We start from the raw sequence: 57,671 nt of genomic DNA, 5'->3' as shown, positions 1-57,671 counted from the left end.
TTTACGTAAATTAAATTCTGGATCAGCTGCTCCTATTCGAGTAAAAAACACTTCGTCTTGATTATTAGTAACTGTAGTTAAAGTGTGAAAACGGCCCGCATTCAACCAAGACAACTTCACATTTTCTTGACTAGCTTTTCCTTGTCCTTCAACGAATAAATGTTGATACCCGTGTTTAGACCCCAGTGGTTTTAACGTTTCTGGTGTACTGTATTTAAAGTTGGTCTCCATAACCTGCCCTAAGAAATAATATGGAAAATCGTATTGATTTGCTTTATCTGAAGTCACACGCATTAGGTCTAATACATAAGGCTTTTCAAAATCCTTATCTGTTATCACAGCCATAGTACGATGCATAACCGTGCCTGGGTAAGCATTAGCCTCATGAGCACTTACCACTTTGATATTAGCATTAGAAAAATCGTAAAAATCCAATACAGAATGATGTTTTGAACCTATTTCGTACTTCCCTTGAAAATGACTTGTTTCGTTCTGAGTCACCGTGTTATGAGCAATAGTTTGTTTTGCCCAAGTTTTGTTTTCTTTTAAATAATTACCACCACCTTTTTGTTCAATATTCACAAAACGTGCTAAGCCATAATCTTGAATAACTTCTTGACCGTTTTCATACATGGAAAATGATAACTTATCATAATGTCCGTGACTTAAACCTTGAGCTGCATACTTAAACACGACTTCTAAATCATCGTTACGTAATACAGCAACTCCTCCTTGTTTTCCATCTGGTCCATCGCTAAGATTAACCGACTTCTTATTAAATGGTTTTGTTTCTCCTTTTTTAATACCTAAAGCAATAGCTAAACCTGAATCATCTAATAAAACACGATTTTGTTTTTCAGCAATACTTAACAAGCCTGGATTTTTTCCACCGTGTAAGTAGGCAATATCTACAGCTGTCACTAGTTCTTTTGAATAATAAGACATGCCTTTTTGCCCATCATTTAAAGGAAAGAAATCTCCATCAGCATCAGAAAGATTTAATAAAGCATCAACAGCTTTTAAAAGCACACCATCTTTATGTTCAAAAATTTTAAGCTCAGGTTTTACATTATTTAAAGCTTCAGAGAAAATTAAAAATGGATACATCGCGTATCTCTGATAGTATGGACCTTCAGTATAATAGCCATCCGGAGAAAAAGGTTCTTCCAAATTCGCTAAAAATCCAGCTCTACCTTCAGGGTCTTTTATATACCCACCATCATTATCCTTTTCATTTGGATCTAGACCATCATTTTCAATACCGTACAGCGCACGTTGTAACAGTTCGTCATCATCCATAACCAATGCAATCATGCCTACCGCGGCGTTACCCCAAGTACTATGATTATGAACACGGTTATAGAATTTCGGATTACCAATTGAAATAAAATCAGCAAACGGCCTGAACAAATCTCTCTCAAGAGTTTCACGCTCCTCAGGAGTTAGATACTCATAAATACAATCATAACCCTGACTTGCATAAACCAACCAGTTAGAATCATTTAAACATTGCCAAAACAATTTACCTCTAGCATAAGAACGCGTTTGAGGGTGCACCGGCAAATCTTTATACATGTCTGCATATTGAAAGAACATGTCTTTCACATACTTCGCATATTTTTCGTCATCTAAAATTTGATAAAGCAAACCTGCTTTTTCAAGCATAAAAAAGTTGCGCTTATGACGTACGTGTGTATAACCCCCAGAGAAATCTTTTGGAATTGGTGTATCTATACCTGCTTCAATTTCGGCATCAACCTCTTCTTTTGCCATTTCTAATGAAGCATCAAAAATTGGAATATTACCTAAATTTTTTCGGATTTCTTCTACTCCGGCTTTAGTAATAATAAGTTTTGGATGTCCGCCAGATGAACTCTTTGCTTCCTCTTTACTTGAAGTTTCGTTTTGATCTTTACAAGAAAGCACACTTCCTAACATTAACACGCTAAGAAACAGCCCGATAATCGTTTTTTTATTTAACGCCATTCGTTTTATTCGAATTTATTTATTAAATTTAGTCTCTACTGGAAACCAGTTTGGTTTACCAGATTGGTTTTCCAAATATAAGTATATTTATCACTTACACCAAACCACTTCACTTAAATTGTTAATTTTAATGTATTATTTTTACCAAATACATATTTTTTTGCCCCACTTCAATTAATTAATTATCATATAAATAGCGCTAAACAATATTTAGTTTATTTTTTTAGCAGAAATTACGATTCACTACGCTTTCATCAATCTTAGTATGGTTTATTGTATGCAGAAGAAATTTAAATAAAATCACAAACACTTATTTTACAGTCAATAAGTTAAGCTGAAAATAGCTCCCGACTTTAAAGAAACTTTTTTTGAATGTTTAGCACTTATAAATTGACATTCTACTGCCTCTTCAGACAACAGCTGAATGGTTAATTCTCCTTCTCTTTTAGAAAAATAAACATCTGAAATTGCAGAAAACTGAAGTGTAACATCATCAATTTTTAAACTTTTTACCGACAGAAACACCTCATCATTACCCTTAGTTAAGCTTAGCGTATTTTCGCCCTGGGTCTCCCAATTTGAATGATTTAACACCCAACCTTTAATTTCTACTTGTTTCTTATTTTCATCAATACGATTATCATAACCCTTGTAAGGATACAACACCGTAACAAACGCAAAGTCCTTCTGTTGGCTTTTAGAAACTACCGACCACTGTTTACCGCGTTTTCCAGATACTGAAACAGCATCAATATTTTGTAACTGATATAGATCCAACCCTGTGGCATCACTAAAAGTAGCACGCAAAAGATTAGGTGCTAATTCCTGACTAAAATGCCCTTGCCAAACTTGTTTGTAATCGTGTGGTTTTTCAGATGAGAAATTATCTTTTACAATCCAGAAATCGTCTTTTAAATAAATAACTTGCCTAGAATAGTTTACCCCAACATTTTTAAATCCGTCATGCGAACCAACAAACAAATCTAAATCATCGTTAGTTTCCCATGCTATTGTTGAAGGCTGTGGCAATTCTTTAAACTTTCCAAAACCACTCCCTCCTTTATTTGACGTGTAATGTTTCCCTTGTAATTCATCATCTACTAAAGCCACATTTTTAGTCATTGAGTTTTTAAATAATTCTAAATCATCAAGAGAATAGCGTACTTGATAATTTGGTAGCATGGGCTTACCGTAAGCCATAAATTGAACCCCTAACATATCACCGTGTTGATGATCGGGTTTATCCTTATCCAATCCTGCCGTAATTACCATAACCTTATCATCACTATTCCAGCCTTCACGCATCACGTAAATTCCAGTTGTTGGAAAACTTACAGATTTCATCGTAGGAGCTTCAGAAGAAATGTTATTCAACGAAGCCAATTGATCGCTAGTAACAAACCAAAACATTTTAGACTGCACCGTTTTATTAGCAAAGTATCCAAATTCAGGATCGTCAAACAACAAATAACCAAGCGTTAAAGCTCCTGAGATATCATTTGTTTCTCCCCACGGATTATCTGTATCATCAGAAAGTACCGGAGCTGATTTATTAGGGTATGCAATTTTAGTTAAAGACACAAACAACGACTTTAACTTAGCACTCCAAAAATCGTTTACCTTATAATCACTTAATTTTGCGAGTTGATATACATAATAGTAGTTTCCAATATCACTGATATGGTAATGCACAGTACGCTCAAACTGAAACCCATCATCATTTATTTCTTTAGCCAAGTGCTCTTCTAACAATTTCATCGCATGCTCGTACCAAATATCTGTACCTTCAAAATCACGCAATAAAATTGAAATCATAGCTAAAGCAGAAAGCCCCCGAGTTTGATGATTTCCTGGATGAAACTTAGTATTGTTAGCAAACAAATCTGCGCCATGCTGAAGCAACGTCGCAATGGTTATTAGTTGATCGCTATCACTATAAGCTTCTTCTCCAAGAAACATATTATGAATTTGCAACCAATTTAAAACGCGATAACCTGAACGAAACGCTTCATAGACCCCGTTACCGTCTTCTATTTTTTCGTATTCACCAGCCAGAAGTGCTGAATTAAGGGATTGAAGTTGATTTTTAAAGTAATTTAAATACGTGATATCTTTATTCTGGTAGAAATAGTAATAAGCAATATCTACCATTTTATGCTGACGCGCTAAATGCCGTAAAGCATAAGCATTAACCGGTTCGCCATTTTGATAGTTAAATGGCAAAACCCACTGGGTAGCATCAGGAAATTTGGCCAAGTGATCTAAGGCGCGCTCAGTGTGCAACGCTTCAGCCTCTGGATACAGGCTTTTGTAGGTCTCAAAACGGCTTTCAAAATTTTTCCAGTTGAAGAAATAGCGTTCTGAAAATTTATCACGGAAATAGGCTGCTAATTTTTCTTCGGAAATCGGCTTAGACCCTAACTCCTTTTGAATCTCTTTAGTTAAATACTCTGAAAGATTTTCGTTAGCAATAACTTTATCAGTAGGTATATTTTGCGAAAAAAGGTTTTGCATTAGCCCGAAGACTAACACAAAACCTAATTGTTTTACTAATTTCATTCTGTATGAATTAATACATCATTTTCATCTCTAAGTTCTCTTGAACTTTAATTTCACCAGAATTAGAAATCGTATTGTTTGAATGTTCGTTATTCTTTGCTCCCCATAACACAGACACAAATTTAACTGGGTTATTTTTAAAGGTATTATCCTTAATATTTACATTAACAATACCGCGGTGATTTAATAACGTCTTGTTCTTTTCATGACCACCAGAGTTTGTAAATGTACAGTTAGCAATTAACAAGTTTCCACCAATAGTAGACTCGTCGTAACCACCTCTATAATAATCAACAACATTTTGCTTAATCGCATTAAAGGTACAATCTGTAATGGTTAAGTATTCTGTGTTATAATCACCTTTATCATTAATCTCTTCAGATAATTCAAGACCATTTTCACATTTATCAAAGGCTGTTTTTTCGAAAGTAATATTTTCAGCAAAAGCTTCTTTATAAACTCTTAAGGCATAAGCGAAATCACTAATCTCACAGTTTGAAACTGTTAAACCAAAGTGATTAGACATGTTTTCCTTTAAACTTGCAAAAGCATAATTTTCGCCATTACCTTTTAATACCACATTGTTTAATGTTAAAAGCCCTTTAGGGTTTAACTCAAAAACTGGTGTTTCTGCCGCTCCAGAAAAAACGATTTGTGCTTTTTCATCTGCCGGTGATTGAATCGTAATTGCTTTACTAATTTTTAAAGACTTATCTAATTCATAAACACCTTTAGCCAAAGCAATAACATCTCCAGACTTAGCAGCATCAATTTTTTGTTGTAATTCTGCAACTGAAGAAACATTATGTGTAGTTGCTTCTTTAGTTTCAACAACGTTTGAATACCAATCGGCTCCATATTTCGTTTTATCTAAAATATTTGGATTCGCCACATCAGCTTTTAAACTTGCACCAACAGCATTGTTTTCTTCTCTAGAATTACCAAATAAATCTTTAGTAATGGTATTAAAATCGAAGCCTTGATAAGGCTCTACCGAACTAGGCACTCCTGTTGGAAGCATGATGTTATCTGTAATTTTAGTCAATTCTAATGATGCTGTTTGAATACCACCATCAAAATCTTTGAAATCAACACCTTGATTGTTGATCACGTTACTTTTAAAAAGTACACCATCAGCTTTATCATGTTCAAAAACTGGTGAAGGATCACCAACTTCGTTATAAATAACATTATTTGCCACCGTCGTTCTAATTGGTCTTGCCGATCTAATTTCAGATTTAGGTAACACATCTGATTGCGCAATGTTAGTACCTACACCAAACTGCCAAGGCGAAACACAATTCACATAAGTGTTATATGCCACAACGACATCAGTCACTTGATTGTATCTGTTTTGAGGTGATTTAGGAATACCGTTCATTACAGCCAAAGCACTTCTAAAACTAGCTCCTTTTATGTTAAAAAAGTAGTTGTTGGTTACCCAATGTCCAGAATTTACAATTCTAATACCTCCTACGTTTGTATTTTCACTATCGTTAATGAAGTAATTACCATCAATAATACAGTAGTTACCATGTCTTGTTACTAAAGACCCTTCACTGTTATAAAATACATTTCCTCTAAACTCGTTAAAGTTTGTTTTACTTGAAATAATTTCTACCTCACCATTACACTCTTCAAATAGGTTATTTTCTACCATAGTGTAACTTGGCGCCATAGATGTAAAACTATTACCAATTTGAATGGTCTCTGCACTAGCACCACCTTTTCTAGGACGTGGCCCAAAGTGGTTATTTACAATTTGGTGGTAATTATTCATACTCTCAATACCTTCCAAATTAACACGTACTGTTGGTCCGCGATTTGTTTTACCAGCAATATAGCAATTGCTTAAAGTGTTATTTCTTCCCCAAAATTGCACCCATAAATCGGTTTCATCACGATGTAACTGATTAAAATCTTCAATTACACAGTTCGTTACTGTACAGTTGTATGCAATTTCGTTTTCATTGATTCTAAAATCGATAACCGAACTAGAAGGCGAATGCCCATTTTTAAAATGCAAGCCTTCAACTTTTAAATATTCTCCAGCGAATTTCAAGTAAGATTCCCCTTCAATAGAAACACCTCCAGCAGTTTCAGCCTTAATCGTGATAGGCTGATCTTTGGTTCCTTTTCCTCTAAATTTTATTTCAACATCCTTCCAAACACCATCAGACATCACAATAACATCACCTGGCTCGGCTTTTTTAATGGCTTCGTTTAATTCGTCACCATTTGTTACAGCTGATGAAGATGCCGCTTTTGGCGTTTTTTCCTTACACCCTACACTTAAAAACAAAACAGTTATTAATAACGCTGCTTTTGTTATTAAATGACGTTGAACACTTTTCTTCTGAATTTTATTCATTGCACTTATTAATTATGATTATTCGAACCTAAAGTTATAATTAATTAGCTATAAATGAGCTAATAAACTAACACTATTTACAATTGCATAGTTTTAAGATTTATAAAAGCAAACAATAAAACGACGACTAACTCATCTTTTTACTGTTTGCTTTTGGTTTGGTTTTCTTAAAATACAAAAAAGCCTTTTATTTTACTAAAAGGCTTTTAATAACTAAACAACTACTTATTGAACTACTAATTTTTTACTAAAAGTACGTCCACTAGCCTCAATTTTCAGGATATACACCCCTCTGTTGATGCTAGACAAATCAATTATGCTACCACTAAATTGATTGTTCTGATAAACACTCTTCCCTAACAAACTGTAAATACTTACAGCTGAAATTTGAAGGTTGTTCGATTTTATATTTAAAATATCGTTTGCTGGATTTGGATAGATTGCGAAACCATTTACTGATGCTTCTTCTACAGATAATGAAGCCGAAGTAGGATTTAAACTACCATAAATAGTATTAAAATCCGCATAACCTTCAAAAGCTGCAGGTATAGTCTTATCTGTATCATCACTAAACTCTAATGTACCTTCAGAGGCAGTAGTCACTACCCAATCACTTGTAGTGAAACCTGTTGAAGCACCTTGTCTCATCATTAAAGAAGCACTAGTGGTACCATAAGGAACAACATTAGCTCCAGGCGTTGTAAACTGATAAGCACTAATACCTGCATCATTATTGTTTCTCGCAAAAATAATCTGCCCATAAGCATACTCTCCATTTCTTCCTGCATTAGCATCGTCTTCATCCATGAAAGAAACTGAATCATAAAGTGTCCATAAAGTATGATCACCAGTAGCGTCAATCGCACCATCAGCCGTTGCAGCAGAACCATCACCATCTAAAAAGACACCTTTTGGATTAGTAGACGAAGAAACCAACATATAAGTTGCAGTTTGATCAATAAAGTTACCATCCCAACCAATATCTGGCGCTTGCGTAGTAACTGCACTTGAACTGGAACTACCCACATTATTCCCCTCTAATTCAATCGTAAGTATATGAGCATCACCATCCATATCCGCAGTGTAAGGATTTTCATAATACCCATCTCCTGCAGTAACCCCACCACTATCTTGATTATAATTCGCGACAACTGCTAATATTCCATTTGCCCCAAAAACCCGAGTCCCATCACCTAATTCAATAGCTTCTTCAACCTTCCCAATACCATTGTTAGAACTTCTATCTCCATCGCCTTCAATAGTAATTAAATATAAATTACTAGGCACTACCACCCCAGCAGGCCCTCTAACTTCAAGAAGTTCATTAGTTAAATCTTGCCCATTAGGACTAGGCATAATCTTATTAATATAATACCCAGAACCAGTCGGAATATTATCAAACGTTTGAGCGAAGCCAAATGATGCAGTAAATAATGCTGCTAAAAGTAATTTTGTTTTCATATTATATAGTTTAAATTAATTAGTTTTAATTGTGGTTAAATTTTACGCGGTAAACCAAACTGGTTTACCACATTGGTTCTCCAAATATAAGTATAAATATGAATAAACCAAATTTTACTTTGTTAAATTTCATATTAGATAATTAAAAGACTTTAGAAATACAGATTAACTACTATTTGCGTGCCTCTACATACTACGATTCTATTATAAAAACAAACCTTTAAGGCTTAAAAAAAGAGGCTATCTAAAAAGTAAAGTTTTCGTCAACCTGAACTTGATTCAGGTTCTCATAATGATTGGTTATCAATATGATGTGATTCTGAAATAAATTCAGAATGACGTACTTTAATACTTTTTGTACAGCCTCAATACTTTTTGTACAGCCTCTTTTTTTTTATTTATAAAAACGTTGAATAAACGTTAGACTCTAGCTAATTACTAATGAGACACGACAATCATTCGAGACTCGTTTAGTCCGTTGGTGTTTGTAAATCGAACCACATAGGTTCCGTTAGATAAACTTGAAGTATTTAAAGTAATTCCTGAATTTGAATTCTCAACAACTTTATTAAGAACCAATCTTCCGTCTAAACCGTAAACATTTATAGTATTAACCGCAACGCCATTGGTTTTGATGTTTAACACCTCTTTTGCTGGCACAGGGTATACAGATATTGCACTGGTATCGAAATCGTTTACCGAAAGCGCTTGACTGGTGTAAAATTCAATTTCATGAATGGATGTAAATTTACTACTAGGTTGTCCATCACCAATAATTTTCACATATTTAGCACCTGCAATTGGAGAAGAAGGCATAAAGGCCTGCATATCACCATCAGTCGTGGTTACAATATCTCCAAATATATTCGTAAAATCTCCGTCATCAACTCCAGAAGTAGACACCCAAATTTGAAGCATATATGTTTTTCCAGATGATGTAGCGATGTCAATCAAGTCTAAGTCAAAAGCACCTTCTAAATCATAAATAATTATAGATTTTCCACTTCCAGCTGGATCTAGATCTTTATTACTTGCCCAATAGGTATCTAAATCTTTATCTAAACTGTGCTCTGCAATGTTGTTCTTATTTTTACTAGCATCTACCTCCTCATAAGTAACTGAATATACAGAAACATCGGTAGCCGTTGGGTTAATCAAGTTCAAATTAGCGCGAGGGTCTGCCATTTCTTGAGTCACTGTTATCGTTCTTGTTAAGGCTCCTCCTGTAACAGTAACTTCACCTGATCGTTCAGAATAAGTTGTATTTTCGGAAGCCGTAACTGCAAACGTCCCATTATCCGACCCACTAGCTGGGGCTATAGAAATCCAGCTATCCATTGTAGTTGCCGTCCAATTCACATTAGACGTTACGGTGACATCTTGAGCCTCTCCTGCAGCAACATAGGTCGCCAGTGAGGTTACATACATAATTTCAGACACACTACCGTCATCTTGAACATAAGGCCCAACATCACTTGAAGTTAATGGCTTAATTGTTGCTGTCATACTACTAAAATGATCTGCTCCAGGATTACTATTACTTGGTCGATCTTGACCTTCTATATCTGTGCCAACTGCTTCGGTAGCCGCATGTGCATACACAGGCGATGTCGCCGTTGTTTTGAATAAACTAAAAGTATTTACAGTTTCAGGTGCCAAATTTGGATCCTCTTCTACAACATTAGTAGCGTCAAATGACGTTGAGGTTGCTCCATTTAAGGTTACCGCTGTCCCTGTAGGCTGCATTAAATTATTTTTCCAAGTAATAGCGCTCCCTTGATCATTGCCATCAATGATATCCACTAAAGCATTCTCCGAACCCGTAATTAAATTATTAGCAATCGTAATATTACTTAGGTTAGTTCCATACTTACCATTATTATCATATCCAATTTCAATACCATGACTGTTGTTTACTAAGGTATTATATGCGATTAATACGTTTTCAGCTCTAAAATGTTTACTTAAACTAGAACTTTGCCCATCGATAGCATCACCTTTTGTTAAGGCAATAGGAGCATCCCAACGGGTACCATTTAAACCTTCCATATAGTTATTAATAATGACGTGGTCTTTTCCGTAAATACGAATACCTCCTGTATACAAATCAGCTCCATCTGGAGACAGCCCTTGTGGCCTATTATTTCCGAAGAAAAAGTTACCCTCTGCACGGTTTCTATTTCCATGACGGAAAGACAGCGTCCCATAACTTCCAATAAAAGTGTTAAATCTCACCGTATTATCACATGATTTTATAGATACAATTTCTGGATCTCCATCACATTCTTCAAACAAATTATACTCCACTGTAGTAAATCCACTAGACAATGACATTTCACTCCACCCTACACGGATAGACTCTTGTTCGTTTACCGCTCTAGGGCCATTATTCACAAAGTAATTATGATCGATACGATCGTACTGTGATTGGTAAGATGTACTCGTAGCGTCATCATTAGAACCATCAATAGTAATATAATGCCCAGGACTTTTTTTATTCTGAAAAATATTATGGTCAATTCTATTATTATGACTTGGGTAATTAAAAGGATAGACTATATCATCCCAAACTCCACCGATATAAACAAATTTACAAGATTCTATCCCTGTATATTCAAAGACATTTCTTGAAATTCTAATGTTGTTACAACCTTCGGTTTTAACCATAGAAGTGTTATCATCATTCTCGAAGATAAAACCTTCCATAGTAATATAAGCGCATCGACGGAAGTTAAATCGAGAACTACCTGTTAGTTTTACTCCACCTACAGTTTCGGCCTTTACTATAATTGGGTTTGCAGCCGTAGCCTCAACCTCAAATGCCGGTTGAAAGTCGCTATATTCTCCGTTTTTAACAATAAAAGTCCCGCCTGTTTGACCGGCAGCATTCACAGCAGTACGTAAATCATAATCATCATCATACATGTTTTGCCCAATAGACAAGTATGAAAAACATAAAAAGGCAATAGTGAAAAAGAATTTTAAAGGTGTACGAGCCTCGTACCCCTTTCTTAAAAGTGTAAAGTTTTTACTCATTTTAGTTATAGTTTTAGTATTTTTTTTATCTGGACAACCAAATTGGTTTTCCAGACTGGTTTTCCAAATATAGAATATTTTTTTCAAACAAACTAAAACACCAATAAATCTTAAACTTGATCCATGAAACTAAAAATCACCTTTTTAACTCCAATTGTGCGATATCATTGAGCACCTCCTCACATTAACAACATCCAAAAGACAAAAGATTTTTTTAAAAAATTTCCAGATGGTGCTAAAACCTCAAATTAAAACATAAAAAAATCAGATGACTACCATCTGATTATTGATTCAATACGATATTTTAAAAAGTGCTCCTAATTCTCAAAAACCACAACACCATCTTTTTTCAATGTCATGTTTTCGCCTTTACCTCTTAGGTTATAAGTATTATTTTTGTACCAAAACCCGGAGCCCGAACGCTCTCGTTTCAACTCTGTAATTTCGCCTTCAAAATCTATAGTTACTGTGCCTTTTGTATTATTAAAAGTCATATATAAAGTCTTTCCGCTTTCATCACTCACAGTGCTTTCTACGATTTCATCAGTGATGATTTCCGTAGGTTTCACATCGGTTTCGTTCGACTTAACTTCTTTACATGATGTTAAGACTAAACTTAAAAAAACAACTATGATTAAAACTTTTCTTATCATGATAAATAGATTTTAGCACTGTTACAAAACTTAAAGTTAGTTTTTTTATTTCAAAATAGTTTTATGAAACACAGTATTTAAGGAAGAAAAAAATGATCGTTAATGACTTTAAACGCCATATAGAGTAACTATCAACCGTTTACTAATTAAAACGAATTTGTTTGTTTTTTAAAACATGATTTAAACCCAACTGAAATAACGTACGTGTCATTAAATCTTGCATATCCTTTAATTCTTCAAGATTCATTGCAAAACTTAATTGCGGATTTGGAGCTTCTAACAAAAACAATTCACAAGGTTTATTTTGAGTAGCATTACCAAAAGATTTACCTTTTGTTAAAGCAGAATCTATATTTTTTGAAAACTGAATAAGCTCTTCCCTATTTAAAAACAAACCTGTGTTATTAAACACCAACTGTATTTTATTAAAGTCTTTGGCATCACTGCGTTTCCACTGAAAAGCAATGCCGAAATCGTTATAATAAATGGTATTAATATCGTCCACGGTTTTTAGTTTAGAATTAGCGTGTAATCTATATCACTTATATATAATGAAGTTCCGAAAACATCAGTATTCACAGGATTTACAAGAGCTTTTAATTCATTAATCTCTTGTCTTTTAAACATTAAAACCAAATTAGGCTGCATCGAAGGAATTGGAATCTTTCGTCTAACTTTAGCACAGGCATATTTATGCTCCCAATAATCAATTTCTATATTTTCAACATAATCTTTAAACTTGTCAAATTCAACTTGAGTCAGTTCTAAGTAAATATTGTTAAACTCCAAATGATAAACCTTGCATTCCTTACACAGAGATAATTCGCCACTTTTCACTTTCGATAAAACTTTAATATGTTCTCTACACATCATGGTTTGGTTTTAATAACAATCTGTTTTTATTTGATTCTCGGCTTCAAAAACACTAATTGGTGTATTTAAATGTGTTGTAGTAATCCGCTCTAAGGTTTGCCTTACCCCAGTTTCCATAGCTACAGAACCACAAATCATGATCACACCACCATTTTTTAAAACACGTGCAATTAACTCTGCTTTTTCGAGCAATAAGTCTTGAACATAGCGTTTCTGACTGTCCTCACGTGAAAACCCAACATAAAGTCCAGATAAGCGTTTGGCATAAAAAGCCTTATCAACAAGTGGCGCGTACATTTTGAAGGATTCACTAGTGCGACCACCCCAAAACAGGTATGATTTCACACCGTGTCGTTTCTCATTATTAATCATCCCGATAAATGGCGCAATGCCAGTTCCGTTAGAAATCATAACCACCTCTTTGGTTTTCTTCGGAAAATGAAAAGCCTTATTCTTTTCAATATGCGCAACCATGGTATCATTTTCCTGAAGTTCATTTAAATAGGTAGAACACACCCCAAAATCATGCTTTTTGATGCTCAAAATGATATTTCCATCAATTTCACCTATAGAATACTGGCGGGCCAATGTTTCGTTTTTCGGATAAATAGCCAATAAATCACCCGAAACAAATTTGGCTTTTTTCTCTGGAGCTAACTCCATCACAAAAGACTGATCTCTATTAAGTGCCGTACGTTTAACAACCTTAAAAGTTGTTGCTTTTTTCACATTTATTTTTTGTTCTGGTTCTAAAACTTGTAAGTTCATGTTTTTACTTTCTCCCCAAGTTTTTACCCAACTGTTAAAATCATTGAAAGACTGGTTGTTGATTTTATATACGGGTAAACTCGGATTAAACCTGTGATTTAATTGTAACATTTGATCCACACCAATAGCAAACTCACAAAACCCTTGATAAGCTAAAGACCCAAATCCAACAATAGCAAATTCTAAATTGTTATTTTGAGGAGTTACGCTCACCAATTTCTCAAATTTATTGGCGTTAGTTGGTGGCGCCCCATCCCCATAAGTAGCGGTTAAAACCACTAGGTGTTGCGCCTGCTTGTAACTGGTATATTGGTTTAATTCTGAAACAAAAACCGATTTTCCTTCAGCAATTAGAGCATTGTACAAGGATTTAGCAAAACCAAAAGTGCTTCCTGTTTCTGAGCCAATTAAAATGATATACTCAGCAACATCTTTACTGAATTTATTCTTGATTTTAATGTGATTCCTTTTGCGCTTGAGGGTCATGGCGAAACCAGAATACACAAAAAACAAAATAGCGAAACAAGTCACTAATAATGCTAAAGACCAGCTTATAGAACCTTGCCCGGTATGCAAAATCATAGACCAGCTTGAAGCTTTAGACACCAATCCATAGTCATGTTGACTCACAATACTCCCGTCGTATTGATTGACGTATATTTCACGGTCTTCTAACTTCAAAAAGTAGTAATCTTCAATATCATCTGAAAACGGAAATTCTATTCGTTTTACGTCTTCTAACTTGATTTTATTGAAGGTTTTTAAATCGGTGATCGGTAGTTTTTCAATAGCATCAGAAGCTTCAACATCAAACTGATGTGCAATTTCATCTTCCGGAAGCCATGAAAACTTTTCCAAAGACAAATAAACCCCAGTTAAAGTGACAATAACCATAGGGATAAGTGTGTAACGCCCCACAATAATGTGGTAATACTGGTCAAAATCCTCTTTAACCACTTTTGAAAAGAACTTACCAAGCCCTCCTTGGCGTTTTACAATAAGTAGCACGCCAGTCACCGCCATTAAAAACAGTAAAAAAGATACAAAACCGATGATAAAACGGCCTGTCGTTTTTAAAAATAAGGAGCGATGCAAATTGGTCGCAAACTTAAAAATAGGTGCTTTTTCAATGACATCGCCTATTTTTTCAGCAGTAAACGGATTGATATAAAATGCTTCATTATCACCTTCAGCAGTAAACACCGAAGCCAAAACAAAATCGTTGTTATCTATTTCTACACTTAAGACCTCATCATATTTAGACCGTAGAGCCGCAATAGTTTTTGACACCGGCAAGTCACCAGCATCATCAACCGCATAAGGCTTCACCTGATGCGAGATTGGTTCAAAAGCCAAAATCACACCGGTTACGGAAGCTAATATTATGAATAAGGCAGAGGATATAGCCAAAATAAGATGGCTATACCTCCAAATAGAAATGGTCATTTTTAATGAATTTTACACCAACTAAGGATTTAATGTCTTGTAGATATTTACTAATTGATTTTACTGAGGCATCATACGTACGTAACGGATAAACCCATTGCCTTCAAATTTACTTTTTACAGTTGCTGAAGTTAATTCAAACTCCACATCGTCTTTGTAGTATTCTTGATTTTCAACAGCCGATTCAAAACGAATTTTATAACCCGCATCAATTTTATCGTTTTCAATAGCAATCACGTTAATTGTGCGTCCGCCACCGCTAACGGTCGCTCCTGTAATCGCATCAATATCGTTTCTTACTTTTCCGTAAAAACCAAACCATTCGGTGACATCAGAATACCATTCGTCGTCATCACCAACCATGTAAAGGGTTTCAACATATTCCCCTTTAGGGTCCAATAAAGAAATCGCGATATAAGCACCTTCACCAGTATAATTCTTCAATTGAATCATACATTTATATTTTGAAGTTTCAGTAATACTTTTAAAGCCAAAGCTTGTAAAAATTACGATCGCTAATATTGGAAGTATTTTAAAAAATATTTTTCTAGACATGAGTAAAATTATTGTAAAAAGTTAATATCGGTTTTGTTTGCTTGAAGAAACTCGTTTTCTTGAGCTAAATCGTAAACGCTTTCATCAAAATCAGTTTTTTCATTTTTGTTGGCGCCAATGCTAATCAGGTATTTCACGGTTTTCACATCTTTGGCCTGCATAACAGCTTTATGTAAAGGCGTTAAACCATCATTGTTTTTAGCATTCACATCAGCTCCAAAATCGTTCACCTGCTTTAATAATTTTAAAGCGTCACGGTTATCTAATGCGATGTGAAACGCATTATTTCCATCTTTTTGAGCCGCTTTCACCTCTAAACCTTTCTTAGTTAATAAGGCTAATTTTTCAGAAAAATTATCTTGTTTTCTAGCACTGAAACTATTCAGCAAATAATAATTCAAATTGTTTCCTTTAGCATCAACGACTTTTACATCGGCACCTTTTTCAACTAAAAACGCAACCACCTCAGCATCATTACTAAGCGCATGTGTTAAAGCCGATTCACCATCTTTATTGGTTTGATTGGTGTTCTTTGTTTTTGAAGCCAACAGCGTAATCACCTCTAATGAGTTTCTTCCTGAAGCTAAGATTAAAGCATTGTTGTTTTCTTTATCCGATTGGTTCGCATCAACACCTTTACTTAAAAAGTATTTCATAGTTTCCACATCCTTATTTCCTGAAGCTAAATTAAAAAGAGGCGTTTTACCTTCTGTATTCGTTAAGTTAGCCTCTAAACCTAAACCTTCTAAATACTTAAGGTATTCTAATGAATTCTGACTTCTTCTAGAACCTCTAGTCGCTAAAAACAAAGCATTTTCACCTTTTTTATTTAAGGTTTTATATGGTAATCCTTTTTCTATTAATAGCGCTACCATCTCTTTATTTCCAGACTGTGCCGCGTAGTTAAAAACACCATTTCCATCTTCATCCAAGCTGTTTATATCTAAACTTTTAGCAGTAAAATAATCAACTAGAGAAAAATCTTTAGCACCACGCATTATAAGGTGAAGTGCATTGGCGCCGTGCTCGTTTACATCGGTTTTTACGTCGATACCGTTTGCAATACATAAATCGAAAATTTCGATATTGGTTACACCTCCAACAGCAGCAAAAGTTAATACTGAATATTTGTGCGAATCTTTAACATCGAAACGCGCCCCGTTTTCTGCTAGATACTTTAATAACTCTAAATTATCATTAGAAGCCGCCCAAAACGCATAAGTACGCTTATCATGGGTTAATTTATTAACATCATTTCCTTCAATGGTTAAAAGATGTTTAACTACATCTAATGGTGCTTTTGCGAAAATAGCATTGGTTACCGCGTCGAATCCGCCTGCGTTCGATTCAGCAGCATCATTCCCTTCTTTTATTTTTTTGTCAATGTCTTCAATTGAAGGGTTTGTTTTCCAGTAGTCGCGTTCTAAAAACACATTTTTGGTTTGTGCGAGCGCGATGTTTACAAATAAAAGCGCAATTATAATTAGTTTTTGGTTTTTCATATTTATTGTTTTACAAATGATTCTATGATTTCGTCAATCTTTTTTTGTTCTTCATAATCTTCAGAAAACAGGTACTTATAAAGTTGCTTGTTTTCTACTTTAGCTTCTAAAGCCAAATCTTTATGGCGACCGTAAACCTCATCCCACTTTGAACGCACTAAAGCCCATTTGGCTTCGTTTTCCTTCCACCAATCAATAGCAGCCTGACATTTACTATCATCTACTTTCACGTAAGTATTGTATCCTTTTTCTTTAGCTAAAAGCACATCCTCCTTACCCGCTTCACGAATAATTTTTGCGTTGTCTTGATCATGAATCCAACCGTTACTAGTAATTTCATGTCTGTTACCTCTAGCCGTGACATTATAATCGCTACGCTTTGTGTATTCACGTCTTGGCAAAGGCGCATCGGTTTGGTTTTCCCAGTAGTTTTTACCGTCTACGTGTACCCAAGTGGCAGAACCTTCGTAACGCGGACTATCATCTACTTGATAGACTTTTTGCGTCCATTGGCCTTTAACTTCAGATTTTGGTTTGGTGACATAATTCCAAGTGTTATCACCATTAAACATATAAAAATCTTGGTTTTCGTAAAGCCAATCTTGTCTCCAGTGTTTTACAATATGAGGATGTGCTGGATCACCAACTTGAAGTAAATGCTGAATAGACATTTTGTTTTTATCATCTTCAATAAGTTGCGCCCATTCTAGGCCTCCGGCAATTTTCGTTTCAGAAGGCTTATACAAAGAATCTTTGCTGTAGTTAAAAGTTTCGGCAAAATTAAAGGTGACTTCGTAACAACCACACATGCCTTTAATCGCCTCTGTGTCTTGTTTTTTCTTGCTTTGCGCGTTTCCGTTTACTGAAATTAATAAAAGCATTAATGCTAATAGTACTACTCTTTTCATCTGAAATGGTTTGGTTTTTAAAAAATTCAAAAATATAAAAATTATTCTATTCTTATTTAGACTGAATCAAAATAACTTATATATTTGCGACAAATTTATATAGAATGAGTCTAAATAAAAATAATATCTTCATATTTTTTTCAATAATTTTGAGTGGTTTCTCTTTTGCACAAAACATCATTAAAGATTCTACTGCTATTGAAAAACTAGATGAAGTTGTTATCACAGGGCAATACAACCCACAATCTGCTAATAAATCGATATTCGAGGTTAAAGTGATTAACCGACGAGAGATTGAGCAACGTGCCGCCACTAATCTATCTGACCTACTGAATCAAACTCTAAATATCAATATTGTACCTAATACCTCAACAGGAAAAACAGGCGTGAGTTTATTTGGCTTAGATGCTCAATATTTTAAAATTTTAATTGACAACGTTCCCGTGATTAACGAAGAAGGCATGGGTAACAACGTGGATTTAACTCTTATAAACCTTGACGATATTCAAAGTGTTGAAATTATTGAAGGCGCCATGGGGGTACAATATGGTGCAAATGCTGTTTCAGGCGTTATAAATATCATTACTAAAAAATCAATTAGAGAAAAAACGCGCATTCAAATCTATGCTCAAGAGGAAACCGTTGGCAATGAATATGAGTGGTTTGATAAAGGGCGTCACATTCAATCTGTAAACATCAGTCATAATTTTACAGATGACATTTTTGGAAACGCCACCTACACTCGAAATGATTTTGCCGGGTTTTGGGGTGATAAACAGGGGAAAGTTTATGATAAAAACGATGGCTTACGCGGCTATGAATGGCTACCCAAAGAACAAAATAATGCCAAAATTCTTTTAAATTACAAAAAAGACCGGTTCAATATTTTTTACAAATTCGATTATTTTAATGAAAGCATTTACAAAGCCAACAGTACGGTAGACCTTAACGAAAATGCCGCAACCGGCACTAGTGACCCTTTAGCCTTAGACGAAACTTTTTTTAACAATCGTTTTATTCATAATTTAAATGCAAACGGTCTTTTAAGAAATAGAATAGACTACAACATTTCTCTATCTTACCAAGAACAAACAAAAGACCTAGAAACCTATACCTACCGCATACGTGAAGACGAAAAGTTAAACCTGAAAAAAGGGGAATATTTAAGCCGTAAAGCCCTGTTCTCTAGGGGAACTTTTAGCAATTTGATACACTCCAAACATTATAGACTTCAAGCCGGATATGAACTCACTAATGAAAGTGGTTACGGTTCACCTATAGCTATTACCATTAGCCCTGATGATGATGCCGCTGAACAACGCCTAGATAATTACGATTTCTTCGCTTCCGCGGAAATAGAAGTTTCAGATAAATTTTCTTTGCGCCCAGGAACACGTGTTTCTTTCACAAACTTATTCGACCCTCAGTATGTATTCTCATTAAGCTCGAAATACCTGTTTAAAAATGATATTGAACTAAGAACCGTTTTAGGCTCGGCCAATAGAACCCCAAACTACGATGAACTTTACACCTATTTTGTAGACGTCAATCATAATGTACAAGGTAATCCCGATTTAACCCCAGAACACGGTTTATCGGCTTTTATTCATCTCAAAAAAACATCTAAACTATCAAACAACACCCGATTAAAAAATAAAATAACCGCTTCTTATCTTGGTGTAAATGACAGAATAGAGCTTACTATAGTAGAACAAAACCCGCTCTCCTACCAATACACTAACATCGATTCTTTTAAATCCTTTGGAATAGCCTCAGAAAACAATTTACAGTTTAATCAGTTTAATATTCAACTTGGTGCGTCACTTTTAGGAACTTCTAAAATACTAGACAGCAATCAAACTCCAAATGATGATTTCCTGTTTAGCTTTCAACTGAATAGCACGGTAAGTTATCTCATTCCGAAGTGGAAAACATCAGTCGCCCTCTATTACAAGCACACCGGAGAACAGCATCAATTTGTTGAAGAAACCAACGCCCAAGGTGAGCAAGAATATGTTAAAGGTACGACTGAAGCCTTCGATTGGTTAGATTTCACCCTTAAAAAATCATTTTTAGACAAGACATTAGAAACCACATTAGGGGTGAACAACCTCTTTGATATTTCTTCAGTAGAAACGGATGCCATTCCCGGCGGTGCTCATGATTCGGGTCCTGAGCTTATTTCCTTAGCCTATGGCCGCTCATTTTTCTTAAAACTAGCTTATAACATAAGACTACAACCACGAAACCATCAATAACCATGAAACCACCAATAAAAATAATTACATTAATCCTTTTTTCAGCATTAGCGCTAAACCTAAATTCATGTAGTGAGGAAACTACTTTAGAAAGCGACCCTTTTGTAGTGGCCTTTGAAACACTTTCTAAAAACTTAGCAGAAATGCACGCCAAAAACGATACAAGCATTCCGTTAGTGTATTCTGAAATGGCCATAGAAAACGGAAGCGTAAACATTAAAATCAATGCTAAAAATGCGATTTACGGACAAGATTTTATCACTATCCCAGAAGCGATTAACCAAATTATTAGCCTTCCAATTTCTAATGGCGAGACACAAAGTGCTATACAATTTCAAAAGCTGACCACCACTTTAGATGAAACTACTGAAATTGAATTCCTCATAGCTTCTATCGATTATCAACATGCCAATGTTCAAGGAAACAGCATTTTTACGATAAACAGCTCGGCGGCACAAGGCGGAAGTATGCTTCCTGAAATAGGCGGACCAAATCAAGACAATCAAGTCTACATCGATTTAAGTACACAAAGCGCCACAAGTGTTAAACGCGATGCTTGGGATTTAGGATTTTATAATGGGGCTAACTTTAGAGTTGCCATTAACGGTTCGGTTTATATGGCTGCAAAGGCCTTAACGGAAACCGATATCGATGCAGTCACTGAAGATGACGTCAGGTCTTTAAAATCTCAAGTAGCTGTTGGGACTTTTAACGCAGAAAACGCCGCATACATTGATGCTCCAAACGGAAACATCCACGAAACGGCTATTGCTGAAATCTCAGAAAACAACGATGAAAATCCCGTTTACCTTGTTAATTTAGGATACGAAATAGGAACCAGCACCCCAACAGTAGGCAGTACAGCCGTAGCTGGAAATACGAGGGGATGGAAAAAAATTAGAATACTAAGAGCAGGCGATGATTACATGTTACAATACGCCGATTTAGACGAAAACACTCATCAAGAAATTACCATTTCAAAACATCCTGATTATAACTTTAACCACTTTAGCTTCAACAGTAATGCTTTAGTCTCAGTAGAGCCTGAAAGTGAAAAATGGGACATCAACTTTACAGTTTTCACAAATCTTCAAGACGGAGCCGGAAGCTATGGTTTCTCAGACTTTGTCCTTCATAACAGAAAAGCTGGAGTTACCGCATACCAAGTAGAAACATCTGATTATAATTATGATGATTTTTCTATTTCAGATGTGAATACTTCGCTTTTTTCAGAAGATCAAACCACTATAGGAAGCAACTGGCGTGATGTTTTTGAACGAACCGTTTTCTCTGATAAATTCTACATCATAAAAGACCCTAACGGAAACCTATACAAACTCAAATTTTTAGCCATGACCAACAGTAACGGCGAACGTGGCTACCCTGAATTCGAATTCAAATTACTTCAATAATTATTATAAATTTTTTAAACGAACCACAATGAAATCAAAATTACAATTTTTAATAGCCTTACTTCTAGTAAGCACATTAACACAAGCACAAGAACAAACGGCAAACCTCAGTATGGGCGCAGATTATACGAACCAAGTGTTCTACAAATTGAATACGGGTACAGCCTCGTCTTTCGGTAAAGATTCATGGGACATCGCTTTCCTTAGAAATGATGCTAGAAATATTGCTGTTCGCGCTAATGAAGGCCGTGGCATTACCGTTTTTGAAGCCTCTAACGACATTAATGATTGGGCCACTATTAATGTGACCAACGAGGCTTCATGGACCGAACTTCACAATTCAAATACCGCATGGACTAATGGTGCTTTCGATAACGGATCGGCATCTTTTGGATGGGGCGAGTACAACCCAATCAACCATCACGTTACTGGTTCCATAATTTTCGCATTAAAATATGCAGATGGTACTTATAGAAAATTAATCATTGAAGATTATTATGGTGGATACACCATCAGATTTTCAACTTGGGATGCTACAACTTCAACTTGGAGCGCTGACCAATCGGCAACCATTGCCAATGCCAACAACCCAGACAACAGTTTCAACTATTATTCTCTAGAAAATGCTACTGAAGTGGTTGCAGAACCAGCAACTTCAGCTTGGGATTTTGTATTCACTAAATACGCTATCGATTATTACGGTGATGGTTCACTTTATTACCCTGTGACCGGTGTATTGCATAACAGTACGGTTTCTGTAGCAAAAAACGACGAGCCAACTAGAGCTACAAATCCAAGTTTGACATACAGCACAGATATTAATACCATTGGACACGATTGGAAAACATTAAATGCTTCATATACTTATGATGCGAATTCAAACCAAGCCTACTATGTAAAATATGCAGATGGCACAGTGTACAGAATGTATTTCACTGCCTTCGCAGGAAGTAGTTCTGGAGATGTCACTTTTAAATTTAAAGACGTGACTTCAACATTAAGCATTGATCAGGTTTCAGAAGGTGTCTCTTTTGGTATTTACCCAAATCCTTCAACAGATAAAATCATTAACTTAATCTATGACGTTAATGCTTTAAGTTCTAGCAATAACAATCTCGCTGTTTACGCTACTACAGGACAAAAAGTGTTTGAAACGACACTAAACAGTAATGCAGGCTTCTATAATAAAACCCTTGATTTATCATCATTAAATTCTGGTATGTATGTGATTCAGTTTAATTCTGGAACAACATCTATCGCTAAAAAACTGATTTTAAAATAGAAAACATCAAATTTTAAGTGAATTTGGAAAAAGTCTAGCTTCTTGCTGGGCTTTTTTTGTTTTTAGAAAACCTATGAAATTCTCACTAACAAAGCGAAAAATTAAATTGTAAAAGTGACATCAAAATTAATAGAGCCGAAAGCATTCGTGAGACTTTAGATTCAGAAATCATTTTAACCGCTACTCCTTAACCTTAAACGGTTTTATTTCCATAATTTTATTTTCGAAATTATCTCTAAACTTAGACTTATTCTTTATTCTAGTTTTATAAGAATAAATAGCAGCTACAGATAATTCTAAAAATTCGGCAACCTGATTACTATCTTGAACTAGCTCCATAGTCATTCAACTAATTGTCCAGTTTTTTTGTTGCAAGTCGAATTAGGAAAGTTTGGTTAAATTAGCCCTATAGAAAAGTTAAAATCAACTTGGCCTGTTGCACTTATGACTTGAACATGGCTGTATTTAATATTAGTTAAAAATGAAAAAATATCATCTGTATAGATGGTTATTGTTCGTATTAATTTTACTCACGAGTAAAATATATGCACAACAACCTCCAGAGGTTTTTAAAAATCCAATATTATCGGGCTTTTATCCCGATCCCTCAATCTGTAGAGTAGATGACACCTATTATATGGTAAATTCTAGTTTTGAATGGTATCCTGGTTTGCCAATACACAAAAGTAAGGACTTAGTGAATTGGGAAAAAATAGGGCATGGTTTATGTCGTCCAGACCAAATAAAATATAAAGATGGACTAAATAACTCCGCAGGAATTTTTGCTCCTACCATTCGTTACCACAAAGGAACATTTTACATCATTACAACAATGGTAGGTCAACAGGGTAACTTTATAATTACTGCTAAAAACCCAGAGGGACCATGGAGTGCTCCCATGTGGATTAAAGACGCTCCTGGAATTGACCCTTCCTTATTTTGGGATGATGACGGACGTTGTTATTACACTGGAGCAGGGATAATAGATGGTACGAAAAAAGAGTGGCCAGGAAAAAATGGTGTTTGGATGCAGGAAATAGATCCAGATACAGGTGTTTTGCTAGGAGAAAAAAAACAATTAACCTATGGTCATGCGTCTAATGCACGTTGGGCAGAAGGACCACATATTTATAAAATAAATAATGAATATTTGTTGTTAATTGGTGAAGGAGGCACTGGAGAATTTCACGCAGTGACCGTTTTTAATAGTAAAAAATTGTGGGGACCTTATATTCCAAATCATACAAACCCTGTAATGACACATCGCCATTTAGCTAAAACATATCCTATAATACAAACAGGACATGCCGATTTAGTACAAACACAGAATGGTAATTGGTGGAGTGTTATGTTAGCAAAAAGGCTTACTAAAAATTACGTGACCTTAGCTCGAGAGACTTTTCTTGCCAAAGTAATCATGACACAGCAGGAAAGTGGTGTTACACCAATTTTTAATCCTGGAATCGGTTTGCTACAATTGGAACAGAAACGCCCTAATTTACCCTGGACACCAGTTCCAAAGCTTAAAGAACGCGATGAGTTTCAAAACAAAACGCTAGGTTTAGAATGGAATTTTCTTCGTAGTCCAAGAGAGCAATGGTATACACTTAAAGATGGGGAACTGGAGATTAAATTACGTCCTGAAACGGTTAACGAACTTGTAAATCCATCCTATATTGCGCAACGAACACGTAACTTCAGTTATCAATCGACTACCAAACTCTCATTTAAAACTAAAAAGGAAAACGAGAAAGCTGGCTTAGCCATTTACCGCAAAACCGGAAATAATTATCAACTATTAAAAACTAAAGACAAAATAGTATTAATAAAAACATATCAAAAAGTACTTAATGGATTTTTTGAGCCTGAACTTATAGCTTCTATTCCTTACTCTAAAAATAACGTAGTGCTTGGAGCTAAAGTAGATGAACTTGACGTACAATTTTTATATGGTGAAAACGAAACCGATTTAAAACCTATTGGTGCCATTCAAGATTATACCATAGTATCCGATGAGGTTGCCCAAAAATACAATGGAGTATATGTTGGTATGTATGCAACATCTTCTGGTAAAACCTCTAAAAAATCAGCAAAATTTGAATGGTTTGATTATAAGCCTAGCAACTAAATCCTGAGTTTGGATTACGCAAATAAGAAATATATGTAATTCCTAAAATTGAGTTCCATCATCCTTACTTTATTATTTTTGTTTTCTTGTACTCAAGAATAAAATACAGGTCCTGGAATTATAGAGAGTTTTAATTTCGGCTAGAAATTCATCAAACAAGATATCACCAATGCCAAACAATTTTTTTTGATGATATGACTTGCACAAGTGCTGAAGCAACGGATTGGCAGAAATTTAAATTCAGTATCAATGATGTTTCTTTTCAAAACCAAGGAAGTGAAAAATATATAAGTTCTGCTGATGAAAATTATATGATATGTAACAGAACTGCGGTAGATTTTCTAGAAAAATTTGAGATTATCGGGCAAATAGGGAATGGAAACGTAATTTCTATAAAAGGAAGTAATGGGAAATATGTAAGTTCAGAAAATGGAACTAAAACAATGACCTGCAACAGGAGTAGCATTGGAGAATGGGAAAAGTTCACTTTAGAAGGCAGCAATGGCGTATATGCATTAAAAGGAAGTAATGGTTTGTATGTACGTAACGATATGACTTGTACAAGTGCGGAAGCAACAGACTGGCAGAAATTTAAAATAACCGAAGAATTAAAAAGTTCAAATTTTAATAAAACTTCAGACTCAAATAAAACACTCGTTGTTTATTCCAATCAGGCGAATTCTCAATTATTATTATCTGGAATACCAGATGGTTCTTATGATTTGAAGATTTATAATATGCAAGGGAGACTAGTTAAAAACACGAATATTCGTATTAGTGAACATCGTGCTGGTTTAAATATTGATGCCTTATCAACAGGATTATACATCCTCAAATTAAACAATAATGATGTATCTAAAACGGTTAAATTCATAAAAGAATAGCAAACATAGTCCTTAACACCTGTTGCCGGAACATCATATACCGCTGATGCCTTTACCGATACTAAAAATCGTAGATGATTCACTTGGGGTCTATCGCATTTTATAAATGCAGGAACCCGAGGTAAAGGTTATTCTATTATAGCGCGATTTGATTGTGATTTAAGTTTAGATTATCAAGAACCTAACCTGCCTTTAAAACATCAGGTATTTGGCACAAGGCACAGGCAACTGCTGTCATCATAATCAATTGCAGTAAGTGGGGATTCTAAATCGCATAAATGAGATTTTAATTATGTTTGAGGTTGGTTTTTGTACGATCGCCAGTTTCGAAACCTGCAGTTAAAGTATTCTTCTGAGCGTAGTTTAGGCTGCTACAAAAAAGCAATAAGATTAAAATGTTTTTGGTCATCGCATAGTTTGTTTAGACCTCAAAACTACTTAATCTCTTATGGGGTGATGGGGTGAAATGGCTATTAAGCGATAACAAATGATTTATACTAAAAATGAAGGCAGAATTTAGTCTTAGTTGGTGTACTAAATAGAATGGTAGGCCGACCAAAAAAGGAAAAGTTAAACGTTTTTCTGCAAATGATTAATGGACGAATCTCTAACATTTAATCGGCCATTTAAAAATATGGTTTGGGGTACAAAAATGCCTTTGTTTGCAATTTGTTCAAGTAATAGGTTTGCTGCCGTTTGCCCTATGTCTTTAGTGGGTTGTTCTACAGAAGTAAGGCTAGGGTGAATGTGTTTTGCCAAGTTAGATTCTGTAAAACCAACCATCGCAATATCATTAGGAATGTGATAGCCGCTTTGTTTAAATATGTTCATAGCACCTATAGCACAGGAATCGTTGGCTGCAAAAATAGCTCTAGGCACTTCATTATTGTCAATCAATTGTTGGGCAACACGCTCTCCATCTTTAGTTCTAAAACCACAGGGAATTATTTTTCCGGGTTTAACTCTGTGTTTTCTATGAGCTTGTTGAAATCCACTTACTCGATTTTGGGTTAAATTTAGATTTTCACTACCTTTTAAATGAACAATATTTTGGTAGCCTTGCATAATTAAGTGTTCCGTAGCAAATAAAGCCCACTTGAAATCGTCAAATAACACCTGAGAAGCGGGAATATCGTCTACTGTACGGTTAAAAAATACTATCGGGATATTTTGGTCTATCAGACTTTTGTAATAGCTGTTATTTTTATTTTCCGAGGTGAGTGAAATAATTAAACCGTCTACTTTATTATCAACCAAGGTTTCTACATTTTTCTTTTCAATTTCCCAGGAGTAGTTCGATTGCATCATGAGGACTTGGTACCCCTTGTCGTGTAAAATTTCTTGAGCCCCCATTAATACCTTTGGAAAGAAGCTATTCTCAAATTCAGGAACCACAACGCCTATATTAAAGGAGCGTTGCTGAATTAACTTCCGAGCAATCGGATTGGGTCTGTATCCTAATTCTTCTGCCTTTTGTAAGATCAAATCTCGCGTTTCTGGTTTAATATCATATTTATTATTAAAAGCGCGCGATACAGTAGAAATTGAAACGTTTAACGTTTTTGCTAAGTCTTTTATGGTGATATGCTTCATGTGTTGAAAGTACTCTAAAAATTTATTTCCGACAATTTTCGGAAACGTTTCCGGTAAATAAATTATGTTCGGAAACGTTTCCGAAGGGCAGAATTCATACTAAAGCATTTTGTCTGTTTTATTATGATTAATTTGCTGTAAATTATTATAAAGTCATGGGCAGCATTGATATTTCGGTTATTCTAATATTTACAGCTTTGGTTTTTATCTGCGGTATGAGTTTCTCAAAATCGGGTAAAAACATGAAGTCTTATTTTGCTGCTGGTGGTGCCTTGCCGTGGTGGATGAGTGGTTTGTCCTTATTTATGAGTTTTTTCTCGGCTGGTACTTTCGTGGTTTGGGGCTCGATTGCCTATAAAAGTGGCTGGGTGGCCATTGCCATTCAATGGACCATGTGTATTGCCGGGATTATCATTGGGTTTTTTATTGCTCCGAAATGGCAAAAAACCAAGGCTTTAACGGCTGCAGAATTTATTACAGACCGCTTAGGCTTAGCAACTCAAAAAATATACACCTATTTATTTTTATCCATTTCCATATTTACTACAGGAGCCTTTTTATACCCGGTGGCTAAAATTGTTGAAGTCTCTACGGGAATTCCGATTACAGCAAGCATCATTTTCTTAGGAATTTTAATATTAATCTATACTACTGTAGGTGGCTTGTGGGCCGTAATTGTTACCGATGTTCTACAATTTGTTGTACTCACAGCTGCTGTGTTAATTGTGGTGCCGCTGTCGTTTAAGAAAATAGGCGGGATAGATAATTTTATAGCGAAAGCTCCTGACAATTTTTTCAATCTCGTAAACGAGGAATATACACCTGGGTTTTTAGTGGCATTCGGCTTGTATAATCTGTTTTTTATAGCAGGAAACTGGGCATACGTGCAACGCTATACCAGTGTCGCCACGCCAAAAGACGCGAAAAAGGTAGGTTGGCTCTTTGGTGGTTTATATAGTATTAGTCCGTTAATTTGGATGTTGCCGCCCATGATTTATCGTGTTTTAAATCCCGATTTATCGGGCTTAGCCAATGAAGGTGCTTATTTATTAATGTGCAAAGAAGTGCTGCCCGTTGGTATGTTGGGCCTAATGCTAGGCGGGATGGTATTTGCCACATCGAGTTCGGTAAATACAACTTTAAACATCTCGGCTGGAGTATTGGCTAATGATTTATACCGTGCGATTAAACCCGATACAACAGATGAGAAGTTAGTACGCGTGGGAAAACTAGCTACTGTAATTCTAGGATTATTAACCATTCTTATAGCCTTAATGGTACCTTATTTTGGTGGAATCGTAGAAGTGGTCATGAGTTTGGCTGCCTTAACTGGAGGTGCTATGTTTTTACCGCCTTTATGGGCCTTATTTTCTAAAAGGCAAACCGGAGAAAGTGTCTTAACCGTTACCATTGTTTCGTTAAACATCAACGCATTCTTTAAATTTTTTGCTCCAGATTTACTAGGTATTACCTTAGATAGAGCAACAGAAATGGGTGTTGGCATAGCCATTCCTATTGTATTATTAGCGATTTATGAAATAGTCGCCTCAGGAAAGCAATCGGTGTCTGACCAATACCTTACTTATACCAAATTGGTAGCCGAAAAAACTTCAAATATTGATACTGAAACCGAAAAAGAATCAAGCAATAACCGAGGCGGTCGCGTTATTGGTATTGGTGTTTCGGCAACAGGTTTACTCATTTTAATGTTGTCATTTTTAGCAGCAGAAGACGGGCCTTTAGTTGGCGGCATGGGTGCTTTGGTCATAGTAGTTGGTGGCATTATCATATTCAAAAACAAATAGGAAAACAGCTAAGCAATTCAATAAGCATGATTACACAACATTTTAACCCCGAAAGACGATCGAATAAAACACTAGAGTTACAAACGGAATTTGTAGTCGTAGGTGGTGGTATGGCTGGTGTTTGTGCGGCCATTACGGCGGCGAGAAAAGGAACTAAAACCATTTTGGTTCAAGATAGGCCGGTTTTAGGAGGGAACGCCTCTTCAGAAGTCCGACTTTGGGCTTTGGGAGCCACCTCGCACATGGGGAATAATAACCGTTGGTCGCGAGAAGGTGGTGTAACCAATGAGATTTTTGTCGAAAATTTATATAGAAATAAGGAAGGGAACGCTGTAGTATTCGATACGGTTTTATTGGATAAGGTCATGCAAGAGCCAAACATCACCTTATTGTTAAATACAGCAGTTTACGAAGTCGAAAAAAAAGATGCCAAGCAGATAAAATCAGTTAAAGCTTTTAACTCGCAAAACGCAACGCATTATGTTATTTCGGCGCCTTTATTTTGTGATGCCTCAGGCGATGGGATAGTGGCGTTCCAAGCTGGTGCTAGTTTTAGAATAGGAGCAGAAAGCAAGGAGGAGTTTGGCGAATTGTTTGCCCCAGACGAGTCTTACGGCGAATTGTTAGGCCATTCTATTTTCTTTTATAGCAAGCGCGCTCCTGAACCTGTAAAGTATGTGGCTCCAGAATTTGCCTTAAAAGATATTACTTCGATTCCCAGATATAAAGTCATCGAAAAAGACGATACCGGTTGCCGATTTTGGTGGTTGGAGTACGGCGGAAGAAAAGATACCATTCACGATACCGAAGAAATTAAACACGAATTATGGAAAGTGGTTTATGGCGTTTGGGATTATATAAAGAATTCAGGTGCCTTTGAAGATGTAGACGATTTAACCCTAGAATGGGTTGGGAATATTCCTGGGAAACGCGAAAGCAGACGCTTTGATGGTTTGTATATGATGACCCAACAAGATGTTATTGGTCAGAAGCGCTTTCACGATGCCATTGCTTTTGGAGGTTGGGCGATAGATTTACATCCTGCCGATGGCGTCTATAGCGAAAAATCTGGTTGTACCCAGTGGCACTCTAAAGGCGTGTACGATATTCCGTATCGCAGTTTAATTCCTAAAGATATCGATAATCTGTTTTTGGCCGGACGTATTATTAGTGCATCACATGTGGCGTTTGGTTCTACACGGGTTATGGCAACTACAGGATTTACCGCTCAGGCAGTAGGTATGGCGGCGACTTTGTGTAAAGCGAAACAAATTCGTCCTGCCGATATTTTGGAGCATGGGTTGATTAAAGACCTTCAAAATGAATTAAATTTAGAAGGACAAAGTATATGCGATACACCTATTTTACCAGAAAGTAATTTGGTAACTAAAGCCAAGGTGACCGCGTCTTCTACTAATAATTTGTCAGAAATCGCTTTTAATGGCGATTGGTTGCCTTTAAATACTTCTGCGGCTATGTTGTTGCCTTTACAAAAGGAAACAGCATATACCTTTAAACTTGCTGTAAAAGCTACAGAAGCAACTAAACTTCAAGTGGAATTGCGTATAGCAAAACAGGATAAAAATTACACCCCTGAAATTACCTTAGAAACGCAAAGCATTGCTGTGGAAAAAGGGGAACAATTTGTGACGGTTTCCTTCAATAAAACTTTAGAAAAAGAACAATATGCCTTTGTGTGTTTTATGGCGAATAAAAACTTGAGTATTCAAGAAAGTGACCAATTATATTCGGGTGTTTTGGCTGTTTTTAATGGTGTGAACAAAGCGGTTTCCAATAAAGGGAAACAAACCCCGCCGGAAGGTTTAGGCGTAGACACTTTCGAGTTTTGGATTCCTTACCGACGTCCGGCAGGGAAACACATGGCTATGGAAATCAGTCCGGTGCTTCAGGCTTACCATCCTGAAAATATTTGTAATGGCTATGTTAGACCATGGAGAACGGCCAATTCTTGGACAGCCGACTTAAAAGATGAACAACCATCACTTACAATAACATGGGCTAAAAAACAGCGTGTTTCTAATATAAAATTGTTTTTAGATGGCGATTACGATCATGCCATGGAGTCGGTTCAATTTGGACATTACGACGCGATTGTACCGCAGTGTTTACAAGAGTATACCATTAAAACAATAGAGGGGGAGCTTTTGGTAGAACAAACGGGGAACTACCAAACCATTAACAATTGGAAACTAGAAAAACCTATTGAAACGGAAGGGCTTATCATTGAAGTAAAACATCCATCACAAACCACACCAGCTACCATTTTTGAGGTGGTTTGTAGCTAAAACAATAGTTTAATAATAGGTTAAAATGAATACTAAATTGCAACATAAATCCATTATCAGCGGTGTACTTAACATCATCATGTTATTGTGTTGTATAAGCATGTGCCATGCACAAAGCGCAACAAAAACTTCAGAAGGAAATTATTCCTTAAATGGCACATGGAAGTTTAGCACTATAGATGGTCAAGGCTATAATTATTTGAATGTCACCGAAACAGCATCCGATGTTATTATAGATAATTCAGATGCTCAACAGGTTGTTGTAAAAGGAAATTGGAGCACAAAAACCAATGCCGAAAGAGCGACGAGCTTTTATAAAAAAGATTATTTGTCGCGTCATTTTAAGCTGGGAGAAAGCCAAGACAATTACGTGCGTTTTTATCCGCATTTAAAAACCTCAGGCTATTACGAAGCTTTTGTAAAATACCCTTTTGCGAGTCATCTTACAGCGCAATGCAACATCAGTCATGCCGAAGGTTTAACAACAAGCTATATGAGCCAGCGTATTTTTTGTGGAGAATGGATTAGTGTTGGAATATATAAATTTGATAAAAACGACAAGAATTATATAGAACTTACAGCTACCACGGAAGGGCAAGTGGCGGCAGATGCCGTATTATTTAAGCCCATTTCTGAAAAGGCTTACAAGCAGGCAAAAACCTTACCCAATCAAGTTTACTTACCCGAATTTAACGACAGCCAATGGCACGACCTTAAAGTGCCTGGGCATTGGGGCATGATAAATGATTACTCCAATTATACCGGAATAGGCTGGTATCGTAAATCGTTTACTCTTCCAAGGGATTGGACGGCTAAAAATGATGAGCGCATCCGGATTCAATTTGGTGCAGTGTATCATCTGGCTAAAATTTATGTGAATGGCGAATTTGTAGGCAAGCATCAAGGAGGATTAACGCCATTTGAATTTGATATTACAGATAAACTGAAATTCGGCGAAAAAAATATCATAGCCGTTGCTGTCGATAACGCGTTTATTGTTGGCGCTACTTGGAATTGGGGCGGAATTATTCGAGATGTTACGCTTGCAAAAGATACTGATGTTCGCATAAAAAATCAATACATACATGCAGAACCAGATTTAGAAACGGGTACGGCAGCGGTAACTTTAAAGGTGACTATAGAAAACAATGCTCAGGTTGCCAAAACAGTGCATGTGCTGTCTAAAATAAAAGACATTCCTAGTGTGACTTTGGAGGCGAATACTATTGAAGTTCCTGCAAATAGTACAAAAACGGTGACCTTAAAAACCATTTTAAAAGCAGAGGATGTCCAATTATGGCATTTCGATAATCCGAAGTTATACAGTTTGCAAACTAGCATGTCGAATGCTGATGAAGCCTTAGATATTGAAGACGACACCTTCGGCATTCGAAAAATAGAGGTTACCGATTCGGAATTGCTTTTAAACGGAGAAGCCATTCGAACAGGCGGTTTTAATCGGGTTAGTGAAAATCGGTATTACGGCTCTTCGGAACCTATGCACATTTTAGAACGCGATGTCGATTTAATGAAAGCTTCCGGAGCTAATTTTATGCGCATTATGCATGGTACTCAAAATGAAAAACTGATTGAGTTATGTGATAAAAAAGGGATTTTACTCTTTGAAGAAATTAATGTTCGGGATTTAACCAATCCAGAATTTTCTGCTCCCGATTATCCTTTAATCAAATCCTGGTTAAAAGAAATGATTGAAAGAGACCGCAATCACCCCAGTATTATTGGCTGGAGTGTGGGAAATGAATTAGCGCATCATTACGATTATGCTAAAAATATGATGGCTTATGTGCGCACGGAATTAGATGGACATCGCTTGTTAACCTGTGTTAGTAATTCTGGGCAAAAGGAAACTTACACCAGAACAACCGACCCCAATACACATGTCGATATTATCATGCATAATATGTATCGCTGGCAGGGAGACCCTCAGGAGATTTTAAATACCCTGAGAGCAAAATGGCCTACCAAACCCGTGTTTATTTCGGAGTATGGTTTCAACCCCTATCCCACAGCCTCTTTAGATGGCGACAAGCCCATAGTTTCAGAATGGAACGCGCATTTTAGAGGAAAAAATGAATTTGTAATCGGTACTTCCATGTGGACTTTTAACGATTATAGAAGTGGTTACGCGGGAACTTCTGCCGAAGAAAATCGCGTGTGGGGCGTAGTGAATGTTTGGGGGCAAAAAAGACGTTTGTTCGAGCGTTTTCAGAAGGAAAATAGTCCGATAAAAACATTGCAATTGGGTGAAATAGATTGGTCTAAAAATACCACTACGGTAGACCTAGTAGCGAAAGATAAATTGGACTATCCGAGTTATAGCATGAAAAATTATAGACTTGTGGCGACGTTCAGTAATAAAAAAGGAGATACTCTGCATCAGGAAACCATCGCCTTACCAAGCTTAAAACCGGGAGCGGATTGGCGTGGGGAATTACATTGGAAAGGATTAGAGAACCCGTATCAATTATTGGTTAAAGTCCTGAATCCTTTAGGCTACGAAAGAGCAAAACATGACGTGTTTTTTGCAGTGCCTGATGCGCCTGAAATCCGTCAAGTAATTCCGGGGAAAAATAGTATGCGAGTTTATTTTGATACCGCTAAAGGTGTAAAAGAATATAAACTCGCTTATAAAACAGAAGATGGCAGTTTTCAGTATACCAAGCCCACAATTTCAGATTTTATAGTACTAGATAATTTAAACGCGGCGTCTTATACGGTGGCCCTAATAGCTAGTAACACAAAGGGTGATAGCGATTTGTCTAAAGCAGTGAGTGTGACTTTAAACAACAAAACCTTACCGCCTGTGGTCTGGGAATCCTTTATCGCCGACCAAAAATTAGTGATTGGCTATTCAAGTGATTTTGAAGATGAAACCTACACGGTAGCCTATGGGCATAATAAAAATAAGCTGTCTAAATCGTTTACCACAAATGTGAGAGGGATGATGACGATAGATTTAGACGAGTCATTAAACGAAGCACCACTATATTTTAAAATGAAAAGACATAGTAAGGCAGGAACCAGTAGTTGGTCGCCAACGTATACGGTCGAAAAGTAAGATTAATGAAACAAGTGATTACCTAAAATAATAGAAATGAAATTATTAATATCAAGCCTTTGTGTACTGGCGCTGCTGATTTCTTGTAAGCAGAAAACCAAAGAGGTATCAGAAGTTAAACAAACCGAACACCTCGCTCATTATAACATCGCCTTAGGGAAGGTGTCTAAATCAGCCATCTTTAAAGAGGATGGTAAGAGTGTTTGGGGCGGCAGTTTGGTTAAAGGGGACGATGGCTTGTATCATATGTATTATTCCAGATGGCCTAAAAAAATAGGTTGGGAATGGGTGAATTATTCAGAAATTGCACATGCCACAGCGCCGACACCGTTCGGGCCTTTTACATTTCACGATGTGGCTTTAGCCGATAGAGGAAAGGAGTTTTGGGATGGAGCAACCACCCACAATCCGACCATCTTAAAAATTAGGGATAGATATTATTTGTATTACATGGGGAATACAGGCGATAAAGAAGTTGTAAGTGAGCCCGGTAAGGCAAAAATTAACTGGCAACATAGAAATAATCAACGTATTGGTGTGGCTGTAGCCGATAATCCGAATGGACCATGGACGCGCTTAGATAAGCCGGTGTTAGACATAACGCATCATGACGATACTGCCCATGATGCCTTAATGACATCTAACCCGTCAGTTTGCGAAATGCCGGATGGCAAAATTCTAATGGTTTACAAAGCGGTTGGAAAAGCACACGAATTACCTGCCGGAGGGCCGGTGGTGCACATGGTTGCTATTGGAGACAGTCCGACAGGGCCATTTAAGAAATTTCCGGATCCTGTGTTTGTGTTTTCTGGAGAACGATTTCCTGCAGAAGACCCTTATATTTGGTATCAGGATGGAAAATATAGAGCGATTGTAAAACGTATTAAGTTTGAAGGGAATAAGCGCTTGTTTTCTTTGGTGCATTACGAATCGGAAGATGGTATAGCCTGGAACAAGGGAAAATATTTCCAAGTTTCTGATAGAACCGTAACATGGGACGATGGCAGTACCACAAAATTCGATCATTTAGAGCGTCCGCAAGTGTTTATCGAAAATGGCGAGCCCGTAGCCTTGCTTTGTGCGGCAGATACCATTGACGTTAACAATGTACGTCATGCCTTTAATATTCAAATACCATTAAAAATCACTAAAGAAAAATAAAAATATGCATCGGTTTTTTACCTTAATTTTTATGGCGAGTTTACTTTGGTCCTGTGGCGAAAATGGGAGCAATACAACTGCTGCTGTTTCATTTCAAAAGAGTAAATCTTTAAATGGCACGTGGCATTTCTTAGCCTCCAATTCTATAGATGAAACGAGTGTGTTGGAAGCCAATTATAGCCAGTGGGACAGCCTTTCCGTACCCGGGAATTGGGATACAACCAAGCGCTATTCGGAGTATGTTGGTAAAGGCTATTATCAGAAAGCGTTTAAGCTTCCGGAAACTTGGAAAAATAAACAGATCCGATTGAAGTTTGATGCCGTGTATCAAACTGCTAAGGTGTGGCTAAACGGACATTACTTAGGTGAAAATGTGGGTGGTTATTTGCCTTTTGAATTTAATATTACCGATAAAATGAATCATGAGGACAATAATACGTTGATTGTCATGGCTGATAATACCATTAAGCGCGGTGCTTGGTGGGCTTGGGGCGGTATTAGTCGGTCGGTGAATTTGTTCGCCGATGAAGCGGTCCGATTGGTTTATCAGCAGATCACTTCAGTTCCAGATTTTGAGACTCAAAAAGTGGATTTCTCTATAAAATATCGCGTAGAAAACAAGGGTAATTCCGCTGCTTCAGTTAGCATTCTTTCTGAAATAGAAGGACAAGACCAGCTGGAAAAGCAAACGATTAGCGTACCTGCAAACAGTATGGTAGACAAGGTGCTTCATTTTCAAAAGAATTTAAACGACTATACACTCTGGGATTTAGAGCAGCCATATGTATACACGCTTACCAGTAAATTAGTGTTAGATGAAATGTTACTTGATGAACAATCGGATGCTTTTGGAATAAGAACATTTGAAGTGCGCGGAGAGCAATTCTTCTTAAACAATCAGGCCGTTCGCTTAAACGGGTTAAACCGGGTACACGATCATCCAGACTTCGGAAATTCCGAGCCAGATGCCCTTGTAGAAGCAGATATGAAAGATTTAATGGCACTCGGAGCGCGTTTTTCGAGGTTGATGCACGCACCACTATCTGAAAATATCCTTGAGTTTTGTGATAAAAATGGCTTTTTATTGGTAGAAGAAATTCCTGTTTGGGGTGAAAAAGACCCGAATTCGAAACCGAATAACCCGATAACGAAACAATGGATGAAAACCTTAGTCGAGCGTGATTTTAATCATCCTAGTGTGGTGGCTTGGAGCGTAGGGAACGAATTGCGAACCGACGAACCCGAATGGGGTAAGCAACACCTAACCAAAGAACAGTACCACTATGTGGATGAGATGCTTGACTATGTAGCAATCTTAGATTCCACCAGACTAAAAACATATGTGAGTAATACCGCTTATCAAGCCGGAGAAATAGGAAATGAACCTTACGAAAAGCTAGATTTTTTATCGGTGAATAGCTACGGACATGCTTTAAAAATCGTGGAGAAAGTGCATGAAAGGTTCCCGGATAAGCCTATTTTCTTATCTGAAATAGGACGCGGACAAATTGGCCCGGCTCCAGATGCGGTTTTAGATCAAGATTTACTAAGCTGGTTAAAAGCACTAAAATCCTATCCTTATGTTACGGGCGTGTCTTTATGGAGTTACAATGATTATAGAAGTAATTACAAAGGCACCCCAGAATCTGGATTTAGAGAATGGGGAATTGTAAGTGAACGTAGAGAGAAAAAGGAAGCGTATCAGCAATTAAAAGACATTTACCGGTTTTGGTTGGAAAAATAAATATGAAACGAGTATTAATTATTTTATTCGCAGCAATGGCGTTTGGGGAGCATGCTCAAAACGTATTGAAGCCGATATTTAAGGAAGAAACTGGGGGGCATGTTTGCTACATTAGGCTGCAGAAGTATCATATCATTTAGGAATGAAGTAAATAAAAGTAAAGGAATAGATTTTTATGAGAACAATTAAAGTATTAACTCTATCCATATGCAGCGCTGTATTGATAGGCGCTTGTAATGATGTGGAAAACAAGGCCATTGTTTCCGAAGAACAAGAGCAAAGTCAAGAACAAGGCGTATTTCCTTATAAAATGCCAACAGAAAAGCCTAACATCCCCTTAAGTGCAGCATCCGAACGTATGTTCGATTATCCAACACCTCGAGTTCAGGATAATGAATTGTTTTCTCAGTTTAAATATACACGACTTAAAGGCTTTGATTATAATGGTGGCGATGGCACGGTATCCCGTCGCGACCCCTCCAGACCTATTTTGGTAGATGAGACATACTATGTTTGGTATACCAAACGCCACACCAAGGTGCCGCCAATTGGTTGGAATCAAGCGGCAGAAGCTACCGATGAAATTCCTTCTACAGATTGGGATTTAGCCGAAATTTGGTACGCCACCAGTACCGATGGTATCACTTGGAAAGAACAAGGTGTTGCTGTAAAACGACCTGAAAAACCAAAATCGGGATGGCGTTCTGTTGCTACGCCTGATATTTTGGTGTGGAAAGGGAAATATTATCTGTATTACCAAGCCTTCGACGAGCCTAGTGGTTTACGCGGCGATTTATGCCCGGTGTCGATTTCGTATGCCGATGCTCCAGATGGCCCATGGATTCATGGCGGCGATCAGGTTATTCCGTTTGGAAAAGAAGGGGAATGGGATCATAAAGCAACGCACGATCCGCAGCCAATCGTGCGAAACGGAAAAATTCATGTGTATTATAAAGCGGCTTATAACAAATGGCCAGATAACCGATCGAACTACGCGGTAGGTCATGGTTTGGCAATTGCTGACGATCCGCTAGGGCCTTATACCAAACACCCTTTAAATCCGGTGATGCAATCGGGGCATGAAACAACTTATTGGCCTTATAAAGGCGGTGTGGCAACCTTGGCAATTAAAGACGGTAATGAACGTGAAACCATTCAATTTGCAGAAGATGGGGTTAATTTTAAAATAGCTTCTAGCGTTTCCCTAACACCTACTGCCGGAGCACCATATACTGCTGATGCCTTTACCGATACCAAAGATGGTAGAGGGTTTACTTGGGGACTATCACATTTTATCAATGCAGGAAACCAAGGTAAAAGCCATTCCATTATAGCGCGATTTGATTGTGATTTAAGTTTAGATTATCACGAACCTGCATATAAATCTACAGGAGTTTGGCATAAGCCCGAGGTGTATTTTGCACAAGGTACAGGAGGTATTAATAACCACCCGGAAGGGCGTGGTGTGAAGCAGAAATAACATATCCTTAGTTATTAAGGAAAAATATGCACATTATTAATCTTTTTTTGAGTTGTAATTGGTATTACTTGCCCTAAATGGGAATTCGCTGATACGATTTCCTATATTTTTAGGGAGACATTTTCATGTGTTTTTGGATAAACTCACCAATAAAATAGTCACTCACAATATAAGAGCTATCGCTACTATCAGATCAACTCATAAAAAAGGAACAGCAACTATTGTTGCCAAAGTAGGAACGATTGAAAGTGAACGTTTAACAGTACAAATTAATTAGTTACAACAACAGCAGGGTTCAACAATAGCTCAATTTTTTAAAGTGAGATTCTAACTATCTTAAACCAATTGTATTAGTAGATGGGCTTGGAAATTCCAATATTATTATAACACTGCCAACCGTTATAAACATACCAAAAATATTAGGGAGCCTTAAAATTGCTCTATCACAGTCGTTAAATTATCTTCCCTTTTTAAGTTTAATTTCTTTCTAATTCGGTATCTAGAAGTATTCACTCCATTAACAGATATATTAAGAAGTTGAGCCATTTCTTTTGCAGAAAAATTCAATTTAATCAGTGCGCAGTGCTTCAATTCTGTGGGTGTAAGGTCAGGGTAGTTCGCTTTAAGATTTTTATAAAAACCCTTATTTACATCAATAAAGCGTTTATCAAATTCTTCCCAAAGTTTTATTCTTCCTGTGGTTTTATGCTTTATCGATTTTAACAAATCAATGTTAGTAGGAGCATAATTATTGATAGACTCAACCATTTCACTAATAATGCTTTGCTTATCAATTAAACGTAAGGTGAAGGAAGTAATTTCTTTATTTTTAATTTCAACCAATGCTCGGTTTTGTTCCTGCTCCATTTGTGTTTTTAGTTGTTGCTTCTCTTTTTCTGTTTTAAATTTTTTACGTTGCAATTTTACATACCAAAACAACACCCCAACAATTATGACACTAAATAAACCTAAAAATACTAGCCTAATGGTTAGTATCTGGGCTTTCTGCTGGATAAGTTCTTTATCACGTTCCAATATAATTTTGTCACGTTCTTCTAGCTCTTCCTTATACATGTTTCTAATGCCTAACAACCCCGCATTCTGATAACTTTTGGTACTAAAGGTATTGTCGTAAATTTCCTTAGACTCCCTTAATACCACATAGGCTTCCATATATCTTTTTTGTTTGTGTAAACAAAAGGCCAACCTACTCAGGCTTTCAGATTTAGCATCGTAATGCGTTTTATAGTTATTAATACTGGAAACCGTTTTCTTAAAATAGCTTTCAGCATGTATCCAGTCTTCCTGTGCCATATAGGTGGAGCCTAAATAAAAGTAGATGATTGGTAAATAACTAGGTTCTATTCTTTTAAAGTTTTTTTCAGCCTGTTGGAGTATAACCAGTGCGTCTTCTAACTGACCAGTTTTACGGAGTATGTTGCCTTTTTCAGAATAAAGGAACGCACGTTGGTCGGGACTGTAATTTAGTTTGTCGGCTATAATTTGGCAGGAGTCTAAATACTTTAGAGAACGTTCGTATTCACCTACTTTTCGGTAGTAATGTACAAAACCATAATAGGCAGAGATAACCGCTTCATTATTCATGAAGCTTTGAGCCACCGACTTTTTTGCATAATTAAGCGCTTGCGTTCGATGTAGCAGCGTTTCTTCATTTTTATCGAAAATATAAAACATGGTAGCTAGCTGGTCGTGAACTTGAAATAATAGTTTGTCATTATTATAAGGCTCGGCATAATGTAATGCTTTCCATAAGTAACGAAAGCTATCATTGTAATTTCCTAATCTCGAATAATTTTTCGATAAACCGATAAGGGATCGAATTAACCAAATAGAATCCTTCTTGTGTTCAAAATATTGTCTGCATTCCAAAAGCTCTGTAACCTGAAGAGAATCACTGTTTATGGCAGTATGGTATAAGTCAATATATACCCTAGTACTATCTTTTGTAGAGGAATAGGCGTTATAAAAACTCACTAAAAACCCTATAATTAGAATAAATTTTATTTTTAACATGCAGTTTTTTAGATGTTTATGAATTTTGGTGGGTTTATTTAACTATACATTTCTTTATAAATACAAGTATAAGCAATTATGGAATAAAACGCATGCTTGTATGATTTTTGACGAAGTGAATTATTTCTAATTAATCAGAATTACTCGCAATTTTGTTATCGCAATAGCATTGCAACGTGCAGTCTAAATTTTAATAATGAATCGAATGAAAATATTTACTTTTTTACTGTTTTTAAGTGTGAGCTTCCTCAGTTGTAATACACCAGAAACAGAAATATCGTCTCCTGACGAAAAAAACAAAATTATCTTTACATTAAACAAAAAGGGACAACTGTTCTATGAGGTTTTCCGTGAGAATAATGAAATAATTAAAAGCTCGGCTCTTGGATTTAAATTAAAAACGAAGTCACTTCAAGAAGGATTCGAGCTTATTTCTTCTGAAACCCAAACCGAGAATACAACTTGGAAAACAGTATGGGGCGAACGAGAGACAGTTGTTAATCATTACAACGCATTAACGTTACAATTAAAGCAGAAAAGTAGCGGCATTTTGGTAAATGTGCAGGCTCGCGTTTTTGATGATGGTGTGGCTTTCCGTTATGCTTTTCCAGAACAGCCGGAACTGAAAGATTTCATCATTATGGATGAATTAACAGAGTTCAACTTTGCTGGCGACTATAAAGCTTGGTGGAATTTTGCCGATTTCGACAATTACGAGAAAGTATACTACAATTCGCCCATTAGCAAAATAGGCGACTCCATTAATTTTGCACGTCGTGTAGGCAAAGAAGAACGTGCCAACATGTGTAATACACCTCTAACCCTAGAAGTTAATGATGATTTAGTAATTAGCATTCACGAAGCGGACCTTACAGATTATGCAGGTATGAACCTTTTAAATACTTTGGAAGGCACAAAACTTAAAGCACACCTCACGCCATGGATGAATGGGGATTTGGTAAGAGCTACTGCGCCTATGAAAACTCCTTGGCGAACCATTCAAATTGGGAATAATGCCGGTGACTTAGTGGAGTCTAATTTAATCATGAACTTGAATCCTCCATGTGCCTATGAAAATACCGATTGGATTGAAACCTATACTTATATTGGTATTTGGTGGGAAATGCACACTGCTAGAACTTCATGGGCCGAAAAGACCCAGTTTGGAGTTCCACTTTCCCCAAATCGCCCTCATGGTGCCACTACCGAAAATGCGAAATACCATATTGATTTTGCTGCAAAACATGGCATCAAGGATGTACTTATTGAAGGTTGGGACAAAGGTTGGGATGATATGGAACCAGACTGGAAAGGCTATGGAATTTTTGATTGGGCTACCGCAACTGACGATTTTGATTTAGAAGAAGTGTGTCGATACGGTGCTGAAAAAGGAGTACGTATGATGATGTATCACGAGACTATTTCAGACATTGACCATTACGAACCTAAAATGGATTCTCTTTACCAAATGTGTAAAGATTTAGGAATTAAAACAGTAAAAGTTGGCTACACAGGTGGTGTTAACTGGGACACAAAAAAGCAAAAATATAGTCAGCATCACCATGGGCAGTATATGGTGCGCCACTACAAAAAAATGGTGCAGACAGCGGCCAAATACCAGTTACAGATTATAAATCACGAACCCATAAAATACACCGGAGAGCAGCGCACCTACCCTAATTTAATGGCACGAGAAGGCGCACGCGGACAAGAATACAATGCTTGGAGTGAGGGTAATAGCCCAGAACACGGTGTAGTACTACCTTTTACACGTAATTTAGGTGGTCCCAACGATTATACTGTGGGGATATTCGAGCCCATGCTACCCCAAAGAGATTGGGCCGATTTTGAAATTAGAGTGCGTAGTACCCTTGCCAAGCAATTGGCATATTTTATTACCATGTATAGCCCTATCCCAATGGCTGCCGATTTACCAAAATTCTATGAAGAACGTCCCGATATTTTTCAATTTGTAAAAGATGTAGCTACCGACTGGTCGGAAAGTAAAGTACTAAATGCCAAAATTGGTGACTATTTTACCATTGTACGTCAGGAAAAAGGAACCGACAACTGGTTTCTGGGAAGTATAACTGATGAAAACCCACGCAACTTTAAGATAAACCTGGATTTCTTAGCAAAAGACAAACAGTACGAAGCCATTATTTATGCCGATGGTAAAAATGCCGATTGGAAAATAAACCCGTACCCCGTAGATGTGATAAAAAAGAAAGTAACATCTAAAGACAGCCTGCATATTGTTTTGGCTGCCGGTGGTGGGCAAGCCATACAGTTTAAATCGATTGAAGAGTAATTAAAACTCAAAACAAAATGAAAGCAATTCACATCTTTACAGTTTGCTTGTTATGCATAACAACAACTGCCTTTTCTCAATACAACAACGACTGGGAAAATCCTCTTGTTGTGCAAAAAAACAGATTTCCATCCAGGGCAACGCTATATTCCTACCCAACAGTAGAAAAAGCCAAAACACTAAATCGGGAAAAGTCTCCTTGGTACAAATCCCTAAACGGTACATGGAAATTTAACTGGGTGAAAAAACCAGCAGATGCACCCGAGGATTTTTACAAGGAAGATTACGATGTTTCCAAATGGGACGCTATCGATGTTCCTTCTTGCTGGGAAATGCGAGGCTATGGTAGAGCAACCTATGTAAATTCAGGGTATCCTTTTCCTAATAATCCGCCGTTTATAGACCACAATCACAACCCTGTGGGGTCGTATAAGCGAACATTTAGCATTCCAAATGATTGGAACGACAAAACCGTTTTAATTAATTTCGGAGGGGTTTTAAATGCTTATTACCTGTATGTAAACGGTAAAGAAGTGGGTTATAATCAAGGGAGTTATACCTCATCAGAATTTGATATTACAAAATACCTAAAACCAGGAAAGAACACAGTTGCCGTAAAAGTATTTCGTTGGAGCGATGGTGCATATCTCGAAGATCAGGACAATTGGCGCATGAGTGGAATTTTCCGTGAAGTCTTCTTGCAAGCCTGGCCTAAAGTTGCACTTTCCGATTTGCATGTGCGCACCTTGTTAGATGACAAATACGAAGATGCTGTTTTGCAAATTCGCCCGCGGGTGCATGTACAATCTACAGATGAAAACCTGGAAGGCTACAAAATTAAAGCCCAATTATTTGACGGAACAACTAAGGTGTTAGAAAAACCAATGCAAATTCCAGTAAAGGAAGTCGTGCACGAATGGTACCCACAAAACGACAACGTGCATTTTGCCATGCTGAAACAAAATATTAAAAACCCGAAAAAATGGAGTGCCGAGAAACCCAATTTATACACCCTGCTGGTCACCATAGAAAAAGATGGAAAGGTGGTTCAGGCAACCAGTACACAAATTGGTTTTCGACAAATTGACATAAAAGATAGCGTGTTGCTGGTTAATGGAAAGCGTGTAATAATGTTTGGTGTAAATCGTCACGACCATAGTCCCACCGAAGGAAAAACAGTTTCGCGTGAAGAGCTGCTTCAAGACATAACCATCTTGAAACAAAACAACATGAATCTTATTCGTACTAGCCATTATCCCAACGATCCCTATTTGTATGAATTATGTGATCAGCTAGGAATCTACGTAATGGATGAAGCCAATCTAGAAAGTCATGGTTTGCGTGGAGAACCTTCTAACTCACCAGAATGGACCTATTCTTTTCTAGACCGAGCTATAAAAATGGTAGAACGTGATAAATTGCATCCTTCGGTTGTGTTTTGGTCTTTAGGTAACGAATCGGGTACAGGGCCCAATCATGCAGCCATGGCATCGTGGATAAAAACCTATGATTATACGCGTCCTGTGCATTCCGAAGGTGCTCAAGGCGATCCAACCGACAGAGGTTACAAAAAACACGGTTCCGACGAATGGACCAATTACTTGCTAAACCCAAGAGACCGTCCTTATGTAGATATGATTAGTCGTATGTATGCAACTGCCGAAATCATGAATCAATTGGCCGAAGACCCTAATGACAATCGCCCCGTATTTAACTGTGAATTTGCACATGCCATGGGGAATTCATTAGGGAATTTGAAAGAATATGTAGACGGTGCACGAGCGCACGACAATATTATTGGTGGTGCCATCTGGGATTACATAGACCAAGGTATTGCTACAAAAACCAAAGATGGCAAACCTTATTGGAGCTACGGAAATGATGCATGGGAAAACTTTGGTGCAGACCCTGGACGCATGAATTTCTTGATAAACGGAATCATTAATCCGGATAAAAGTCCGAAACCGCAGCTTTACGAATGCAAAAAGGTGTTCCAATTTGTTGAAATTACAAAAGATGAAAGCATTGACTATGGCATTAAAATTAAAAACCATTACCACTTTACCAATCTTAAAGAATTTGACTTTAAATACAGTGTAAAGGCCAATGGTTTGGAGATCATGTCAGGAGATATTGAATCCATAAATCTAGAGCCTAGCAAAGCAACAACAATAGATTTACCCATCAAAAAGCTGAAGAAAAAAGCAGGTGTAGAATATGTAATCAACATTAGTGTTCATCAAAAAAACAGTAATGCTTATGCAAGAGCCGGATATGAAGTTGCTTGGGAAGATATTGTATTGCCCATGGTGAAGGCTAAGGAAAAGCTTTCCTCCAGAAAGGTAACATTAACAACTACTGGTAATACAATTACAGGTGGAACATCTTCTTATGAAGTAACTGTTGATAAATCAACGGGATATATCTCTTCGCTAAAAGCAGGAAATAAGCCCGTTTTATTATCCGCTTTGAAACCGAACTTCGTCCGCGCTGCCACCGATAACGATAGAGGTCGAGGAAATACAGTGATGCATGAAGCTATGAAATGGAAAGCCGTTGCTGCCGACTTTAAAGTGGAAACTACAGAAGTTAAAGAAAATACTATTTTGGTACGAGGTACATCTTCTTTTGAATCTAAATTATGGTTTGCATACCAATTGTTCGAACAAGGTGTAAAAGTGACTTTTGGCTTCGAAAAACCAGAAACAGTTTCGCAAATTGTTCGTTTCGGTTTGCAAACAACGATTCCGAAAAGCTTCAACAAAACAAAATTCTACGGAAAAGGGCCACACGAAAACTACCGCGACCGTATTCAAAGTGCAAAACTCGGTTGGTATGAAATAGCTACCAAGGATATCGCTTTTGATTATATCTATCCACAAGAAAACGGCAACCGAAGTGAAGTAAGAGAACTAACATTGGTTAGTCCGGAACTGAACCTAAACATAAAGGGAGCACCAACCATTGATTTTTCTATATGGCCCTATACACAAGAAAACCTAGATAAAGCACCCCATACTTACGAACTAAAAAACGAGAACTTCTATACGCTAAACATCGATTACAAACAAGCTGGTGTAGGTGGTGATAATAGCTGGGGACCAAATGCCTTAGCACTTCCAGCCTATAGACTGGAGAACAACAACTATACGTACAGTTTCTTTATGAGGTTTGAAAAATAAACAAGTCTAACATTAAAAACCAAATCAATTTTATGAGTAAAAAAAACCTTTATTTTCGAGTTATCGCTATTCTGATAGCTTCAGGAAGCTACGCGCAAGTCGCCGTAGATGTAAATATGAATGTGAAACATATTGTTGGCAATAAGTCGGAATTTGACCGAAACAAATACATCACCTTGCATGCTCCTCTTGTAGAAAGCGAGTGGCCTAATCAAAACATGCAAGAAACTTTTTTGACTAATTACGATGTTTATCTAGGAAGAAGCAACGGTTTATTACCATGGCATGCATCCACAATAAAAGAAGATGCAAACAAACCAGGGTGGCCAGATGTTAATGAAATTAAAAGGAAAAGTGCCGACGTAAAAACATCCTACGCGAACAATACTTTTGTACATAAATTTGAAAATCGAAACGATTTGATGATCGGTGGACAAAAAGGCAATTACCCAACAAGCAATAACATATCTACATGCTGCGGTATAACGCCATGGAAATATGCAAACAATGAAGCTTCGGCCGAATTTTATGCGCATTTTATTAAAGAAGCATTCGGTACAGGCGGAACAACGGGAGAGCCCAAACCCAAATATTTGGAAGTTATAAATGAGCCTTTTGTACATGCTAACGACATGAATACGACCAATGCCAAAATATCAGAATTCCATTCGGCAGTAGCCAAAAGAGTAAAGCAACTTAACCCTGATATTCTGGTAGGAGGCTTTACAGCTGCGCATCCGCAGCATGTCTCCAATAATTTTGACCACTGGAATAAAAACTGGAAAACGTTTATTGATATAGCTGGAGCAGACATGGATTTCTTTTCTTTTCATCTTTACGATGTACAAAAAAAAGGAACAAACATTAGAACCTATCGTGCAGGAAGTAATACCGAAGCCATTTTTGATATGATTGAAAGCTACAGTGTACTTAAGCTTGGTAAGGTAGTCCCTTTTAATATTTCAGAATACGGTTATTTTACACCAGATCTTGATGGTACCGACTATACGAAAGAAAGAGATTGGTATAACCTAAGGTCGTTTTCATCTATAATGATGCAGCTCATGGAAAAACCAGATGTTATCATAAAATCGATGCCTTTTATGTTATTAAAGGCAAATTGGTGGAGTCCGCCAGCCGACCAACCTGCCGATGCGAAGTACCCATACCGCCTGTTTCGTCAAAAAAAGGAACTTGCAGGAGGACAAGGAGACGAGTGGGTGTATACCGAATTGGTTAAGTTCTATCAACTATGGAGTGATGTGAAAGGAACAAGGGTAGATACACAAGCCGCAGATATGGATACCCAAGTGGATGCCTACATTAATGGTAAAAAAATGCACTTAATTCTCAACAACCTAGAACACCATTCGGAAACCATCGATTTAAACTTAATAGATAGCGAAAACAACCCGATTGAAAATATAAAAATAAAACATCTTTATGAAAACAACGGCATACCCGTGTTGAAAGAAACAACACATACGGCGGCACTAGATGAAGTAGAGATAGGTCGCGAAGCAACTATGATTTTGGAGTATACCTTTAAAAATGATGTGCTTATTGATGAAAGTTCGACAGAATCAAAAATTTATGCTGATAAATATTTACAAAGCATAAACTCCGGTCAAGCCAATACGTTTAAATTTAAAACAAGCGAATTAAGCAAAACAGCCTATGGCGAATTGATTCTGCGTCTGGGAGTTGGTAGAGACCATCCTACCGGTAATGGGGCATTCGTATTTCCAAAAGTATATTTCAATGACACTGAAATTGATATTCCTTTCGATTGGCGCGGTTACGACCAAAAATCACGAGATCGGTTTTTTGGTGTTTTAGAAATCCCTGTTCCTTATGAACTGATAGACCCTACTTTAACACCCGATAATATTGTTAAAGTAGTATTCCCTAATGGTGGCGGTCATATTAGTAGTGTTGTTTTACAAAAATTCGATTTCAGTAGCGATATACGCAAAAATGGTACTTTAGGTATAGAGAGTAATTATACTAAAACTAGATTTTCTCTTTATCCTAATCCGGTAACCGAAACAGTAAAAATAAAAGGAATTAATAGTTTACCTGTTACAGTTGAAATATTCGACCTGTCTGGAAAATCACTTGCTAAGCATCCTGTTAGCGGAGCAAAAAACTCTGTTGACGTTTCAAACCTTAAGCCCGGAACTTATATCATGAAAGTTAGCGACGAAAAACATAATGAAAAAATCAAGTTCTTAAAAAAGTAATACCAATTTAATTGTGTAATGTCGTATTTTTAATTTGAATTATTTTGGGTTCAGATGAAATAGAAAATTCAAACATAGCCATAGCTACGGTTTTATTTTATCTTGAAATATGGGCGAAAAAGAAACAAATTATATGCGACATTATATAGTTAAAATGGTATAAGTACTTGAACAACTTTTGCAGACCACAAAGCCCCTTCAAGCTCCAAAAGCTTGAAGGGGCTTTTTTAAAGATAGAAGTCTTTTATTTTAAACCTTCAAGGTTTACTTCAACCAAAATAATTAAGGTTTATTCCAATACCTCCAGTTGTACCAACTCGCAACTAATATCCGTTCGTTCTAAACCTTCCACCTTGAATAAGGCGTTAAAATAAGGTGATTTATTAGGGATTTGCTTATAGAATTCTTTTAGCCATTTAGAATCTGTAAACTTGTTAACGGTTGCCATGACGCCAATGTCGTTATTAGATACAAAATATAAGGATTGCTTGCCTTGGTTATTAGTTGTAGACGAAACCATAGCATATTCTACGCGTTCTGTTTTACCGTGTTTTGTGTCATAAACAACAGTAGTATCCTTATCGGCATATTTAAAACCATCATGATAGGTACTAAAAACTTGGCTGTTTTTTAAAAATAATGATTTAGAAATATTCATGGTTTTAAACTGACCAATAAATAGTATATTGTTATTTGTTGCTTCACTCGCTGTAAGTTTACTTTCCATTTCAATGGTGTACGACGCTTTATTTTCTGAAAACCATGCACTTAAAAAGCTGATACTATACGGCGCCATTTTCGACATAGCCGTATAATCCACGGCTTGCACTCTACTTTCAGGATGTTTTTTAACGTAGTCTAAAAAGTCGCTATGGTTATTAATGTCTTCGTAAAACACGGCGTGATACTTTCCGTCTTCTAATTGCTCTGTGATAATATATTGATCGGATATTACTATAATATTACTTGCGTCTTTACTAAAAAAGGATTCCCACAGCGGCATGGGTTTACTATAAAAATGATTAAAAGCAAAATAGGCTATTAATGCTAAGCAAATACCTGCAAAACTATAGCCCAAGGTTTTATAGCGAACTTTAAGATAATTATTGTTTGGTTCTTTTTGGTTGTAAAAGTTTTTAGGAGTGCTAAAACTTAAGTTGTACTGCCCTTTTTTTATTTCGAATATAATCTCGTGTTTTATAGCATCATCTGCATAATACTGTTCGAGCCTTTTCCGGAGTTTGTAAAAGTAAGAACGAACAGTGCCATTCGATTTATCTTCGGCATAGTTAATACCATACAGCTCCGATCCAATTGTGAATTCCTTTAAATCTTCATCTGAGTTTGCTTTCTCAACTAAATATTCCAATAGCCTGATTTGGCTAGACGAATTGACGAATAATTTATGTTGGCAAATTTTGGTTAATTCTGCTTGAATTTGTTGGCTGTTTACGTCCGAGTTCATACCTCAAAAATAGGTTTTATTTGAGAGTATTAAAATTTATAGACGCTTCTTTTTAATAAGAAAGTTTCAAATAGTAATTTCTAATAAAACTTATTAAAACCCAAAAAATAAGATAGTTACATTTTTAAAAACAATCGAAAATCACCGTGACCACCACCGTTTCGACACAGCAAATGTTTCGTTTTTTTGAATTTTACAGCATATCTAAAGTAATATTGTGAATTCAAGATGTACAACTCCTTTGAAGCGTATTAAATAAAGGCTTTGAATTTGTATCAAATTAAGTAACCTAGCATGTTTAATTGGATATATAAATAGTCAAGAAGGAAAACTACATCTAATCAATCATTTTAAGCATAAATAAAATATGAAATTGAAGAAAATTATTTTGACTTTCATGGTACTTGTTTCTGGCATGGTTAGCATGAATGGACAAGTTTGGAAGGACCCAAAAGCCAGTGTTGAAGATCGCGTAGATGATCTGTTATCAAAAATGACCTTAGAAGAAAAGATTAGTTATTGCGGATCTAGAATTCCAGCCATTGAGCGCTTAGGAATTCCGTATTTCGAATGGTACGGCGAAGCGCTTCATGGATTAAAAGCATGGAATTGTACGCAGTTTCCACAAAATATAGCCATGGGAGCCACTTGGAATCCAGATTTAATGTTTGATGTTGCTACGGCCATTTCAAACGAAGCAAGAGCTTTAAAAAATAAAGGGCAAAAAGAAGTGATGATGTTTTCGCCAACGGTTAATATGGCGCGTGATCCGCGTTGGGGGCGAAACGAAGAGTGTTATAGTGAAGACCCACATTTGATGTCGGAAATTGCACGAATGTACGTTCGAGGCATGCAAGGCAACGATCCCAACTATGTAAAAACTGTAACGACTGTAAAACATTATGTAGCTAATAATGTGGATAAACGACGAGAGTTTAGTCATTCCTTGGTTAGAGATGTAGACTTATACGAATATTACTTTCCGGCTTATAAAACGTGTATTGTAGATGAAGAAGCAACAGGAATTATGACTGGGTTAAATGGTGTTAACGGGGTCCCTTGTTCCGCACACAACGAACTAGTAAACGGTGTGTTACGTGAGCAATGGGGATTCGAGGGTTATGTAATTGCCGATTGGGCTGCTGTGCAAGGTATAGAAAAGCGCATGCGTTTTGCTAAAACTCAGGAAGAAGCAGCTGCCATGGCTATTAAAGCTGGCGTAGACCAGGAGTGTTTTCGACATAAAACAAAAGAAGCGCCATTTGTTACGGCACTTAAACCTGCCATTGAGCAAGGTTTATTAACCGAAGCAGAGTTAGATGTATCTGTAAAAAGACTTTTACGACTTCGGTTTATGACTGGCGACTTTGACGATCCTTCACTTATACCCTATTCAAAAATTCCTGAAAGTGTTCTGGAATGCGATACGCATAAGCAATTGGCGCTTAAAGCAGCCGAGCAATCTATCGTTTTATTGAAAAACGACGCTGTACTACCATTGAAAAAGGACATAGACAATCTAGCTGTTATTGGTCCATTTGCCAACCGTTGTTGGTTAGGTATTTATTCTGGTAATCCAAAGAGCAAAATATCGCCATTAGAGGGAATTAAAAAAAGTGTTTCTGGTGAAGTCAGTTTTGCTGAAGGCTGTACGGTTACTGGAGCCAAAGATGATCAGAAAAAAATAGACGAGGCAGTTGCTTTGGCTAAAAAATCTGACACAGTAATTCTTGTAGTAGGAAACGATGAATCTACAGCAACAGAAACGCTAGATCGTACGTCATTAAAACTTCCTGGAAAACAACATGAGTTAATTAAAGCGGTTCAGGCAGTAAATAAAAATGTGGTCTTGGTATTAGTGCCTAGTGGATCGACTTCTATTGGTTGGGAACAGGAAAACCTTCCAGGAATTATTTGTGCATGGCCTAACGGACAAGAACAAGGAACCGCCTTAGCCAACGTATTATTTGGAGATGTAAATCCAGGAGGAAAACTAAGTACGAGCTGGGTAAAATCGGAAAAGGATTTACCACATTTTCACGACTATAATGTAACCACTTGGAAAGATGATTACGGTCCAGAAGTTGGACGTACTTATATGTATGCAGAAAAGGAGCCTTTATACCCATTTGGTTTTGGTTTAAGTTATACCCAATTTGAAATTAAGAACATGAAGCTTAACCGTAAAAAAGTTAAGGATGGTCAGGATATTACGGTTACCGCTACGGTTAAAAACGTTGGTGAAATGGATGGTGATGAAATTGTACAAATATATGTTCGTGACACGAAAGCCAATCACATTGTAGCGACTAAAGCTTTAAAAGGTTTTAAAAGAATACATGTGCCTGCCGGGAAAAGCAAAACGGTCACAATTAAGTTGCCTTACGAAGCCTTTTCGTATTACGACGTTAGTGCCAAGACCTTTAAAGTAGAAGCAGGAGACTTTGAAATTTTGATTGGCCAATCGAGTGAGAAGATTGTTGCAAGCAAAAGTATTCCGGTAGAAGCAGGTGTGATTCCGGAAATTAAAGTAGGTCAAAAAAGCGGTTACTTTAATGCAAAAGATGAAAATCGTAGCAAAAAATGGGATTATCTATATAAAAACGAAGCCTTTACAAGCCATAAAAGTAATGAAGATGAAGATGAGAATTTGGATTGGATAGAATATGAAATTGTATTTATAGATCCAGGAGTTTATGTAAGCTACTGGGATGCAGAATTGAATTTTGAAGATGCTAGCAAAGAAGCTATAATTGTTGCTTCCATGGAAGGTGTTGAAATTGGCACTTATACTATTTTAAATAATCAGCGTAAACTACCTATTTCTATTCCTATTCCTCCAGAATACGGAAAACCAGTACGCCTTAAAATTAAAACGGTAAACGGAGAAGTAAAACACAAGTCAATAAAAATTATTCCTCCAGGTAATAAAGAACCATTTATTATAACTAAAGTGGTTAATAAATCGAAGTAGTTTCGTGGCCTGAAAAATTCAGTTTATTAATATAATCTATATAAAAGCCCCTTCTTGTTTTAGAAACATGAAGGGGCTTTTTTTATTACAAATTTTTGGTGTGAAAAAGGATTATTCGCAATAGTTGTGTTTCTGCAAAAATTGTTGTTTATCCTAAGAGGAAGAATCCATATTTAGGTTTAAAAAAATCTTTTACAGTTATAACCTGAATTCAAGTTATGTTAAGAAATCTTATTTGATTATTAATTTTTTACTCTTAACACTTCCGTCTAAATGAGCTATGTATGCCAAAATATAAAATCCCGAATTTAAATCAGATACGGATATGGTTTTTGTTGTATTTTTTTGAATACTAAAGGTTTTTACCAACCTCCCTTTTACGTCTAAAATATTTACTTTGTAATCACTATCTGGCCCCGTTTTTATATTTAAAAGATCTGAAGCTGGATTTGGGTACAAAGAAAATGCATTTTCTTTTACTTCAATTTCTTCATTTGAAAGTTTAGAACCATCGCTAGTACGTGCGGTTGCCGTATTTACAAATTTCCATTGTGTATAATAACCAGAATAACTTGTAGGTCGTTGTATAACTTTGCTAAAGGTGTCATCACCAAAAGGACGGAAATAATCGCCAGTTTGTCTATTTTGTAAATAAAAATAGCCGTCGGATGCTAGTATTTGCTTCCATTGTGTATAGTAACCAGAATAGCTAGATGGTCGTTGTATTAGTGTACTTCCATCTTCATCACCTGTGGGTCTAAAATACATAGCACTATAAACATTCTCTAAATAAAAGTAGCCATCACTGGTGTTGACTTTTTTCCATCTTGTAGGTTCTCCACTCCATTCATTTGGCACCATTTCTAATACAGATCCATCTGTTTTGTTTCCTACTCTTAATTTTTTACCAGTTTGTCTATTTACAATAAAAAACACATCGTTGTTATTGTCCGTAGGAGGAGCTGGCGTGGATGTCACAGTACAGCCCTCTCCTGGTATTCCATAACATTTTCCATCTACTCCTGCCGAAATATTCCAATTTGGTCCTGCTTTCCAATTATCACCTAACTCAAAAGCGCCAACATCGGGTTTATTACCTTTAAACCCATCTGTAATGCCTTGTATTACTCTTCCTTTATCTATTGCTGCACTTCCAGACTTTAACTTAAAATCGTTATTAGCAAAATTCACAAAAGAGGTGTTGTTTACTAAATTATTTTGTTTGTTAGACTGAGGTTCCCAGGTAGTCTCCGTTTCCTGATTTCCTTGGTTGTTAACAGCATACTTATCCGTAATATTATTCCATACTTTAACATTAGAAAACTGGGTTCCTGGTTTATGCCAAGCCCCCATAGTGCCACCTTGGGCTTTAACAAAAGTGTTATTAAAAATATCAATATTTGTACCATTCCAGTTTATTTGTACTGCAGTCCACTCTACATTCCAAACTACATTGCGAAAAATCTGCACATTTTCAGAATCGTTATCTAAATAGATGCCTGCTGCTTTTTTCAACTTACCTCTACCTTGGGCGTCATGAAACCAGTTGTGGTGAATCTTCATATTTAAACCCTTACCTATAGTATACAAAAGAGCACAATCATCTGAAATTAAATTACTATTTGAAATATTATTCCACGCTACCTCAGAACCTGGGTTCGTAATCTGCAACGCATCTCTTCCTCCTTTATCTATTCTATTTTGCAATACTTTGGTGTTGGAACCTCCTCCACGAGCCATAACTGGCCCGTCGTACATTCCTGAATATCCAAAGTCGTGAATGTAGTTGTTTTTTATAAATGTGTTCCTTCCCGAATCCCAAACTCCAGAACCATCTCCATATGCAATTTCTGATCTTTCTATAACAGTGTTATAAGAGTTGCTTTTTATAAATATAGCGTTGACACCTGTGTTAATTCCTGGAGAAATCCCTCTTGTCATACTTCCATAAAACACAGTACATCCAGAAACTTTATTTCCGTTTCCTTTGATAACGATAGAACCCCCAAAAGTAGCTAAGTTTTGGATGTGAATGTTATTTTTACCTTCTAGATTAAAACATAATTCTCTCTTAGCCATTTGAACTGCCCATGGCTTAGGTTTTGCATTCCCAGGTAATTTCACAAATAAAGTTTTAGTCTTAGCATTAAAATACCATTCGTTTTGGTAATCTAATGCCTGCTTTATGCCTTCTAAATAAAAATCTCCATAATCTCCCGGTGGATGAAAATTCATAATCCAAGGCACATTTTTATTCGCATCAAAATTGATCCGTCCATTGCTACTACTTTTAATCTTTGCTTTCCAAGTGGACCAACCAGACCCTTGACGATCTCCATAAAACAAAAGAGAACCACCATCTGCCCAATTCCAATTAGGGATGAATGGATTCAATAAAAAAGCGTTTTTATCTACACCATCTTGACTTCCTCCGTAGAGCGCTTTATTTGCACTTGCGTTAGGCGGTTCATTTCTTACAGAATTTAAGCTAAAACGATTAGCATCTGTGTTATTTGGCCATCTTGCTAAGTCTAATACTGTAGACCCATTAACAACAAAATTTCTTTGGCCCAAATCCCAATTCACAGTAGTTTTCCAAATACCATTTCCATCGGCAGTCCAATTATCTAATAACTGCATTGCAGAAACAATAACTTTCTCATTTTGATAACTTTTAAAAATGATAGGATTCCCTGGGCTTCCAGAATTTTTAGGCGTTACGGTTTCCCAGTAAGTACCTCCCCTTATTATTACCACATCACCAGCATTTGCTATACTAGCTGCTTTTGAAATGGTTAGGTAAGGGGCACCAAATGTTCCATTGTTCGTGTTTTTTCCGTTTTTGGCAACGTAAATGTCTTTTGCTTGCATAAATCCAAATACTAGATGGAAAAGCAGAAGACAAGTTTTTAGTCTTTTAGTCATAATTTTAAAGTTTAGTTATTATAGTTTAGTTACTTACGAAAACAAACTTTTCTAGCTTGTAATCAAAATTTTATAATTAAATCCCATTAAATAGTTGTTTTTTTGTGTGTATATTAAATTATGGTTAGGATTTGTATCTCTATGGCACTCTCCTTGTCTCCCAGAAAATATTTTAATGGGAAGTTCTGTTTTAGTTGTTTGAAAAGCAGTTCTATTTGCCAACGTTTTTTGTAAATCAAGGCAATCTTTGGTTGTAGAAAACTAAAAATAGACAGACCGGGTGGTTTACTCAAATTTACTACCGGATAAATTTTTACCGGACACTAATGATTATTAAAATGTTATCTATTTTATTCATTATAGTTTTCAGCAAGCTTAGTCTTGCAATAGTAAATCATAAATAGGAAAACATACATAACGTATGTCCGAAATAACATAACGTTTGATTTATTTTAAAATGAGTAGATATAGAAATTTAACACACGTATATTCAATATGTTATCATATTGTTCACACGACCAAGTTGCAAAAAACGAGTATAGCACACCACAGGTAGCCAATTAAATGGAGACACTAAAAAAACCGATGCGGTTTGAAGGGATCAATGCCAAAAGTTGTGTGTGAAGATTAAAAATAGTTAGATCTTTGCACTAAAAAAGACATTGGATCATTACTTAGAACTACTCAAGCTTATTCTTCCAGAATTTTTAATTAATCATTTTGATTTAGTTAACCATACAAAAAATGGAGAGGTGATGCATCTTTATTTTGAAGAGCGTAATGTGACACCCAAAGAAGAATCTGAGCGCATACTTATCGCTCATGGTTTTCACAAAGAAATCACTATTCAAGACTTTCCATTACGAGGAAACACCGTTTATTTACATGTAAAGCGTCGAAGATGGTTAGATAAAGACACAAAACAAGTTGTACAAAGAGACTGGAATTTGGTAGCACAGGGAACACGAATGACAACCGAGTTTGCTGCTTTTTTAAAAGAAATTAGTAGATACTAAAACTTCAGATTGTCACACTATAGCTGGGTTTTATAATGTAGATGGTAAAAAACTACAACGCCAGTATAAAGACTACCTCAGTGATTTTAAAAACTGGGAACAAAAGTCACATGCTAAGCAATGGCTTATTTTTCCAGAGAATATCGGCTCTTACCTTTCCATTGATGAAACAGCGCTTTCTAAAGGAGAACTTTATACCATAATTACCAATAAAAAAGCAAAGGGAAAAGCTGGTAGTATTGTCGCCATATTTGCAGGCACAAAAGTAGAA

34 protein-coding genes (1 of these 34 running past the window's edge) are annotated in these 57,671 nt (G+C 36.6%); 16 read left to right on the top strand and 18 right to left on the bottom strand.

Features of this window, described 5'->3' with window-relative positions; all coding sequences use genetic code 11:
• The 12 genes from Q4566_RS09750 to Q4566_RS09695 form a co-directional block, all read right to left on the bottom strand.
• Positions 1-1,986, bottom strand: the 5' portion of a protein-coding gene (locus Q4566_RS09750; protein WP_303420622.1) for an alginate lyase family protein. The gene continues 297 nt to the left of window position 1, outside the view; only the first 1,986 of its 2,283 coding nucleotides appear in the window; it begins with the start codon at positions 1,984-1,986; its stop codon lies beyond the left edge, outside the window.
• A gap of 321 nt (positions 1,987-2,307) precedes the next feature.
• Complete coding sequence (locus Q4566_RS09745) at positions 2,308-4,545, bottom strand: heparinase II/III family protein (RefSeq protein WP_303420620.1); 2,238 nt, start codon at positions 4,543-4,545, stop codon at positions 2,308-2,310.
• Between the two features lie 10 nt (positions 4,546-4,555).
• A complete protein-coding gene (locus Q4566_RS09740; RefSeq protein WP_303420618.1) occupies positions 4,556-6,916 on the bottom strand; it encodes a chondroitinase-B domain-containing protein in 2,361 nt (786 codons plus the stop codon).
• Positions 6,917-7,141: 225 nt separating this feature from the next.
• Positions 7,142-8,377: a T9SS type A sorting domain-containing protein gene (locus Q4566_RS09735; protein ID WP_303420616.1), complete on the bottom strand. Its 1,236-nt coding sequence runs from the start codon at positions 8,375-8,377 to the stop codon at positions 7,142-7,144.
• 438 nt (positions 8,378-8,815) lie between these two features.
• Positions 8,816-11,413, bottom strand: coding sequence for a chondroitinase-B domain-containing protein (locus Q4566_RS09730; RefSeq protein ID WP_303420614.1), 2,598 nt, complete (start codon positions 11,411-11,413; stop codon positions 8,816-8,818).
• Positions 11,414-11,730: 317 nt separating this feature from the next.
• A complete protein-coding gene (locus Q4566_RS09725; RefSeq protein ID WP_303420612.1) occupies positions 11,731-12,066 on the bottom strand; it encodes an MliC family protein in 336 nt (111 codons plus the stop codon).
• Positions 12,067-12,208: 142 nt separating this feature from the next.
• The gene (locus Q4566_RS09720; protein ID WP_303420610.1) at positions 12,209-12,571 is read right to left on the bottom strand and encodes a hypothetical protein; all 363 of its coding nucleotides are present in this window, start codon (positions 12,569-12,571) and stop codon (positions 12,209-12,211) included.
• 5 nt (positions 12,572-12,576) lie between these two features.
• Positions 12,577-12,939 carry a DUF6686 family protein gene (locus Q4566_RS09715; protein WP_303420608.1) on the bottom strand — a complete coding sequence of 121 codons (363 nt, stop codon included), beginning with the start codon at positions 12,937-12,939 and terminating at the stop codon, positions 12,577-12,579.
• A 9-nt stretch (positions 12,940-12,948) separates the two neighbouring features.
• Complete coding sequence (locus Q4566_RS09710) at positions 12,949-15,153, bottom strand: PepSY domain-containing protein (RefSeq protein WP_303420607.1); 2,205 nt, start codon at positions 15,151-15,153, stop codon at positions 12,949-12,951.
• Between the two features lie 60 nt (positions 15,154-15,213).
• Positions 15,214-15,708, bottom strand: a complete 495-nt coding sequence (locus Q4566_RS09705; protein WP_303420605.1) for a DUF2271 domain-containing protein — start codon at positions 15,706-15,708, stop codon at positions 15,214-15,216.
• Between the two features lie 8 nt (positions 15,709-15,716).
• Positions 15,717-17,210: an ankyrin repeat domain-containing protein gene (locus tag Q4566_RS09700; protein ID WP_303420603.1), complete on the bottom strand. Its 1,494-nt coding sequence runs from the start codon at positions 17,208-17,210 to the stop codon at positions 15,717-15,719.
• Between the two features lie 2 nt (positions 17,211-17,212).
• Positions 17,213-18,118, bottom strand: coding sequence for a DUF6607 family protein (locus tag Q4566_RS09695; RefSeq protein ID WP_303420599.1), 906 nt, complete (start codon positions 18,116-18,118; stop codon positions 17,213-17,215).
• 104 nt (positions 18,119-18,222) lie between these two features.
• Between Q4566_RS09695 and Q4566_RS09690 the strand changes: the two genes are divergently transcribed.
• Genes Q4566_RS09690 through Q4566_RS09680 form a run of 3 tightly spaced genes read left to right on the top strand, consistent with a single transcriptional unit; the run spans position 18,223 to position 23,070 of the window.
• Positions 18,223-20,376: a TonB-dependent siderophore receptor gene (locus Q4566_RS09690; RefSeq protein ID WP_303420597.1), complete on the top strand. Its 2,154-nt coding sequence runs from the start codon at positions 18,223-18,225 to the stop codon at positions 20,374-20,376.
• A gap of 2 nt (positions 20,377-20,378) precedes the next feature.
• Complete coding sequence (locus Q4566_RS09685) at positions 20,379-21,788, top strand: HmuY family protein (protein WP_303420595.1); 1,410 nt, start codon at positions 20,379-20,381, stop codon at positions 21,786-21,788.
• 28 nt (positions 21,789-21,816) lie between these two features.
• On the top strand, positions 21,817-23,070 hold the full coding sequence (locus Q4566_RS09680; protein WP_303420593.1) for a T9SS type A sorting domain-containing protein: 1,254 nt from the start codon (positions 21,817-21,819) through the stop codon (positions 23,068-23,070).
• Between the two features lie 180 nt (positions 23,071-23,250).
• Here the strand turns inward: Q4566_RS09680 and Q4566_RS09675 are convergent, their stop codons facing one another.
• A complete protein-coding gene (locus Q4566_RS09675) occupies positions 23,251-23,409 on the bottom strand; it encodes a hypothetical protein (protein WP_303420592.1) in 159 nt (52 codons plus the stop codon).
• A 142-nt stretch (positions 23,410-23,551) separates the two neighbouring features.
• Between Q4566_RS09675 and Q4566_RS09670 the strand changes: the two genes are divergently transcribed.
• Together Q4566_RS09670 and Q4566_RS09665 are read left to right on the top strand one after the other, a co-directional pair.
• Positions 23,552-25,198, top strand: a complete 1,647-nt coding sequence (locus Q4566_RS09670) for a glycoside hydrolase family 43 protein (RefSeq protein WP_303420590.1) — start codon at positions 23,552-23,554, stop codon at positions 25,196-25,198.
• 194 nt (positions 25,199-25,392) lie between these two features.
• Positions 25,393-26,082, top strand: coding sequence for a T9SS type A sorting domain-containing protein (locus Q4566_RS09665; RefSeq protein ID WP_303420588.1), 690 nt, complete (start codon positions 25,393-25,395; stop codon positions 26,080-26,082).
• 570 nt (positions 26,083-26,652) lie between these two features.
• Here Q4566_RS09665 and Q4566_RS09660 read toward each other — a convergent pair.
• On the bottom strand, positions 26,653-27,675 hold the full coding sequence (locus tag Q4566_RS09660) for a LacI family DNA-binding transcriptional regulator (RefSeq protein ID WP_303420586.1): 1,023 nt from the start codon (positions 27,673-27,675) through the stop codon (positions 26,653-26,655).
• Positions 27,676-27,830: 155 nt separating this feature from the next.
• On the opposite strand from Q4566_RS09660, the gene Q4566_RS09655 reads away from it, so the two are divergent.
• The 6 genes from Q4566_RS09655 (at position 27,831) to Q4566_RS09630 (ending at position 39,250) form a co-directional block, all read left to right on the top strand.
• On the top strand, positions 27,831-29,480 hold the full coding sequence (locus Q4566_RS09655; RefSeq protein ID WP_303420584.1) for a sodium:solute symporter family protein: 1,650 nt from the start codon (positions 27,831-27,833) through the stop codon (positions 29,478-29,480).
• Positions 29,481-29,506: 26 nt separating this feature from the next.
• On the top strand, positions 29,507-31,786 hold the full coding sequence (locus tag Q4566_RS09650) for an FAD-dependent oxidoreductase (protein ID WP_303420583.1): 2,280 nt from the start codon (positions 29,507-29,509) through the stop codon (positions 31,784-31,786).
• Positions 31,787-31,811: 25 nt separating this feature from the next.
• Positions 31,812-34,865 (top strand): glycoside hydrolase family 2 TIM barrel-domain containing protein, encoded by a 3,054-nt coding sequence (locus tag Q4566_RS09645; protein ID WP_303420581.1) that lies wholly within the window; start codon positions 31,812-31,814, stop codon positions 34,863-34,865.
• Between the two features lie 36 nt (positions 34,866-34,901).
• Positions 34,902-36,026 (top strand): glycoside hydrolase family protein, encoded by a 1,125-nt coding sequence (locus Q4566_RS09640; RefSeq protein WP_303420579.1) that lies wholly within the window; start codon positions 34,902-34,904, stop codon positions 36,024-36,026.
• A gap of 31 nt (positions 36,027-36,057) precedes the next feature.
• Positions 36,058-37,770, top strand: coding sequence for a glycoside hydrolase family 2 protein (locus tag Q4566_RS09635; protein ID WP_303420577.1), 1,713 nt, complete (start codon positions 36,058-36,060; stop codon positions 37,768-37,770).
• Positions 37,771-37,945: 175 nt separating this feature from the next.
• A complete protein-coding gene (locus Q4566_RS09630; RefSeq protein WP_303420575.1) occupies positions 37,946-39,250 on the top strand; it encodes a glycoside hydrolase in 1,305 nt (434 codons plus the stop codon).
• 429 nt (positions 39,251-39,679) lie between these two features.
• Here the strand turns inward: Q4566_RS09630 and Q4566_RS09625 are convergent, their stop codons facing one another.
• Positions 39,680-41,284 carry a hypothetical protein gene (locus Q4566_RS09625; protein ID WP_303420573.1) on the bottom strand — a complete coding sequence of 535 codons (1,605 nt, stop codon included), beginning with the start codon at positions 41,282-41,284 and terminating at the stop codon, positions 39,680-39,682.
• Positions 41,285-41,489: 205 nt separating this feature from the next.
• Between Q4566_RS09625 and Q4566_RS09620 the strand changes: the two genes are divergently transcribed.
• Genes Q4566_RS09620 through Q4566_RS09610 form a run of 3 tightly spaced genes read left to right on the top strand, consistent with a single transcriptional unit; the run spans position 41,490 to position 49,020 of the window.
• On the top strand, positions 41,490-43,595 hold the full coding sequence (locus Q4566_RS09620) for a glycoside hydrolase family 97 protein (protein ID WP_303420570.1): 2,106 nt from the start codon (positions 41,490-41,492) through the stop codon (positions 43,593-43,595).
• 17 nt (positions 43,596-43,612) lie between these two features.
• A complete protein-coding gene (locus Q4566_RS09615) occupies positions 43,613-46,777 on the top strand; it encodes a glycoside hydrolase family 2 TIM barrel-domain containing protein (RefSeq protein ID WP_303420569.1) in 3,165 nt (1,054 codons plus the stop codon).
• A gap of 32 nt (positions 46,778-46,809) precedes the next feature.
• Complete coding sequence (locus tag Q4566_RS09610) at positions 46,810-49,020, top strand: T9SS type A sorting domain-containing protein (protein WP_303420567.1); 2,211 nt, start codon at positions 46,810-46,812, stop codon at positions 49,018-49,020.
• A gap of 289 nt (positions 49,021-49,309) precedes the next feature.
• Here Q4566_RS09610 and Q4566_RS09605 read toward each other — a convergent pair whose 3' ends face one another.
• Positions 49,310-50,389, bottom strand: coding sequence for a hypothetical protein (locus tag Q4566_RS09605; protein ID WP_303420565.1), 1,080 nt, complete (start codon positions 50,387-50,389; stop codon positions 49,310-49,312).
• Positions 50,390-50,852: 463 nt separating this feature from the next.
• Here Q4566_RS09605 and Q4566_RS09600 point away from each other — a divergent pair, with 463 nt between their 5' ends.
• A complete protein-coding gene (locus Q4566_RS09600) occupies positions 50,853-53,459 on the top strand; it encodes a glycoside hydrolase family 3 C-terminal domain-containing protein (protein WP_303420563.1) in 2,607 nt (868 codons plus the stop codon).
• Positions 53,460-53,690: 231 nt separating this feature from the next.
• Here the strand turns inward: Q4566_RS09600 and Q4566_RS09595 are convergent, their stop codons facing one another.
• Together Q4566_RS09595 and Q4566_RS09590 are read right to left on the bottom strand one after the other, a co-directional pair.
• Entirely contained in the window at positions 53,691-56,384 is a 2,694-nt protein-coding gene (locus Q4566_RS09595) for a T9SS type A sorting domain-containing protein (RefSeq protein ID WP_303420561.1), read from the bottom strand.
• Positions 56,385-56,497: 113 nt separating this feature from the next.
• Positions 56,498-56,677 (bottom strand): transposase, encoded by a 180-nt coding sequence (locus tag Q4566_RS09590; protein ID WP_303420559.1) that lies wholly within the window; start codon positions 56,675-56,677, stop codon positions 56,498-56,500.
• Positions 56,678-57,046: 369 nt separating this feature from the next.
• On the opposite strand from Q4566_RS09590, the gene Q4566_RS09585 reads away from it, so the two are divergent.
• A complete protein-coding gene (locus Q4566_RS09585; protein WP_303420557.1) occupies positions 57,047-57,400 on the top strand; it encodes a transposase in 354 nt (117 codons plus the stop codon).
• Positions 57,401-57,671 lie beyond the last annotated feature (271 nt).

The sequence above is a fragment of the Tamlana sp. 2_MG-2023 genome, from assembly GCF_030548465.1.
In the GTDB taxonomy this organism is placed as follows: Bacteria; Bacteroidota; Bacteroidia; order Flavobacteriales; family Flavobacteriaceae; genus Pseudotamlana.
This window is presented reverse-complemented; position numbering and strand designations above follow the sequence as displayed.

Bases quoted from the DNA above. Each gene is read 5' to 3' on its own strand.
- Q4566_RS09595 (WP_303420561.1), bottom strand. From the start codon at position 56,384: ATGACTAAAAGACTAAAAACTTGTCTTCTGCTTTTCCATCTAGTATTT.
- Q4566_RS09600 (WP_303420563.1), top strand. From the start codon at position 50,853: ATGAAATTGAAGAAAATTATTTTGACTTTCATGGTACTTGTTTCTGGC.
- Q4566_RS09645 (WP_303420581.1), top strand. From the start codon at position 31,812: ATGAATACTAAATTGCAACATAAATCCATTATCAGCGGTGTACTTAAC.
- Q4566_RS09650 (WP_303420583.1), top strand. From the start codon at position 29,507: ATGATTACACAACATTTTAACCCCGAAAGACGATCGAATAAAACACTA.
- Q4566_RS09610 (WP_303420567.1), top strand. From the start codon at position 46,810: ATGAGTAAAAAAAACCTTTATTTTCGAGTTATCGCTATTCTGATAGCT.
- Q4566_RS09635 (WP_303420577.1), top strand. From the start codon at position 36,058: ATGGCGAGTTTACTTTGGTCCTGTGGCGAAAATGGGAGCAATACAACT.
- Q4566_RS09685 (WP_303420595.1), top strand. From the start codon at position 20,379: ATGAAACCACCAATAAAAATAATTACATTAATCCTTTTTTCAGCATTA.
- Q4566_RS09655 (WP_303420584.1), top strand. From the start codon at position 27,831: ATGGGCAGCATTGATATTTCGGTTATTCTAATATTTACAGCTTTGGTT.
- Q4566_RS09705 (WP_303420605.1), bottom strand. From the start codon at position 15,708: ATGTCTAGAAAAATATTTTTTAAAATACTTCCAATATTAGCGATCGTA.
- Q4566_RS09670 (WP_303420590.1), top strand. From the start codon at position 23,552: ATGAAAAAATATCATCTGTATAGATGGTTATTGTTCGTATTAATTTTA.
- Q4566_RS09630 (WP_303420575.1), top strand. From the start codon at position 37,946: ATGAGAACAATTAAAGTATTAACTCTATCCATATGCAGCGCTGTATTG.
- Q4566_RS09690 (WP_303420597.1), top strand. From the start codon at position 18,223: ATGAGTCTAAATAAAAATAATATCTTCATATTTTTTTCAATAATTTTG.
- Q4566_RS09710 (WP_303420607.1), bottom strand. From the start codon at position 15,153: ATGACCATTTCTATTTGGAGGTATAGCCATCTTATTTTGGCTATATCC.
- Q4566_RS09675 (WP_303420592.1), bottom strand. From the start codon at position 23,409: ATGGAGCTAGTTCAAGATAGTAATCAGGTTGCCGAATTTTTAGAATTA.
- Q4566_RS09640 (WP_303420579.1), top strand. From the start codon at position 34,902: ATGAAATTATTAATATCAAGCCTTTGTGTACTGGCGCTGCTGATTTCT.
- Q4566_RS09615 (WP_303420569.1), top strand. From the start codon at position 43,613: ATGAAAGCAATTCACATCTTTACAGTTTGCTTGTTATGCATAACAACA.
- Q4566_RS09620 (WP_303420570.1), top strand. From the start codon at position 41,490: ATGAAAATATTTACTTTTTTACTGTTTTTAAGTGTGAGCTTCCTCAGT.
- Q4566_RS09745 (WP_303420620.1), bottom strand. From the start codon at position 4,545: ATGAAATTAGTAAAACAATTAGGTTTTGTGTTAGTCTTCGGGCTAATG.
- Q4566_RS09700 (WP_303420603.1), bottom strand. From the start codon at position 17,210: ATGAAAAACCAAAAACTAATTATAATTGCGCTTTTATTTGTAAACATC.
- Q4566_RS09715 (WP_303420608.1), bottom strand. From the start codon at position 12,939: ATGATGTGTAGAGAACATATTAAAGTTTTATCGAAAGTGAAAAGTGGC.
- Q4566_RS09625 (WP_303420573.1), bottom strand. From the start codon at position 41,284: ATGTTAAAAATAAAATTTATTCTAATTATAGGGTTTTTAGTGAGTTTT.
- Q4566_RS09680 (WP_303420593.1), top strand. From the start codon at position 21,817: ATGAAATCAAAATTACAATTTTTAATAGCCTTACTTCTAGTAAGCACA.
- Q4566_RS09735 (WP_303420616.1), bottom strand. From the start codon at position 8,377: ATGAAAACAAAATTACTTTTAGCAGCATTATTTACTGCATCATTTGGC.
- Q4566_RS09740 (WP_303420618.1), bottom strand. From the start codon at position 6,916: ATGAATAAAATTCAGAAGAAAAGTGTTCAACGTCATTTAATAACAAAA.
- Q4566_RS09660 (WP_303420586.1), bottom strand. From the start codon at position 27,675: ATGAAGCATATCACCATAAAAGACTTAGCAAAAACGTTAAACGTTTCA.
- Q4566_RS09730 (WP_303420614.1), bottom strand. From the start codon at position 11,413: ATGAGTAAAAACTTTACACTTTTAAGAAAGGGGTACGAGGCTCGTACA.
- Q4566_RS09665 (WP_303420588.1), top strand. From the start codon at position 25,393: ATGACTTGCACAAGTGCTGAAGCAACGGATTGGCAGAAATTTAAATTC.
- Q4566_RS09695 (WP_303420599.1), bottom strand. From the start codon at position 18,118: ATGAAAAGAGTAGTACTATTAGCATTAATGCTTTTATTAATTTCAGTA.
- Q4566_RS09725 (WP_303420612.1), bottom strand. From the start codon at position 12,066: ATGATAAGAAAAGTTTTAATCATAGTTGTTTTTTTAAGTTTAGTCTTA.